49 protein-coding genes and 1 pseudogene (1 of these 50 only partly in view) are annotated in these 57230 nt (G+C 71.0%); 31 read left to right on the top strand and 19 right to left on the bottom strand.

From position 1 onward, the window contains the following. Positions 1-845, top strand: partial view of a lipid II:glycine glycyltransferase FemX gene (locus EHO50_RS20630; RefSeq protein ID WP_128431862.1) — the 3' portion only. 289 nt of this gene lie to the left of the window's left edge; the window shows 845 of its 1134 coding nt (coding positions 290-1134); its start codon lies beyond the left edge, outside the window; the stop codon is at positions 843-845. Positions 846-1023: 178 nt separating this feature from the next. Continuing rightward, positions 1024-2001 (top strand): EamA family transporter, encoded by a 978-nt coding sequence (locus EHO50_RS20625; RefSeq protein ID WP_128431859.1) that lies wholly within the window; start codon positions 1024-1026, stop codon positions 1999-2001. Positions 2002-2058: 57 nt separating this feature from the next. On the opposite strand, the gene EHO50_RS20620 is transcribed toward EHO50_RS20625, so the two are convergent. Then, positions 2059-3012 carry a hypothetical protein gene (locus tag EHO50_RS20620; RefSeq protein WP_246101273.1) on the bottom strand — a complete coding sequence of 318 codons (954 nt, stop codon included), beginning with the start codon at positions 3010-3012 and terminating at the stop codon, positions 2059-2061. A gap of 244 nt (positions 3013-3256) precedes the next feature. On the opposite strand from EHO50_RS20620, the gene EHO50_RS20615 reads away from it, so the two are divergent. The 8 genes from EHO50_RS20615 to EHO50_RS20580 all read left to right on the top strand — a co-directional run bounded on the left by EHO50_RS20615 (position 3257) and on the right by EHO50_RS20580 (position 13423). Beyond that, positions 3257-4051, top strand: coding sequence for a TIGR03084 family metal-binding protein (locus tag EHO50_RS20615; RefSeq protein WP_128432541.1), 795 nt, complete (start codon positions 3257-3259; stop codon positions 4049-4051). Beyond that, complete coding sequence (locus EHO50_RS20610) at positions 4048-5796, top strand: acyclic terpene utilization AtuA family protein (protein WP_128431857.1); 1749 nt, start codon at positions 4048-4050, stop codon at positions 5794-5796. Before EHO50_RS20615 ends, EHO50_RS20610 begins: the two co-directional genes overlap by 4 nt. After that, on the top strand, positions 5793-7391 hold the full coding sequence (locus tag EHO50_RS20605) for an acyl-CoA carboxylase subunit beta (RefSeq protein ID WP_128431855.1): 1599 nt from the start codon (positions 5793-5795) through the stop codon (positions 7389-7391). The genes EHO50_RS20610 and EHO50_RS20605 overlap by 4 nt, the downstream gene beginning before the upstream one ends. Before the next feature lie 10 nt (positions 7392-7401). Further along, on the top strand, positions 7402-9243 hold the full coding sequence (locus EHO50_RS20600) for an acetyl/propionyl/methylcrotonyl-CoA carboxylase subunit alpha (RefSeq protein ID WP_128431853.1): 1842 nt from the start codon (positions 7402-7404) through the stop codon (positions 9241-9243). A gap of 83 nt (positions 9244-9326) precedes the next feature. Next, positions 9327-10466 carry an acyl-CoA dehydrogenase family protein gene (locus EHO50_RS20595; RefSeq protein WP_128431851.1) on the top strand — a complete coding sequence of 380 codons (1140 nt, stop codon included), beginning with the start codon at positions 9327-9329 and terminating at the stop codon, positions 10464-10466. Between the two features lie 37 nt (positions 10467-10503). Then, positions 10504-12081: a 4-coumarate--CoA ligase family protein gene (locus EHO50_RS20590; RefSeq protein WP_128431848.1), complete on the top strand. Its 1578-nt coding sequence runs from the start codon at positions 10504-10506 to the stop codon at positions 12079-12081. Then, positions 12078-12812, top strand: coding sequence for an enoyl-CoA hydratase family protein (locus EHO50_RS20585; RefSeq protein WP_128431846.1), 735 nt, complete (start codon positions 12078-12080; stop codon positions 12810-12812). The genes EHO50_RS20590 and EHO50_RS20585 overlap by 4 nt, the downstream gene beginning before the upstream one ends. Continuing rightward, positions 12800-13423: a TetR/AcrR family transcriptional regulator gene (locus tag EHO50_RS20580; protein ID WP_128431844.1), complete on the top strand. Its 624-nt coding sequence runs from the start codon at positions 12800-12802 to the stop codon at positions 13421-13423. Before EHO50_RS20585 ends, EHO50_RS20580 begins: the two co-directional genes overlap by 13 nt. A 36-nt stretch (positions 13424-13459) precedes the next feature. Here EHO50_RS20580 and EHO50_RS20575 read toward each other — a convergent pair whose 3' ends face one another. Both EHO50_RS20575 and EHO50_RS20570 read right to left on the bottom strand, forming a co-directional pair. After that, on the bottom strand, positions 13460-14809 hold the full coding sequence (locus EHO50_RS20575; RefSeq protein WP_128431842.1) for a serine/threonine-protein kinase: 1350 nt from the start codon (positions 14807-14809) through the stop codon (positions 13460-13462). 242 nt (positions 14810-15051) lie between these two features. Then, positions 15052-16152, bottom strand: coding sequence for a citrate synthase 2 (locus EHO50_RS20570; protein ID WP_128431840.1), 1101 nt, complete (start codon positions 16150-16152; stop codon positions 15052-15054). A 289-nt stretch (positions 16153-16441) separates the two neighbouring features. Here EHO50_RS20570 and pdxH point away from each other — a divergent pair, with 289 nt between their 5' ends. Next, positions 16442-17131: a pyridoxamine 5'-phosphate oxidase gene (gene pdxH, locus EHO50_RS20565; protein WP_128431838.1), complete on the top strand. Its 690-nt coding sequence runs from the start codon at positions 16442-16444 to the stop codon at positions 17129-17131. A 495-nt stretch (positions 17132-17626) separates the two neighbouring features. Here the strand turns inward: pdxH and iscB are convergent, their stop codons facing one another. Then, positions 17627-18319, bottom strand: coding sequence for an RNA-guided endonuclease IscB (iscB, locus tag EHO50_RS45125; RefSeq protein WP_246101271.1), 693 nt, complete (start codon positions 18317-18319; stop codon positions 17627-17629). 493 nt (positions 18320-18812) lie between these two features. Between iscB and EHO50_RS20555 the strand changes: the two genes are divergently transcribed. The 3 genes from EHO50_RS20555 (at position 18813) to EHO50_RS20545 (ending at position 21270) form a co-directional block, all read left to right on the top strand. Further along, positions 18813-19223 carry a RidA family protein gene (locus EHO50_RS20555; protein WP_128431835.1) on the top strand — a complete coding sequence of 137 codons (411 nt, stop codon included), beginning with the start codon at positions 18813-18815 and terminating at the stop codon, positions 19221-19223. Further along, on the top strand, positions 19216-19665 hold the full coding sequence (locus EHO50_RS20550; RefSeq protein WP_246101269.1) for a GNAT family N-acetyltransferase: 450 nt from the start codon (positions 19216-19218) through the stop codon (positions 19663-19665). The genes EHO50_RS20555 and EHO50_RS20550 overlap by 8 nt, the downstream gene beginning before the upstream one ends. Positions 19666-19800: 135 nt before the next feature. Then, positions 19801-21270, top strand: a complete 1470-nt coding sequence (locus EHO50_RS20545; protein WP_128431833.1) for a PAS domain-containing protein — start codon at positions 19801-19803, stop codon at positions 21268-21270. 47 nt (positions 21271-21317) lie between these two features. On the opposite strand, the gene EHO50_RS20540 is transcribed toward EHO50_RS20545, so the two are convergent. Next, entirely contained in the window at positions 21318-22073 is a 756-nt protein-coding gene (locus EHO50_RS20540; protein WP_128431830.1) for an SIS domain-containing protein, read from the bottom strand. Between the two features lie 295 nt (positions 22074-22368). On the opposite strand from EHO50_RS20540, the gene EHO50_RS20535 reads away from it, so the two are divergent. Both EHO50_RS20535 and EHO50_RS20530 read left to right on the top strand, forming a co-directional pair. Continuing rightward, positions 22369-23061, top strand: a complete 693-nt coding sequence (locus EHO50_RS20535; protein ID WP_062703554.1) for an iron-dependent transcriptional repressor DtxR — start codon at positions 22369-22371, stop codon at positions 23059-23061. Positions 23062-23727: 666 nt separating this feature from the next. After that, the gene (locus EHO50_RS20530) at positions 23728-24597 is read left to right on the top strand and encodes an alpha/beta fold hydrolase (RefSeq protein WP_128431828.1); all 870 of its coding nucleotides are present in this window, start codon (positions 23728-23730) and stop codon (positions 24595-24597) included. 6 nt (positions 24598-24603) lie between these two features. Here the strand turns inward: EHO50_RS20530 and EHO50_RS20525 are convergent, their stop codons facing one another. The 3 genes from EHO50_RS20525 to EHO50_RS20515 all read right to left on the bottom strand — a co-directional run bounded on the left by EHO50_RS20525 (position 24604) and on the right by EHO50_RS20515 (position 27719). Continuing rightward, positions 24604-26196 (bottom strand): transporter, encoded by a 1593-nt coding sequence (locus EHO50_RS20525; protein WP_128431826.1) that lies wholly within the window; start codon positions 26194-26196, stop codon positions 24604-24606. Next, on the bottom strand, positions 26193-26963 hold the full coding sequence (locus EHO50_RS20520) for an ABC transporter ATP-binding protein (protein WP_128431823.1): 771 nt from the start codon (positions 26961-26963) through the stop codon (positions 26193-26195). Before EHO50_RS20520 ends, EHO50_RS20525 begins: the two co-directional genes overlap by 4 nt. A gap of 93 nt (positions 26964-27056) precedes the next feature. After that, positions 27057-27719, bottom strand: a complete 663-nt coding sequence (locus EHO50_RS20515) for a bifunctional DNA primase/polymerase (RefSeq protein ID WP_128431821.1) — start codon at positions 27717-27719, stop codon at positions 27057-27059. 316 nt (positions 27720-28035) lie between these two features. On the opposite strand from EHO50_RS20515, the gene EHO50_RS20510 reads away from it, so the two are divergent. Next, entirely contained in the window at positions 28036-29421 is a 1386-nt protein-coding gene (locus EHO50_RS20510) for an NsdA family TPR-like regulatory protein (RefSeq protein WP_128431819.1), read from the top strand. A gap of 202 nt (positions 29422-29623) precedes the next feature. Beyond that, complete coding sequence (locus EHO50_RS20505) at positions 29624-31567, top strand: hypothetical protein (RefSeq protein WP_128431817.1); 1944 nt, start codon at positions 29624-29626, stop codon at positions 31565-31567. A gap of 28 nt (positions 31568-31595) precedes the next feature. On the opposite strand, the gene EHO50_RS20500 is transcribed toward EHO50_RS20505, so the two are convergent. Continuing rightward, complete coding sequence (locus tag EHO50_RS20500; protein WP_128431815.1) at positions 31596-32906, bottom strand: ABC transporter substrate-binding protein; 1311 nt, start codon at positions 32904-32906, stop codon at positions 31596-31598. Positions 32907-33023: 117 nt separating this feature from the next. Here EHO50_RS20500 and EHO50_RS20495 point away from each other — a divergent pair, with 117 nt between their 5' ends. Together EHO50_RS20495 and purU are read left to right on the top strand one after the other, a co-directional pair. Beyond that, entirely contained in the window at positions 33024-33524 is a 501-nt protein-coding gene (locus EHO50_RS20495; RefSeq protein WP_128431813.1) for an SCO4402 family protein, read from the top strand. Positions 33525-33571: 47 nt separating this feature from the next. Further along, entirely contained in the window at positions 33572-34453 is an 882-nt protein-coding gene (gene purU, locus EHO50_RS20490; protein ID WP_128431810.1) for a formyltetrahydrofolate deformylase, read from the top strand. 165 nt (positions 34454-34618) lie between these two features. Here the strand turns inward: purU and EHO50_RS20485 are convergent, their stop codons facing one another. Both EHO50_RS20485 and EHO50_RS20480 read right to left on the bottom strand, forming a co-directional pair. Continuing rightward, on the bottom strand, positions 34619-35896 hold the full coding sequence (locus tag EHO50_RS20485; protein ID WP_128432535.1) for a maleylpyruvate isomerase N-terminal domain-containing protein: 1278 nt from the start codon (positions 35894-35896) through the stop codon (positions 34619-34621). A 143-nt stretch (positions 35897-36039) separates the two neighbouring features. Beyond that, positions 36040-36624 (bottom strand): sigma-70 family RNA polymerase sigma factor, encoded by a 585-nt coding sequence (locus EHO50_RS20480; RefSeq protein ID WP_128431808.1) that lies wholly within the window; start codon positions 36622-36624, stop codon positions 36040-36042. Between the two features lie 368 nt (positions 36625-36992). On the opposite strand from EHO50_RS20480, the gene EHO50_RS20475 reads away from it, so the two are divergent. The 3 genes and pseudogenes from EHO50_RS20475 (at position 36993) to EHO50_RS20465 (ending at position 38119) form a co-directional block, all read left to right on the top strand. Beyond that, entirely contained in the window at positions 36993-37373 is a 381-nt protein-coding gene (locus EHO50_RS20475; RefSeq protein ID WP_128431806.1) for an STAS domain-containing protein, read from the top strand. A 24-nt stretch (positions 37374-37397) separates the two neighbouring features. Beyond that, positions 37398-37463: pseudogene (locus tag EHO50_RS46060) on the top strand (pentapeptide repeat-containing protein); the annotation flags it as partial. 143 nt (positions 37464-37606) lie between these two features. Next, the gene (locus EHO50_RS20465) at positions 37607-38119 is read left to right on the top strand and encodes an EF-hand domain-containing protein (protein ID WP_128431804.1); all 513 of its coding nucleotides are present in this window, start codon (positions 37607-37609) and stop codon (positions 38117-38119) included. Positions 38120-38375: 256 nt separating this feature from the next. On the opposite strand, the gene EHO50_RS20460 is transcribed toward EHO50_RS20465, so the two are convergent. Further along, entirely contained in the window at positions 38376-39881 is a 1506-nt protein-coding gene (locus tag EHO50_RS20460; RefSeq protein ID WP_128431801.1) for a class I adenylate-forming enzyme family protein, read from the bottom strand. Between the two features lie 123 nt (positions 39882-40004). On the opposite strand from EHO50_RS20460, the gene EHO50_RS20455 reads away from it, so the two are divergent. The 3 genes from EHO50_RS20455 to EHO50_RS20440 all read left to right on the top strand — a co-directional run bounded on the left by EHO50_RS20455 (position 40005) and on the right by EHO50_RS20440 (position 42990). Further along, a complete protein-coding gene (locus EHO50_RS20455; protein ID WP_128431799.1) occupies positions 40005-41138 on the top strand; it encodes an acyl-CoA dehydrogenase family protein in 1134 nt (377 codons plus the stop codon). A gap of 3 nt (positions 41139-41141) precedes the next feature. Then, on the top strand, positions 41142-42020 hold the full coding sequence (locus EHO50_RS20450) for an acyl-CoA dehydrogenase family protein (RefSeq protein ID WP_128431796.1): 879 nt from the start codon (positions 41142-41144) through the stop codon (positions 42018-42020). A 493-nt stretch (positions 42021-42513) separates the two neighbouring features. Next, the gene (locus tag EHO50_RS20440; RefSeq protein ID WP_128431793.1) at positions 42514-42990 is read left to right on the top strand and encodes an ATP-binding protein; all 477 of its coding nucleotides are present in this window, start codon (positions 42514-42516) and stop codon (positions 42988-42990) included. Between the two features lie 365 nt (positions 42991-43355). On the opposite strand, the gene EHO50_RS20435 is transcribed toward EHO50_RS20440, so the two are convergent. After that, positions 43356-44282, bottom strand: coding sequence for a cyclase family protein (locus EHO50_RS20435; protein WP_128431791.1), 927 nt, complete (start codon positions 44280-44282; stop codon positions 43356-43358). Positions 44283-44377: 95 nt separating this feature from the next. Between EHO50_RS20435 and EHO50_RS20430 the strand changes: the two genes are divergently transcribed. From EHO50_RS20430 to EHO50_RS20420, 3 genes are all read left to right on the top strand, one after another. Continuing rightward, entirely contained in the window at positions 44378-45289 is a 912-nt protein-coding gene (locus EHO50_RS20430) for an SDR family oxidoreductase (protein ID WP_128431789.1), read from the top strand. 118 nt (positions 45290-45407) lie between these two features. Then, entirely contained in the window at positions 45408-46559 is a 1152-nt protein-coding gene (locus EHO50_RS20425; protein ID WP_128431787.1) for an acyl-CoA dehydrogenase family protein, read from the top strand. After that, the gene (locus EHO50_RS20420; protein ID WP_128431785.1) at positions 46559-47608 is read left to right on the top strand and encodes an alcohol dehydrogenase catalytic domain-containing protein; all 1050 of its coding nucleotides are present in this window, start codon (positions 46559-46561) and stop codon (positions 47606-47608) included. Before EHO50_RS20425 ends, EHO50_RS20420 begins: the two co-directional genes overlap by 1 nt. Here the strand turns inward: EHO50_RS20420 and EHO50_RS20415 are convergent. Further along, the gene (locus EHO50_RS20415) at positions 47598-48617 is read right to left on the bottom strand and encodes a GlxA family transcriptional regulator (RefSeq protein ID WP_128432526.1); all 1020 of its coding nucleotides are present in this window, start codon (positions 48615-48617) and stop codon (positions 47598-47600) included. The genes EHO50_RS20420 and EHO50_RS20415 overlap by 11 nt on opposite strands. A 192-nt stretch (positions 48618-48809) precedes the next feature. Here EHO50_RS20415 and EHO50_RS20410 point away from each other — a divergent pair, with 192 nt between their 5' ends. Continuing rightward, on the top strand, positions 48810-50138 hold the full coding sequence (locus tag EHO50_RS20410; protein WP_128431783.1) for an MFS transporter: 1329 nt from the start codon (positions 48810-48812) through the stop codon (positions 50136-50138). 66 nt (positions 50139-50204) lie between these two features. Here EHO50_RS20410 and EHO50_RS20405 read toward each other — a convergent pair whose 3' ends face one another. Beyond that, positions 50205-50810: a flavin reductase family protein gene (locus EHO50_RS20405; RefSeq protein WP_246101265.1), complete on the bottom strand. Its 606-nt coding sequence runs from the start codon at positions 50808-50810 to the stop codon at positions 50205-50207. Between the two features lie 81 nt (positions 50811-50891). Here EHO50_RS20405 and EHO50_RS20400 point away from each other — a divergent pair, with 81 nt between their 5' ends. Continuing rightward, positions 50892-51839 carry a hypothetical protein gene (locus EHO50_RS20400; RefSeq protein ID WP_246101263.1) on the top strand — a complete coding sequence of 316 codons (948 nt, stop codon included), beginning with the start codon at positions 50892-50894 and terminating at the stop codon, positions 51837-51839. Between the two features lie 87 nt (positions 51840-51926). Here the strand turns inward: EHO50_RS20400 and EHO50_RS20395 are convergent, their stop codons facing one another. From EHO50_RS20395 to EHO50_RS20380, 4 genes are all read right to left on the bottom strand, one after another. Then, entirely contained in the window at positions 51927-52805 is an 879-nt protein-coding gene (locus EHO50_RS20395) for an enoyl-CoA hydratase/isomerase family protein (protein WP_246101261.1), read from the bottom strand. 16 nt (positions 52806-52821) lie between these two features. After that, entirely contained in the window at positions 52822-55068 is a 2247-nt protein-coding gene (locus EHO50_RS20390) for an acetate--CoA ligase family protein (protein WP_128431780.1), read from the bottom strand. A gap of 143 nt (positions 55069-55211) precedes the next feature. Continuing rightward, positions 55212-56726, bottom strand: coding sequence for a flavin monoamine oxidase family protein (locus EHO50_RS20385; protein ID WP_425472231.1), 1515 nt, complete (start codon positions 56724-56726; stop codon positions 55212-55214). Positions 56727-56952: 226 nt separating this feature from the next. Continuing rightward, complete coding sequence (locus EHO50_RS20380; RefSeq protein ID WP_342786961.1) at positions 56953-57195, bottom strand: hypothetical protein; 243 nt, start codon at positions 57193-57195, stop codon at positions 56953-56955. Between the last annotated feature and the right edge of the window lie 35 nt (positions 57196-57230).

Genomic DNA, 57230 nt, shown 5'->3' with positions numbered 1-57230 from the left:
TGCTCGCCTATCTCAAGGGCAAGGGCGCCTTCTCGGTGAAAATGGGCCCGCCCGTCGTCGCGCGGCGCTGGAACACCGAGGCGGTGAAGGCGGCCATCGCCGACCCGGCCGCCCGGCGACTGCGGGACGCGGAGCCGACGTCCCGTGAACCGGGCGCCCAGGACATCGCCGACCGGCTGCGGCGGGCCGGCTGGCGGCAGACCGAGCCGGGCAGCGAGGAGGGCTTCGCCGTCGGGCAGCCGCGGTACGTCTGCCAAGTGCCGTTCGCCGGGCGGTCGTTGGACGACATCCAGCGCGGCCTCAACCAGCAGTGGCGGCGCAACATCAAGAAGGCCGGGAAGGCCGGCGTGAAGGTCGTGCGGGGCGGCTACGAGGACCTGCCCGTCTTCTACGACCTCTACGTCGAGACCGCCGAACGCGACCGTTTCATCCCGCGCCCGCTGCCTTACTTCCAGCGGATGTGGACCGCGCTCACCGCCGAACACCCCGACCGTATGCGGCTCTACCTCGCCCACCACGACGGCGACACCCTCGCCGCCGCCACCATGCTGACCGTCGGCGACCACGTCTGGTACTCCTACGGCGCCTCCACCAGCCGCAGGCGCGAGGTCCAGCCGAACAACGCCATGCAGTGGCGCATGATGGCCGACGCCCACGAACTCGGCGCCGCTGTCTACGACTTCCGCGGCATCACCGACACGCTGGAGGAGTCCAACCACCTCCTCGGCCTGCTCCGCTTCAAGGTGGGTGCGGGCGGAGAGGCCGTCGAGTACCTGGGGGAGTGGGACTTCCCGCTCAACCGGCTGCTGCACAAGGCGCTGGACCTGTACATGGCGCGGCGGTAGCTCCCCTCCCTCGGAGTCCGCCCAACCCTCGGAGTCCGCCCAACCCTCGGAGTCCGCGCGTCCACACTCTGGGACAGCGGCGTAATGGGTTCACACACCTGTCGATGTCCAATACTCTGGACTGTGCAGTACAGCATGGTGAACAAACTGAGTCCCTGAGTCGAGCCCTGGAACGCCCGTGAGTACCCCTGACGCCGCCGCCACCACGCCCGCACCGTCCCGCGCTCGGGCCACCCCCGAGCCGACGGTCGGCGCCCCTCGCCGCTGGGGCTCCCTCGGCCCCGTGGGTCTGGTGCTCGCCGGAGGGATCTCGGTGCAGTTCGGCGGCGCCCTGGCGGTGAGCCTGATGCCGCGGGCCGGAGCGCTCGGGGTGGTGGCCCTGCGGCTGCTGGTGGCGGCGGTCGTCCTGCTGCTGGTCTGCCGGCCTCGCCTGCGCGGCCACTCCCGCACCGACTGGGGCACGGTGATCGTCTTCGGTATCACCATGGCTGCGATGAACGGCCTCTTCTACCAGTCGGTCGCCCGCATCCCGCTGGGCCCCGCGGTCACTCTGGAGGTACTCGGCCCGCTCGCCCTCTCCGTCCTGACCTCGCGCCGAGCGATCAACGTCGTCTGGGCCGGACTCGCCCTCGCCGGCGTCTTCCTCCTCGGCGGCGGAGGCTTCGGCAGCCTCGACCCCATAGGTGTCGCCTTTGCCCTGGGGGCCGGCGCCATGTGGGCGGCCTACATAATCTTCAGCGCCCGCACGGGCCGACGCTTCCCGCAGGCCGACGGGCTGGCGCTCGCGATGGCGGTGGGGGCCGTACTGTTCCTGCCCCTGGGGATCGTCGAATCGGGCACGAAGCTCATCGACCCGGTGACCCTCGCACTGGGCGCTGCCGTGGCGATCCTCTCCTCGGTCCTCCCCTACACCCTCGAACTCCTCGCCCTGCGCCGCCTGCCCGCCGCCACCTTCGCCATCCTGATGAGCCTGGAGCCGGCGGTCGCCGCGGCGGCGGGCTTCCTGGTCCTCGACCAAGCCCTCTCCACCACGCAGGCCGCCGCCATCGCCCTGGTCGTCGCCGCCAGCATGGGGGCGGTACGGACGCAGGTGGGGCGGGGGAAGGCCGGACGGGGCAAGGTGGGACGGGGCAAGGTGAAGAGGGCGCAGGGCTGAGGGCCCGCCCGGCCACGAACGCCGACGGCGACGCCGAAGCCGTCCGCCCGTCCCGGCCTACCGCATGAGCAGGCCGCGGACGGTGAGGCCGTAGTGAAGGCGCAGTCGGCGCAGTTCCCACAAGCCCACCGCGGTCACGGAGAGGGGGGCGCCGAGGATGAACACGGCCCGGACCGGCCCCGGCAGACCCGCGTGGGCGCCCGTGAACACGTCGATCAGCGCCATCTCCCACACAAGGGCCATGGCCAGGAGCGGCGGCATGGTCTGGTGGATGTCGGCGGTGCGGAACACGTGGACGAGGGCCAGCCCGATGCCGTAGATGACGAAGGGCAGCACCCACACGATGATGAGCACGTTGGCGGTGTAGGTGACGGCGGTCATCACCGGGTTGGTGGTGAAACGGCTGCTGCCGAAGCCGAAGTCGGTGAGCACGGTCAACGGGAATACGAACATCGCGGCCACGATGGCCACCATCGCGCCGAAGCACCTGGCGGCCCTGCGCAGCAACTCCCGGCGGGCCGAAGGCGCGGCCAGGGCGAGCAGGACACCCACGACGACCGGGAAGGTCACGCACAACACCAGGACGCTGATCCAGGACTGGTTGAGGCGGTCCCTGGCGACGTCACTCACGGAGTCGGCGATCTTGTAGGTGACCGACATCCACACCACCGCACCCAGACCCACCAAGGTGCGGATCTTCTGCATATGGGTCACCAGGGGGTCCTCGATGATGCCCGGCCTGGACGGCTTGAAGACCCTGCGCGCGGTGTGGATGGGGCCGATCTTCTGCCGTAGCCGCGTGAAGGGCCCCGGTGGTGCGGGCGTCGGCACAACCGGATACGGCGGGTAGGGCGGATCGGGGTGCGGCGCGTAAGGGTGCGGGACCTGGGGCGGATGGCCTCCGGCGGGCGGTGCGGGGGCCGGGGGCGGGTACGGCCCGGGCTGCGGCGGATACGGCTGCTGACCGTGCGGGTCGTAGGGCGGCTGCCCACCCGGGTTCCAGTTGCTCATCCTGGTGCTTCCCCCGATGCGTGACTCGTGCGTTGCGTTGCTGACGCAACAGGCGCGACGGCCGAGTGTATTGAGCGCCCGCCACACCCACACCCTTCCCGGAGTGAACACTTCCCAATTAATGCAAGCACGCTTGCTTGTTTTAGTTCGCCCTGCCATGCTCCTCACCACTACGCCGTACGACCACCCCGCACGACCACGCCGCACCACCCCGCACACCGCCGTGCCCCGAGGGGAGCGCACCGTGTCCGATCCGACGCCCGTGTTCGACGATCTGCGCGAGGAGAGCGAGGAACTCGACCGGCTCGTGGCCGAGTTGAGCCCGCAGCAGTGGGGCCTCGCGACTCCCGCGCCCGGCTGGAGCGTCGCCCACCAGATCGCGCACCTCGCCTGGACGGACCGCTCGGCGCTGCTGGCGGTCACGGACGTGGACGCGTTCCACACGCTGGTGGAGAAGGCGCTGGTGACGCCGGGGTCGTTCGTCGACGAGGGGGCGCAGGAGGGGGCCGGTCTGCCGCCCGCCGAGCTGCTGGCGCGGTGGCGGGAAGGGCGGACCGCCCTCGACACGGCCCTGCGCGAGGCACCCCAGGGCGTCCGGTTCCCCTGGTACGGCCCACCCATGTCGGCCGCCTCTATGGCCACGGCCCGACTTATGGAGACCTGGGCCCACGGTCTGGACATCGCCGACGCAGTGGGTGTGGTGCGCACCCCTACCGACCGGCTGAGGCATGTGGTGTGGATCGGGGTACGGACCCGGGACTTCGCCTTCGGCGTCCACGGACTCCCCGAGCCGCTCGACGACTTCCGCGTCGAACTCGTCTCACCGTCCGGCGAGTTGTGGACCTACGGCCCCGAGGACGCCCCGCAGCGCGTGACCGGCCCCGCCCTCGACTTCTGCCTCCTGGTCACGCAGCGGGCACACCGCTCCGACCTCGCGCTGCGCGCCGAGGGCCCCGACGCCGACCGCTGGTTCGACATCGCCCAGGTCTTCGCGGGCCCGCCGGGTGAGGGGCGGGCGCCGAAGGGGGCCGCCCAGTGACTCCGCCCGCGCCGCCCGCGCCGTCGACCCCGGCGGTCCTGCGGATCGGCAACGCCTCCGGCTTCTACGGCGACCGCTTCGACGCCATGCGCGAAATGCTCACCGGCGGCGAACTGGACGTCCTCACCGGCGACTACCTCGCCGAGCTGACCATGCTGATCCTCGGCCGGGACCGGCTGAAGGACCCCGGCGCCGGATACGCCCGCACCTTCCTGCGGCAGCTGGAGGAGTGCCTCGGGCTCGCGCACGAGCGCGGCGTCAGGATCGTCGCCAACGCGGGCGGCCTCAACCCGGCCGGACTCGCGGGCGCCGTCGGGAAGTTGGCCGATCGCCTCGGCGTCCCCGTCCGGGTCGCCCACGTCGAGGGCGACGACCTCACCGCCTCCCACCCCGGCAGTCTCGCCGCCCACGCCTACCTCGGCGGCTTCGGCATCGCCGCCTGTCTGCGGGAGGGCGCGGACATCGTCGTCACCGGGCGGGTGACGGACGCCGCCCTGGTCACGGGGCCCGCCGCCGCCCACTTCGGGTGGGGGCCCGGGGAGTACGACCGGCTCGCGGGCGCGGTCGTCGCCGGACATGTGCTGGAGTGCGGGGCGCAGGCGACCGGCGGCAACTACGCCTTCTTCCACGCCTCCCGCCACGACAGCGGCGGCGACCTGAGGCGCCCCGGCTTCCCGCTCGCCGAGCTCCACGAGAACGGCGCCTGTGTCATCACCAAGCACCCGGGCACCGGCGGCTTCGTCGACGTCGGCACGGTGACGGCCCAGCTGCTGTACGAGACGGCGGGCGCCCGGTACGCGGGGCCGGATGTCACCGCCCGCCTGGACACCGTACGGCTGACGCAGGACGGGCCGGACCGCGTCCGCATCGAGGGCGTACGGGGCGAGGCACCGCCCCCGACCCTCAAGGTCGGCGTCAACCGCCTCGGCGGCTTCCGCAACGAGGTCGCCTTCGTGCTCACCGGCCTCGACATCGAGGCCAAGGCCGCTCTCGTGCGCGAGCAGATGACGGACGCGCTCGCCAAGTCACCGCCTGCCGAGGTCCGTTGGGATCTCGTCCGCACCGACCGGCCCGACGCCCCGACCGAGGAGATGGCGAGCGCGCTGCTGCGGCTCGTCGTACGCGACGCGGAGCAAGCCGTCGTCGGGCGGGCGCTGAGCGGGGCCGCCGTGGAGCTGGCGCTCGCCAGTTACCCCGGCTTCCATGTGCTGGCGCCACCCGGAAAGGGCTCGCCCTATGGGGTCTTCGAGGATGTGTACGTCCCCCATGGTGCCGTCGACCATGTGGCCGTCCTCCACGACGGACGCCGGGTTCCTGTGCCGCCGGCCCACGACACCGTCGTACTCGACGAAGTCCCCGACGTATTCGACGAAGTCCCCGAGCCGTCCGAGCCGCAGCCACTGCCGCCCGGCCCCACCAGGCGCGCCCCCCTCGGTCTGGTCGCGGGTGCTCGCAGCGGCGACAAGGGCGGGAACGCCAACGTCGGTGTCTGGGTGCGGACGGACGACGCCTGGCGCTGGCTCGCGCACGAGCTCACGGTCGACCGATTCCGGCAGCTGATCCCCGAAAGCGGCCAGCTGAAGGTCACCCGGCACCCGCTCCCCAACCTCCGTGCCCTCAACTTCGTCGTCGAAGGCATCCTCGGCGAGGGAGTCGCCGCCCAGCACCGCTTCGACCCGCAGGCCAAGGCCCTCGGCGAATGGCTGCGCAGCCGCCACCTCGACATCCCGGAGACTCTCCTGTGACCGTCCTCGCCTCATCCCTGGACACGAAGAGCCCCGAACACGCGGCCAACCGTGAGGCCATGCTCGCCAAGCTCGCCGAACTCGAGGCCGAGCACGCGAAGGCCCTCGCGGGCGGCGGGGAGAAGTACGTCGAACGGCACCGGGGGCGCGGCAAGCTCCTCGCCCGTGAGCGCATCGAACTGCTCCTCGACCCCGACGCACCCTTCCTGGAGCTGTCGCCGCTGGCCGGCTGGGGCAGCGACTACACGGTCGGCGCGTCCCTCGTCACCGGCATCGGGGTCGTCGAGGGCGTGGAGTGCCTGATCACCGCCAACGACCCGACCGTGCGCGGCGGAGCGAGCAACCCCTGGTCGCTGAAGAAGGCCCTGCGCGCGAACGACATCGCCCTCGCCAACCGGCTGCCCGTCATCAACCTCGTCGAGTCGGGCGGCGCCGACCTGCCGTCCCAGAAGGAGATCTTCATCCCCGGGGGCGCCATCTTCCGGGACCTGACACGGCTGTCGGCGGCCGGGATCCCCACCGTCGCGGTCGTCTTCGGCAACTCGACCGCAGGCGGCGCCTACGTCCCGGGCATGTCCGACCACGTGATCATGGTCAAGGAGCGCGCCAAGGTGTTCCTCGGCGGTCCGCCCCTGGTGAAGATGGCCACCGGCGAGGAGAGCGACGACGAGTCGCTGGGCGGCGCGGAGATGCACGCGCGCGTGTCGGGTCTCGCGGACTACTTCGCGGTCGACGAACCGGATGCCCTGCGCCAGGCACGCCGCGTGGTCGCCCGCCTCAACCACCGCAAGGCGTACGGCGACCCGGGACCCGCCGAGGCCCCCAAGTACGACGCGGACGAACTGCTGGGGATCGTGCCGGGCGATCTGCGCACCCCCTTCGACCCGCGCGAGGTCATCGCCCGGATCGTCGACGCCTCCGACTTCGACGAGTTCAAGCCGACGTACGGCACGAGCCTGACCACCGGCTGGGCGGCCCTCCACGGCTATCCCATCGGCGTCCTGGCGAACGCCCAGGGCGTCCTGTTCAGCGAGGAGTCACAGAAGGCCGCCCAGTTCATCCAGCTCGCCAACCAGCGCGACATCCCCCTGCTGTTCCTGCACAACACCACCGGCTACATGGTCGGCAAGGAGTACGAGCAGGGCGGCATCATCAAGCACGGCGCCATGATGATCAACGCGGTCAGCAACAGCCGCGTGCCCCATCTCTCCGTCCTCATGGGTGCGTCCTACGGCGCCGGCCACTACGGCATGTGCGGCCGCGCCTACGACCCCCGCTTCCTCTTCGCCTGGCCCAGCGCCAAGTCGGCCGTCATGGGCCCCCAGCAACTCGCCGGCGTGCTCTCGATCGTCGCCCGGCAGTCGGCGGCCGCCAAGGGACAGCCCTACGACGAGGAAGGGGACGCGGCCCTGCGCGCCATGGTGGAGCAGCAGATCGAGTCCGAGTCCCTGCCGATGTTCCTGTCCGGGCGGCTGTACGACGACGGCGTCATAGATCCCCGCGACACCCGCACCGTCCTCGGTATGTGTCTGTCCGCCATCCACACCGCGTCGTACGAGGGCGCGCGCGGTGGCTTCGGCGTCTTCCGGATGTGAGGGATCACCAGTGATCACTTCTGTGCTCGTGGCCAACCGGGGCGAGATCGCCTGCCGGGTCTTTCGCACCTGCCGTGAGTTGGGAATCCGGACGGTCGCCGTGCATTCGGACGCCGACGACAACGCCCTCCACGCGCGCGTGGCCGACGCCGCGGTACGGCTCCCGGGGGCGGCGCCCTCCGACACGTATCTGCGCGGCGACCTGATCGTGAAGGCGGCGCTCGCGGCCGGCGCGGACGCGGTGCACCCCGGCTACGGCTTCCTCTCCGAGAACCCCGGCTTCGCCCGCGCGGTCCTCGACGCGGGCCTCACCTGGATCGGACCGCCCCCGAAGGCGATCGAGGCGATGGCGTCCAAGACGCGCGCCAAGGAGCTGATGGCCATCGAGCCGCTGCGCGCGGTCACCGAGGCGGACCTGCCGGTGCTGGTGAAGGCGGCCGCCGGCGGCGGCGGGCGCGGCATGCGGGTCGTACGCCGGCTCGCGGACCTGGACGCCGAACTCGAGGCCGCGCGCGCCGAGGCCCACAACGCCTTCGGTGACGGCGAGCTCTTCGTCGAGCCCTATGTGGAGGACGGCCGCCACGTCGAGGTGCAGATCCTCGCCGACACCCACGGCACGGTGTGGGCGCTCGGCACCCGGGACTGCTCCCTCCAGCGGCGTCACCAGAAGGTGATCGAGGAGGCCCCGGCACCGGACCTGACACCCGAACTGACCGACTCCCTGTACGAGATGGCCGTGCGCGCCGCCCGCGCCGTCGGCTATGTGGGCGCCGGCACCGTCGAGTTCCTCGTCGCCGGTGACACGGCGCACTTCCTGGAGATGAACACCCGCCTCCAGGTCGAACACCCCGTGACGGAAGCCGTGCACGGCATCGACCTGGTCGCCCTCCAGATCCAGGTGGCCGAGGGCCACGCCCTCGAATCCGAGCCTCCACGCGCGCGTGGCCACGCCGTCGAGGCCCGCCTCTACGCCGAGGACCCGGCCCACGACTGGGCCCCGCAGACCGGCACCCTGCACCGTTTCGCCGTACCCGAGGGCGTCCGGCTGGACACCGGCTTCAGCGACGGCGACGAGATCGGCGTCCACTACGACCCCATGCTCGCCAAGCTCGTCGCCCACGCCCCCACGCGCGCGGGCGCGATCCGCAAGCTCGCCGGCGCCCTGGAACAGGCGACGATCCACGGCCCCCTCACCAACCGGGACCTCCTGCTCCGCTCCCTGCGCCACACCGAGTTCACGACCGCCCGCATGGACACGGGTTTCTACGACCGCCACCTCCCCGACCTCACCACGCCGGCCCCCGACCCGTACGCCCCCCTGGCCGCGGCCCTCGCCGACGCCCACGACCGCTCCCGCTTCGGCGGCTGGCGCAACGTGCCGTCCCAGCCGCAGGTCAAGCGGTACGTCATGGCGGGCCAGGACATCGAGGTCCAGTACCGGCACACGCGCGCGGGCTTGGAGGCCGACGGGGTCCGGGTCGTACACGCGGACGCGCGTCTCGTCGTACTCGAGGCGGACGGCGTCCGAAGGAACTTCGAGGTCGCGAGGTACGGGGACGAGATCCACGTCAACGCCACCCGCCTCACCGCGTTGCCGCGCTTCCCGGACCCGACAGCACAGCACGCCCCGGGCTCCCTCCTCGCCCCCATGCCGGGCACGGTCATCCGAGTCGCGGCCGGCCTGACAGCAGGAGCCGCCGTACAGGCCGGAGAGCCCCTGCTGTGGCTGGAGGCGATGAAGATGGAGCACAAAGTCGTGGCGCCGGCCTCGGGGACGCTGAGCGCTTTGCATGTCGTACCTGGCCAGCAGGTGACGGTCGGCGCATTGCTGGCGGTAGTGCAGGAGACCTAAAGGGGCGCGGGGCTGCATTGATATGCGGCTACCGCCGCGTGAGCGCGACCAGCCACACACAACCCGCACCTGGGAGGAGCCCCATGCCCACCACTCTCGAATCCGAAGAACACAAGGGCCTACGAGCCGCGGTGGCCGCCCTCGGCAAGCGCCACGGCCGCACCTACGACCGCGAAACACTCTGGTCCGAAGCAGCCAAGCTCGGCTACCTCGGCGTCAACCTCCCCGAGGAGCACGGAGGCGGAGGCGGCGGCATATCCGAACTCTCCATAGTCCTCGAAGAACTGGGCGCCGCAGGCTGCCCCCTGCTCATGATGGTCGTCTCCCCGGCGATCTGCGGCACGGTGATCGCCCGCTTCGGCACCGAGGAACAGAAGCGAGAGTGGCTGCCCGGACTCGCCGACGGCACCCGCACCATGGCCTTCGGCATCACCGAACCCGACGCCGGCTCCAACAGCCACCGCATCACCACCACGGCCCGCCGCGACCCGGACACCGGAGACTGGCTGCTCACCGGCCGCAAGGTCTTCATCTCCGGCGTCGACATAGCCGACGCGACCCTCATAGTCGGCCGCACCGAAGATGCCCGCACAGGCAACCTCAAACCCTGCCTGTTCATCGTCCCGCGCGACGCCGAAGGCTTCACACGCCGTCAGATCGACATGGAACTCGACGCCGCCGAGAAGCAGTTCGAGCTGACCCTCGACGACGTACGCCTGCCCGCCGACGCCCTGGTCGGCGACGAGGACGCGGGCCTCCTCCAGCTCTTCGCCGGCCTCAACCCCGAGCGCATCATGACGGCCGCCTTCGCGATCGGCATGGGCCGGTACGCCCTCGCGCGTGCCGTCGCCTACGCGCGCGAGCGCACCGTGTGGAAGGCCCCCATAGGCGCCCACCAGGCCATCGCCCACCCCCTCGCCCAGGCACACATCGACCTCGAACTGGCCCGCCTGATGATGCAGAAGGCCGCCTACCTGTACGACGCCGGAGACGACGCAGGCGCCGGCGAGGCCGCCAACATGGCGAAGTACGCGGCCGGGGAGGCCTGCGTGAAGGCGGTCGACCAGGCCGTGCACACCCTCGGCGGAAACGGGCTCACCCGCGAATTCGGACTCGCCTCGTTGATAACCGCCGCGCGCGTGTCTCGTATTGCTCCGGTGAGCCGGGAGATGATTCTCAACTACGTCTCCCACCAGACCCTGGGCCTGCCCAAGTCGTACTGACCGGCAGCCGTCCGGCACCGTGTCGCGAGGAGGAACCGTGTTCCGCAGCGAGTACGCAGACGTCCCGGCCGTAGAACTCCCCATCCACGAGGCCGTACTGGGCCGGGCCGCCGCCTTCGGTGACGCGCCCGCGCTCATCGACGGCACGGACGGCACCACCCTCACCTACGAACAGCTCGACCGTTTCCACCGGCGCATCGCCGCCGCCCTCGCCGAGGCGGGCGTCCGCAAGGGCGATGTCCTCGCCCTGCACAGCCCCAACACGGTCGCCTTCCCGACCGCGTTCTACGCGGCCACGCGCGCGGGTGCCTCCGTCACGACCGTGCACCCGCTCGCCACGCCGGAGGAGTTCGCCAAGCAGCTGAAGGACTCGGCGGCCCGCTGGATCGTCACCGTCTCGCCGCTGCTGGAGGCGGCCCGCCGGGCCGCCGAACTCGCCGGCGGGGTCCGGGAGATCTTCGTCTGCGACAGCGCACCGGGACACCGCTCACTCATCGACATGCTGGCGTCCGCGGCCCCCGAACCGCAGACCGACATCGACCCCGTGACGGACGTCGCGGCCCTGCCGTACTCGTCGGGCACCACCGGCATACCCAAAGGTGTGATGCTCACCCACCGCCAGATCGCCACCAACCTCGCCCAGCTCGAACCCGTCATCCCGGCCGGCCCCGGCGACCGCATCCTCGCCGTGCTGCCCTTCTTCCACATCTACGGCCTGACGGCCCTCATGAACGCGCCGCTGCGGCTGGGCGCGACGGTCGTCGTCCTGCCCCGCTTCGAGCTGGAGACCTTCCTCGCGGTGATCCAGAACCACCGCATCACCGGCCTGTACGTGGCCCCGCCGATCGTCCTCGCCCTCGCCAAGCACCCGCTGGTCGCGCAGTACGACCTGTCGTCCCTGAAGTACATCGTCAGCGCCGCAGCCCCCCTGGATGCGAAGCTCGCGACCGCCTGCTCGCAGCGCCTGGGCCTGCCCCCGGTCGGCCAGGCGTACGGCATGACGGAACTGTCCCCCGGCACCCACGTCGTCCCCCTCGACGCCATGAACGACGCGCCCGCCGGCACCGTCGGCAGGCTCATCGGCGGCACCGAGATGCGCATCGTCTCCCTCGACGACCCCGACAAGGACCTCGGCATCGGCGAGTCCGGCGAGATCCTCATCCGCGGCCCCCAGGTCATGAAGGGCTACCTCGGCCGCCCCGACGCCACCGCCGCCATGATCGACCCCGACGGCTGGCTGCACACCGGCGACGTCGGCCATGTCGACGCCGACGGCTGGCTGTTCGTCGTCGACCGCGTCAAGGAACTCATCAAGTACAAGGGCTTCCAGGTGGCCCCCGCCGAACTGGAGGCACTCCTGCTCACCCACCCCGGCATCGCGGACGCGGCCGTGATCGGCGTCTACAACGACGACGGCAACGAAGTCCCGCACGCGTACGTGGTCCGCCAGCCGGCCGCCACCGACCTCTCCGAAGGAGAGGTCATGATGTACGTCGCCGAACGCGTCGCCCCCTACAAACGCGTGCGCCAGGTCACCTTCATCGACGGCGTCCCACGGGCCGCCTCCGGCAAGATCCTGCGCCGCGAACTGCGGGCACCCAGGGAGGCCACATGACACTGATCGGCCGTACACGCGCGCGTGCCGTGCAGACCCTCACCCTCGACTCCCCGGACAACCGCAACGCGCTCTCGGCGGCGCTGGTGGGCGAGCTGACCGACGCGCTGTCGGACTGCGCCAAGGACGCCGACGTACGCGCGATCGTCCTCACCCACACCGGCAACACCTTCTGCGCGGGCGCCGACCTGCGCGACCCGCCGCCCCCGGACGCACTGGTGGCGCTGCTCCGGCAGATCGTGGAACTGCCCAAACCGGTGGTGGCCCGCGTCACCGGACACGTACGCGCGGGCGGCCTGGGCCTGCTCGCGGCCTGCGACATATCGGCGGCATCACACGAGGCCACCTTCGCCTTCGCCGAGGTCCGCATCGGAGTGGCCCCCGCGGTCATCTCCCTCCCGCTCCTGCCCCGCACCGACCCCCGCGCCCTGGCCCGCTACTACCTCACCGGCGAACGCTTCACCGCGCGTGAGGCCGCCCGCATGGGCCTGCTCACGACGGAGGGCGAGGACGTCGACGAGACCCTCGCCCCCGTCCTGGACGGCCTGCGCCGCGCCTCCCCCCAGGCCCTGGCCGAGACGAAGGCGCTGCTCACGGCTAAGGTGCTGGAAACCTTCGACCGGGACGCGGCCGACCTGACCGCACTCTCGGCCCGGCTGTTCTCCTCCGCGCAGGCCCGCGAGGGAATGACGGCCTTCCTCGAAAGACGGGATCCCGAATGGGTGGTGTGAGCACAGTCGGCGACCGCGTGGACCGCGCGGACCGCGTGCCCAAACAGGACCGCAGCCGCGCCACCCGGCAACGGCTCCTGGAAGCCGCCGTGGCCTGCCTCGCCGAGCACGGCTGGACGGGCTCCACGGTCTCCGTCGTCGCCGAACGCGCCGGAGTCTCCCGCGGCGCCGCCCAGCACCACTTCCCGACCCGCGAGGACCTCTTCACCGCGGCGGTCGAGTACGTAGCCGAGGAACGCTCCCTCGCCCTGCGCGCCCTGTTCCCGCAGGGCGCCGCGGGCGACCGGCGCGCGGTCGTCTCCGCCCTCGTCGACCTCTACACCGGCCCCCTGTTCCGCGCCGCCCTGCACCTGTGGGTGGCTGCCTCGAACGAGGAGCAGCTGCGGCCCAGGGTCACCGAACTGGAGGCCCGGGTGGGCCGCGAGACCCACCGGATCGCGGTGGATCTGCTGGGCGCCGACGAGTCCAGGCCGGGCGTGCGGGAGACGGTCCAGGGCCTCCTCGACATGTCCCGAGGCCTGGGCCTGGCCAACCTCCTCACCGATGACACGGCCCGCCGCGATCGCGTGGTGGCGCAGTGGGCGGTGTTGTTGGAGGAAGTGCTGGACTGAGGGCCTCCCCGCGGCGCTGAGGCCGGAGCCCGATTGTCAGTCGTCCTCGCCGCTGTCTTCGCCGTCGTCGTCCTGTTGCGCCTCGCGCTGCTTCTGCAGGTCCTTCGTCTCCTGATCGCGCAATTTCTGTTCGCGTTCCTCTTGCTCCCGCTTCGCCTCGTCCTGCGCTTCCTGAACGGCGCTCGCCTGCGCCACCGGGCTCGGGGAGGCGGTCGGGGACGGGCTCGATTCCAGGGGGGAGGTGGATGCGGAGGCGCTCGGGCTGGGCGGTGACTTCGTACCCTCCGACGCGGTGTTGTCGGGGGAGAACCACAGCATGCCGAGAAGCATCGCGGCCACGAAGAGCACCGCTCCGGCCACCATGGCGGCCACGCGCCGGGTCCCGGCCCGGGAACGGGATCGGGCGCGGGAGCGGGGGCCGGATCGGCTTACGGAGGCTGTTCCTTGGGCCGACGGCAGCATGTACGTGGTCGGCGTGCTCGCCTCACCCACCTGCTGTGCCCGGGCGGGGGACGCCGGTGCGACCGCCCGCTGCCGGGACGGTGACGTCGCGTCGGGCAACGGCTCGGGGCGTCCCTGCCAGGCGCCGCCGGCGAACCAGTCGGCGGCCTGCTGGGCGGCCGGCCGGTGCTCGGGGTCCTTGGCAAGCAGGCCGAGGAGGTAGTTCTCGAAGGCCGGCGGGAGGCCGGAGACGCCCAGCTCGCGGGGCGGCACGGGGGCGGCGTCGAGGTGCTGGTGCAGGATGGCGACGGCGGTGTCCGCGTGGAACGGCGGGCGGCCGGTGAGGAGTTGGTAGAGCACACAACCCAGCGCGTAGACGTCGGAGGCCGGGCCCGCCGGCTTTCCCAGGGCGCGCTCGGGGGCGAGGTAGAGACTCGTGCCGACGATCTGGCCGGTGGCGGTGAGCGCGGCGCCGGGGTCGTCCAGGAAGCGGGCGATGCCGAAGTCACCGATCTTGAGGGTGCCGTCGGCGTCCAGGAGCAGGTTGCCGGGCTTGATGTCCCGGTGGACGATGCCCTGCCGGTGCGCGGCGGCAAGACCCGCGGCGGCCTGGGCGGCGATACGTGCCACGCGCTCGGCGGGCAGCGCGCCGAACTGCGACGCCACCCGGGCGAGACTGTCGCCCGAGACCAGCTCCATCACCAGGTAGAGCCGGTTGTCGTGCTCGCCGAAGTCCCGGACGCCGACCACGTTCGGATGGTCGATCCGTGCCGCGGTCTGCGCCTCCAGCCGGAACCGGGAGGTGGCGGTGGGGTCGGAGTCCTGGGGCAGCAGGAGCTTGACGGCCACCGGCCGGGCCAGCGTCTCGTCGTACGCCCGCCAGACCTCCCCCATCCCACCGCGCCCGATCGACTCGCTCAGCCGGTAGCGGCCCGCTATCAGCACCTGTTCTCATCCTCATGCCGTGGGACGTCTCGGTCGCCGCAGGCCGTAACTCACCACATGGGGACGGGTGATGGTGAGGGGGCGCCGCAGCCGACCCAGCATACTGGCGCAGTGGATCAGTCACGTTCCGTATGCCTGCGTCACCGGCGCGGGCCGGCCGCCGAGCGGCATCACGCGGAGCCGGTCCGCCCAGCGTGATGCCGGCCCGCCGCAGAGGTCGGGGATCCCGGGAGCGCTCAGGATCAGTGCGAAATGTCCGCGTAGCCCTCGACCTCGCGCGGGTCGCGCGAGCCGGGGCCGATGTAGCGCGCGGAGGGGCGCACGAGGCGGCCGGTGCGCTTCTGCTCCAGGATGTGCGCCGACCAGCCCGCCGTACGGGCGCAGGTGAACATGGACGTGAACATGTGCGCCGGGACCTCCGCGAAGTCCAGCACGATGGCGGCCCAGAACTCGACGTTCGTGGCCAGCACCCGGTCCGGACGGCGGGCGTGGAGCTCCGCCAGGGCCGCCTTCTCCAGGGCCTCGGCGACCTCGAAGCGGGGAGCGCCGAGCTCCCGGGCGGTGCGGCGCAGGACCCGGGCGCGCGGGTCCTCGGCGCGGTAGACGCGGTGGCCGAAGCCCATGAGGCGTTCACCCTTGTCGAGGGTCTGCTTCACATACGCCTCGGCGTCACCGGTCCGCTCGATCTCCTCGATCATGTGCAGGACACGGGAGGGAGCGCCGCCGTGCAGCGGGCCGGACATGGCTCCTACGGCGCCGGAGAGGGCGGCGGCCACATCCGCGCCGGTGGACGCGATGACGCGGGCCGTGAAGGTGGACGCGTTCATGCCGTGCTCGGCGGCGGACGTCCAGTACGCGTCGACAGCGGCCACGTGCTTGGGGTCGGGCTCGCCCCGCCAGCGGATCATGAAGCGCTCGACGACGGACTGGGCCTTGTCGATCTCGCGCTGCGGAACCATCGGCAGGCCCTGACCTCGCGCGGACTGGGCGACGTAGGAGAGGGCCATGACGGCGGCGCGGGCCAGATCGTCCCGGGCCTGCTCCTCACCGATGTCGAGGAGGGGTTTCAGTCCCCACACGGGGGCCAGCATGGCGAGCGCGGACTGGACGTCGACGCGGATGTCGCCGGAGTGGACGGGGATCGGGAAGGGCTCGGCGGCCGGCAGACCGGGCCGGAACGCGCCGTCGACGAGCAGACCCCAGACATTGCCGAACGAGACATGGCCGACCAGGTCCTCGATGTCGACGCCCCGGTACCGCAGCGCGCCGCCCTCCTTGTCCGGTTCGGCGATCTCCGTCTCGAACGCGACGACTCCTTCGAGCCCGGGTACGAAGTCGGACATCAGGCGGCTCCTCGTGATGTGTGCGACGGATGGGTTGTGGGTGGGACGACCACATGTCGTCGGCAGAGATCGGGACTACGCCCGGTGGATCCACGGTCACGAACTCGGGGACTCGCGGTCCGGGGCGTACCCCTGTGATGCCCCGCGCGGTCGGCGGTCATCCAACCGCGACGACATCTGAACGATATCTCCGAGTGCCACCTTTGGGGAGACCTTGCGGCACTCAGTGCCATCCGAGATGGGCGACACCATGCCGGACGGCGGTCGCCGCATACGGCAAGATGACCGCGTGACCGACCGAGACGCCGTCCCCCTCGATCCCGCCGAACCCGTCCCCGACCCCGCCGCCATGCGCAAGCACTACCGGGCCGAGGGCCTCGCCGAGACCGACCTGGCAGCCACTCCGGTGGAACAGTTCGCGCGCTGGTTCAGGCAGGCCGCCGCGGAGGCCCACCTCTTCGAGCCGAACGCGATGATCGTCTCCACCGCGGACGCCGAGGGCCGGCCCAGCTCCCGCACGGTGCTGCTGAAGCAGTTCGACGAGCAGGGCTTCGTCTTCTACACCAACTACGACTCCCGCAAGGCCCGCGACCTCGCCGAGAACCCGTACGTCTGCCTGCTCTTCCCCTGGCATCCGATGGCCCGCCAGGTCATCGTCACGGGCGTGGCCCGGCGCACCGGTCGCGACGAGACCGCCGCGTACTTCCGCACCCGCCCGCACGGCTCCCAGCTCGGCGCCTGGGCCAGCGCCCAGTCCTCCCTCATCGCCACCCGCGCCGACCTCGACGCCTCGTACGCCGAGCTGGCCGCGCGCTATCCCGAGGGCGAGCAGGTGCCGGTGCCGCCGAACTGGGGCGGATTCCGGGTGGCGCCGCAAGCGGTGGAGTTCTGGCAGGGCCGGGAGAACCGGCTGCACGACCGGCTGCGGTATGTGGCGGAGCAGGACGGGAGCTGGCGGGTGGAGCGGCTCAGTCCGTGAGCGGCGGGGCCGGTACAGGGGCCTGCGACAGCAGACGACCCGCGAGCTCGGGTCCCTCCGCCTGACGGCGGGGGAGCCGGCCGGACGTACCGGCGAGCTCGCGGGTCGGGTGACTGCGTTGGATTGGCCGGCTGCGCGCATTGCGCACACGCTGGTCCGGCACCGCACTGGGTGGGGTGTCGGGCCGTTAGCCCGCAGCCACCTCGCGTGTCCGGGTTTCCGTCATTAGCCGAACCACCTCCTCTCTCACGTGAGCAGCACTCTAAAAACCGGTCGGCCACCGATCAACCGGTTTTTCGAGATGTTGACGGCGGAGATTCCAGTCGAGTGCTGTAGCCGTACCCATCGCCCTGTTGCAGGAGCCGAAGGTTCCAGTGCGAAACATTGATCCGGCCTGTAGGAGTTGTGAGGCTGTGCTGTCCCCTGGCCCGGACTGAGATACGTGCCGTCCAGGTCCCTGCCCACTTGCCGGTGGGCATGACGGCGCGCACCAGATCACCGGTTACGTATCCGAAGTGCTGCTTGGTTCGAGCTTCCTCGGCTGCGGGGTGTGAGGTGCTCGATGTTGAGGGGGACGCCGGTGGCGTCGCAGTAGGCGCAGGCGTTGTTCCACTTGGCGCGTAGGTGGGCGCGATCGTCGGTTCCGGCGAGTGTTCCTTGCTCGTGTTCGGCTCCTCTGAGGGTTCTGCCCGCGCTCATGGAGTGGGTGTCGAAGGCGACGTTTTCCACGTGGATCTCGCTGACGGGGGCGTAGCGGCTCAGGCGGTTCGCGAGGGAGCAGGTGGTGTCGACGCGATGGCGAAGGGAGGGCGGTAGCCATCCCGCCGGGTGGGTGCGGTTGTCGTGGCGGGGCGCTCGGTAGCGGCAGTTGGCGGATCGCCGTCTGTGTCGGTATCCGGCACGCTGACGCATGCACGCTCGGATCTGGTCGCCGCGATGCTGGAGCTCGATGGAGATGAGGGCGCGTCGGACGGTGACGGTGGTGCCGTGTTCGTCGGTTTCCTTCTTCTCGTCGGTGAGGACGAGGCCGGTGCCCTTGGAGCCGGGGTCGATGCGTAGTTGCACGCCGTCGACTGCCGATTCGGCTCGCGTGCGGTCCTTGATGCGGATGGTGAAGGGGGCTTGCCGGGCGACGACGGCTCGACCCTTGCCGAGGAGTTCGCGGGCCCGGGCAGGGTGGCAGGGCATGAGTGGTTGCCCTTCTTTGGACAGCACGAAGACTCTGCCCGCGCCCACGCCACCTGTGTACGACCGGATATGTGTGGGAGCGTCACCGCTCCCGTTCTCTGCCTCCTTCGCCGCAGCGGCGGCGCGCTTGGCGTGACGCCGACGGGCCCTGGTGCCGTGCCCGCCAGTCTCCCCTCGCCCATGTTCCCTGCCGGTGCCCCGCGCGGTGGCGGGGCGTCCGTGAGCCGTTTCGTCCCTACTCCCAGGGGTGTCTGCTCCCACGAATTCCAGAGCAGGCTGCTGAGGAAGCACAGCCTGGTGGGTTTGCTCGCCTGCAGGAAACGTAGTCATCAGTGCACCTCCCTGATCATGCCGATCGTGATGACTGGGGCTGGTCACTCGGCGACCTTGTGGTCGGGGAGCGAGTGACCTCCTTTCCGAAGTACGCGGCCCCGCTGTCAGGAGGTTGGTTACGCGATAGACGTATCAGTGCAGGTCACCTAGCGTTCCGTACATGACAGAGCAGCAGGCGGTACGGCAGGCGATCCTCAGCGGTTCGACGTTCGAGGAGCAGATCGGGTACGCGCGTGCCGTGGTCGACGGGGACTGGGTGCATGTGTCGGGGACGACCGGGTTCGACTATGCGTCGATGACGATCTCCGAGGACGTGGTGGAGCAGGCCGAGCAGTGTCTGCGGAACGTGGGGGCCGCGCTGGAGGAGGCGGGGTGTTCGTTCGGCGATGTGGTGCGGGTGCGGTACCTGTTGCCGGAGCGGGCGGACTTCGAGCCGTGCTGGCCGGTGCTGCGGCGGTACTTCGGGGACGTGCGGCCGGCGGCGACGATGATGATGTGCGGGCTCGCCGACCCTCGTATGAAGATCGAGATCGAGGTCTACGCCCGGCGGGGGAGTGGCGCTCGTGTCTGACCTTTCCGGATTTCGGACAGCGCCGGTCGACGGCGAGGTCATGCTTCAGGAGTGGCGGCACGTCCACAACGTGATCGTTCCGCCCGCGGCCATGGATCTCGACGAGGTACGGGAGCGCAGCGGGCGGTACCGCCTGCGGAACGCGTACGTCGGTGACGTCCTCGTCGGCTGCTCGACCGTGCGGCCGCCGGAGGGTGAGGACGCGGTGGCGACGGTCATCGCGCGCGTGCTGCCCGAGTACCGGCGGCGCGGGTACGGCACGCAGCTGTACGAGGAGGGGCTCGCCCACGCGCGCGTGCTGGGCGCCAGGGTGATCGAGACCTGTGTGCTGGCGGTCAACGAGGACGGGCTGCGGTTCGCCGAGGCGCGCGGGTTCGTCGAGACCGATCGGTATGTGCTGGACGGCGAGACCGATGAGTGGTTCGACCTGCGGCTGGAGTAGTCGCGGAGCGGCGCGTACAACGATTCCTTCAATCTTGGGGAACACGGTGTGTGCTGCGTCACGTTCGAGTTAGATGATTGCAAGTGAGCGAACGGACGCGTCGTACGTGCGGACGCAGCTTGGCAGGGGGTCCAGGTGAGTGCTTCCCGGCGTAGTGGGACCACCGACGAGCTGGGGCCGGACGAACCCGAGCGGGATGGTCCGGACGGTTCGGCAGGTGGTTCGGAGGGTTCTGCAGGCGGCTCGGATCTGCTGGCCGCGCTGCTGGACGGCATGGACGCGGCCTTGTGCGCCTTCGACGCGGACGGGGTCGTCACCCATTGGAATCGTGAGGCGGAGCGGATCCTGGGGTGGACTGCGGCCGAGGCCGTGGGGCGGCACGGGTTCGCGGGGTGGGCCGTGCGCGAGGCCGATGCCGAGGAGGTCGAGGGGCGGCTGATGGCCGCCATGCAGGCGCCCGGGCGGCAGGTCCATGAGTTCGCCCTGCTGACCAAGGACGGCGGGCGGGTGCTCGTACGGACGCAGTCGGCGGCCGTGCGCGGTCCGGACGGTAAGCCTGCCGGGCTGTACTGCGCCTTCAGCGAGGTGCATGTGCAGATCGATCTGGAGCGGTCGATCGCGCTGAGCGAGGCACTGTTCGAGGACGCGTCGTGGGGTGTGGTGCTCGTCGACGCGGATCTGCGGCCTGCGGTGGTGAACGCTCATGCCGCTCGGGCGCTGGGTATCGGGCGTACGTCCGTGCTCGGGCGGCCGCTCGGGGAGTTGCTCGCCCAGGGGGTCGAGGAGCTGGAGAGCGCGCTCACGCATGTGCTGGCGGAGGGTGCGCCGCCCGCGCCGGCCGAGATCTGGGTGAGTGTGCGGACACCGGAGGGTGAGCGGCGTCGGTGCTGGCGGTGTGGCTTCGTACGGCTGGCCTCGCCGCTCGCGGAGGAGCCGGTGCCGTTGGGGGTGGGCTGGCTCTTCCAGGACGTGACCGAGGGCAAGCAGGCGGAGCAGGAGGGGGCGCAGCTGCGGTTCCGCACGAATCAGCTGCATCGGGCCGCGCGGGCTGCCGCGGAGTGCGAGGACCCTGCGGAGGCGGCGACGGTACATCTGGACTTCGCGCTGGCCGGGTTCGCCGATCATGCGCTGATCGACCGGGTCGCGGGCGGGGAGCTCCTGGATGCGGACACGGCGGGGTCGGTGCGGCTGGTTCGGGTCGCGGTGACGCCCTCCGGGGCGCCGGGGCCGAGTCTGCTCGGCGGGGAGGCCGGGTTGCCGGTGCGGTACGGCGAGGGGCATCCGGCGTTGCGGTGTGTGGCGCGGGCCGGGTCCGTGCGGGCCGACGCCGGTGATGTGCCGGCGGAGCAGGCGCGTGCGTGGGCGGTGGGCCGGCAGTGGCCGGCGGAGACGGTGCACGCGCTGTGTGCGGTGTTGCGGAGCCGGGGGCGGACGCTGGGGGTCGTGACGTTTCTGCGGGGTGCCGGGCGCACTGCGTTCGAGCGGGGCGATGCGGTGTATGCGGAGGGGGTGGCGGTGCGGATCGCTTCCGCGTTGGATTTGGCGGGGGCGCTGGGCTCGAAGGGTTCGAGAGGCTCGGAGGGTTCGAGGGGCTCGGACGCTTGAAGTAGCGATGCGTTGTGAGTGCCGGTAGCTGTCAGTGTCGGTAGCTGTCAGTGCCGGTAGAAGATCCGGTCGCCGTACTTCTCGAACACCTGGCGGTTCCACTCGTGGCCGCCGTCCACGTTGCCGGAGCGCAGGAGTGGGGGCTCGATGCCGCGGGCGGCCAGGGTGGCGGCTGCCGTGGCCATGACGGCCTGGAGGAGCGCGCTGGTGACGACCGTGGACGCGGGGGCGAAGGGGGCCGGGATCGCGTCGAGGGTGAGTTCCGCGTCGCCGATCGCGATCTTCGAGTCGAGGACGATGTCGCAGTGGTCCTTGAGGTAGGTGCCCGAGACGTGGCGGGACGTCGTCTCCGAGGCGTACGCCACCGATGTCACGCCGATGACCCTGGCGCCGAGGGTGCGGGCGTGCATGGCCATCTCGACGGGGAGGGCGTTGCGGCCCGAGAGGGAGATGATCACGAGGGCGTCGCCGTCGCGGAGGGGGGAGCTGTCCAGGACCGCGCTCGCGAGGCCGTCCACGCGTTCCAGGGCGGAGCCGAGGGTGGCGGGCATGACGTCGACGCCTACGACGCCGGGGACGGCGAGCAGGTTCATCAGGGCGAGGCCGCCCGCGCGGTAGACGACGTCCTGGGCTGCGAGGGAGGAGTGGCCGGCGCCGAAGGCGAAGAGCCGGCCGCCGGTGGCGACGGTGTCGGCGAGCAGGGTGCCGGCTGCCTCGATGCTCTCGGCCTCCTCGTCACGGACCCGCTGCAGCAGGCCGATGGCGGCGTCGAAGAACTGGTCGGCCGGCTTGCTGTCGCTCATGCGGGGCCCTCCGGGGTGGCGGTCGCGTCGGGTGGTCGGGTGGGGTGTGTCGCGGATCACCGTGCGGTCTGGACCAGTGTGGTGTCAATACGGCCGGATGCCTGCGGCGGCCCGTTACAGACGCCCGTCCGCGTGCCGGCGCCGCGGGGAGGTGCGGCCATATAACCCCCTGCTTTCAACGGCGCGGCACGGTTGTCTGTGGTATCCGGCAGAATTGACTGCAGGGCCAGCGCACGCGCCGTGGAGCTGTCTCGCTTCCGGCTGAGCTAATCGCAGAGCTAATCGAGGGGCACGTATGTCCGGACTGATCGACACCACGGAGATGTATCTCCGCACCATCCTCGAGCTGGAGGAGGAAGGTGTGGTCCCCATGCGCGCCCGGATCGCCGAGCGGCTGGACCAGAGCGGACCGACCGTCAGCCAGACGGTGGCGCGGATGGAGCGTGACGGACTGGTGTCCGTGGCGACCGACCGGCACCTGGAGCTCACGGACGAGGGGCGGCGGCTGGCCACCCGTGTCATGCGCAAGCACCGCCTCGCCGAGTGTCTGCTCGTCGACGTGATCGGGCTGGAGTGGGAGCAGGTGCACGCCGAGGCGTGTCGCTGGGAGCACGTGATGAGTGAGGCGGTGGAGCGGCGGGTGCTGGAGCTGCTGCGGCATCCGACCGAGTCGCCGTACGGCAACCCCATCCCCGGCCTGGAGGAACTCGGCGAGAAGGACGGTGCCGATCCGTTCCTGGACGAGGGCATGGTCTCGCTGGCCGACCTCGACCCGGGGGTCGAGGGCAAGACGGTCGTCGTACGCCGTATCGGCGAGCCCATCCAGACCGACGCGCAGCTGATGTACACGCTGCGCCGGGCGGGAGTGCAGCCCGGCTCGGTGGTGAGTGTGACCGAGTCGGCGGGCGGTGTGCTCGTGGGCAGCGGCGGTGAGGCTGCCGAGCTGGAGGCGGACGTCGCCTCCCATGTTTTCGTCGCCAAGCGCTGAGTCGGCGGCACCTGTCATCTCGAGTTCCCTCCCGTGTAATTCCCGGTAAGGGAGCGGGAGTTGTGGCGATCCGTCGATCTCGTCGATTCCAAGATCCAGTGCGCTGAATCGCAGCGCTCGGCCGTTTCGCGTGCCAGGCTGTCGACAGCGATGCGTCCGGCCGGGGAGGGGGCGGGAGGATGTGCCGTGAGTGTGGAGAGGGCCCCGGCGCCGTGTGGCGCCGGGGCCTGTCCTCCCCTGTGCTGACCCGGAGCCCCGAGCTCCCAGGGTCATTCCCCTCGGACCGTTTTCCCCGAGCGGTCCGCCTCCCGCTGAAGATCTCCCCTCGGCGATGGCGATCAATCCTCGCGGGGGGTCACTCGAATGAGGGGTGTTGCCCGCAGAGACCGCATTTTCGAATAGAGGTTCGATAGCCTGCGGGTGACGGGTCATGCGGAACGTGCGCTTCATGAGTGTGCGCATAAGATCACGTCAGACACACAGGACATGCACATCGCGTGCGAGGGCGTCTACGCTGCGTGCGGCGCGGGTGGCGCGCCGTGTTCGCGTGAGCGACGGCAGATACGGCAGGCACAGCAGACACGGCAAGCAGGACGCGGTTCACAGGATCGGCCGACTCGAGCGGGAGCGAGCGGTCCGAGCGGAGCTAGGGGGGTGCCAGGACCAATGGCGCGGCGCATCGACGTGACCGGTACAGGCGGCGTACGTCTCGCAGCCTGGGAGTTCGGCGACCCTCCCAAGACCGACCCCGCCAAGGAGCACGACCGTACGCCCGGCGTTCTGTTACTGCACGGCCTGATGGGCCGCGCCTCGCACTGGGCCTCCACCGCCCGCTGGCTCTCCGAGCGGCACCGTGCGGTGGCCCTCGATCAGCGCGGCCACGGCCGTAGCGAGAAGCACGTGCAGGCCGCCTTCACGCGTGAGGCGTACGTCGACGACGCCGAGGCCGCCCTCGAACAGCTCGGCCTCGGCCCGGCCGTCCTCATCGGCCACGCCATGGGCGCGCTGACCGCCTGGCAGCTCGCCGCCAAACGGCCCGACCTGGTGCGCGGCGTGATCATCTGCGACATGCGGGCCTCCGCGCTCGGCTCGGCCTCGCAGCGGGAGTGGGCGGACTGGTTCAAGTCCTGGCCCGTTCCCTTCGCCACGCTTGCCGATGTGCGCAAGTGGTTCGGTGAGGACGACCCGTGGGTCGAGCGGCCGAACCCTGCGCGCGGGGAGTTCTACGCCGAGGTGATGCACGAGTGCGAGGACGGCTGGCGGCCGGTTTTCGAGCCGGACCAGATGCTCAAGTCCCGGGAGCCGTGGGTGTTCGACGCGCACTGGGAGGAGTTGGCGCAGGTTCAGTGTCCTGCGTTGGTTGTGCGCGGCCTCGATGGGGAGTTGGGCCGGGCCGAGGCTCAGGAGATGGTGCGGGTGCTGCCGCGAGGGGAGTACGCGGAGGTCGCTGACGCCGGTCATCTGGTGCACTACGACCAGCCGGAGGGGTGGCGAGCTGCCATCGAGCCGTTCCTGGATTCGGTGAGGGTGGGATGACTTGTGTCAGCCCTTGCTCACCGCCGTGAGGATCTCCGGTAGGCGGGCCGCCGTCCGTGGTGCCGCCAGGCGCAGGCCCAGCCACGTGATCGTCGCCCCGTACGCCGAGCCCACCGGCAGCAGCAGCCAGCTCCACGCTTCCCCGTCCTCGCTCACGTTCAGCCAGATCGTCACCGCGATCACGGGCGCGCACAGCAGGGCCGCCGCGATCATGCCGCCGAAGATCGAGATCCAGGCCAGGCCCGTCTGGCCGGGTGCGACGTTCTTGTAGCCGTCCTGCGGGATGGAGTACGGGAAGCGGGCCGACGTCCAGGCGCCCGTCGCCAGCATCGCGCCGAGGAGGGCGAAGGACAGGCCCAGCACCTCGGGGAGCTTGGGCCAGTCGCCGAGGAGCGCTGTCGTCAGGACGGTGACGAGGGCGGCGTAGGGCAGGGTGATCAGCAGCAGTGCCAGTGCTCGGCCGCGCAGCTCGACGTAGGCGTCACGAGGGGACGAGATCGTCATCGCGACCATCCAGAACGCGGACGTGTCCTGCCCGAACTGGTTGTACATCTGGATGCCGAGCATCCCGGCGGCGAAGCACGCGAAGTAGATCGAGCCGGTGCCCTGCAGCGCGTTGAACAGCGGCACGATCAGGCCGATGGCGAGCGAGGTCACCCAGGCCGCCTTGGTCTTCGGGTCGCGCCAGACGTAGCGCAGGCTGCGTTCCATGACGGTGCCGGTGCGGCCGGCCGGCAGAAGGCGGGCCAGGCCGGTCGAGGTCCGTTCCCGTACAGCGGCCTCGGTGACCGCCTGGAGCGTGGAGCCGTCGGGCGAGGTCATCAGCCGTGTCAGGTGGCGTGACCATACGGCGATCAGCACCGCCAACGCAGCGGTACTCAAGGCCAGTTGAAGGACGCCGACACCGTACGACCCCTCGCTCACCGACTCCACCGCCCCGATCGCGGACGCCGGCGGCACCCACCGCAGCACATCCGCCGCCGGATCGAGCTGTCCGAGCCCCGACGAACCCAGCCGCTGCGCACCGAAGTTCACGACCTGCGCCCCGACCGCGATGACCAGCCCGCTCAGCACCGCAAGATCGCGCCCCCTACGGCTGGTCAGCAGCCGGATGTTGGCCGCGGCGACGGCCCGCGCGAGCGCCACGCACACCAGCAGGGCCAGAACGACCCCGATGACACCGACGACGTACGCCATCCCGCCCCGCGCGACCGAGATCACGGAACCGGTGAGGAGGCACAGGGTGAACAGCGGCCCTATCCCCACCAGCGAGGCCGCGAGCAGTGCCCGCACCAGTGGCCGGGGCCGCAGCGGCAGCATCACGAGCCGCGTCGGGTCCAGGGTCTCGTCCCCGCCGGGGAAGAACAGCGGCATCACGGCCCAGCCGAGGGCGAGGACCGAGACCAGGAGGACGACCACGGTGTCGGCGTGCGCGTTGCCGCGCAGCAGGATCAGGCCGAGGAGTTGCAGCGCGGCGAAGAGGAGAACGAGGACGGCCGAGGCGGCATAGGCGGCCCGGCGCCCACCGGACTGCCGCAGCCCGTTCCGGAGCAGCGACAGCTTCAGCCGTACGACGACTCCCGTCACGTCGGCACTCATCGCGCCCCGCCGCCCAGCCAGTCGAGGTCGGATCCGGCGTCGCGCCCGTTCGCGCCGACGAGTTCGAGGAACGCCTGCTGCAACGAGGCCGCCTGCCCGCGCACCTCGGCGAGGGGGCCGTGGGCCCGGATGCGCCCGGCGGCCATGACGGCGACCCAGTCGCACAGCGACTCGACGAGCTCCATGACATGGGAGGAGAAGACGACGGTCGCGCCGGAGGCGGTGTAGCGCTCCAGCACGCCCCGGATGGTCTGGGCGGAGACCGGATCGACGCCCTCGAACGGCTCGTCCAGGAAGAGCACTTCGGGATTGTGCAGGAGCGCGGCGGCGAGCCCGATCTTCTTGCGCATACCGGTCGAGTAGTCGACGACCAGCTTGTGCTGGGCCCCCGCCAGATCGAGCACATCGAGCAACTGGGTGGCCCGCTTGTCGACCTCGGCCCCGGGAAGCCCGCGCAACCGCCCCGTGTACGCCAGCAATTCACGCCCCGTGAGCCGCTCGAAGAGCCGCAGCCCCTCAGGCAGCACCCCGATCCGCGCCTTCACCTCGACGGGGTCCCGCCACACGTCATGCCCGACGACTTCAACGGCCCCCTGATCGGGCCGCAGCAACCCGGTCACCATGGAGAGCGTGGTGGTCTTCCCGGCCCCGTTCGGCCCGACGAGCCCGATGAACTTCCCCGCAGGCAACTCCAGATCGATCCCGGCAACGGCAACTTGCTGCCCGAACCGCTTCCAGAGCCCACGCACACTTACGGCCGACGTCATGGATGCCAACTTAGGGGCGCGGGGAACTGCGCGACCAGCCAAAAACAACCGGCAGCCGCCAACGATGATCAACCAGGCAGATGAACCGGCGAATTACCGATCCCGCCCGCAGGCGTACGCCAACGGCGAGATCAACTCCTCCGCATCCGGCAACCACCGATTCGCCGGCGTAGGCCGACAGGCCCACTGCACCGCTCCCCGAGACCCGAACCGCGTCGGAGGACCGGCGACGTACGCCCCCTCTCCGAGCGCGACCAGATCCAGCGACCCGACCGACCACCCCAGCTTGCGCACCAACTCAGGAATCTTCACCGACGCACCCGGCAACACGAAGAAGTGCATCCGACGATCCGGCGTCAACGTCACCGGCCCCAGCGTCAACTCCATCCGCTCCATACGGGCCAGCGCGAGAAACCCCGCAGTCTCCGGGACAGAAATCGCATCGAAGGTCCGCCCCGTCGGCAACAGGATCGACGCGTTCGGCTGCTTCTGCCACATCCGTCGCGCGACCGTCGCACTTCCCGTCGCCTGCGTCGCCCAGTCGGGGCGTGCGGCGTGCGCGCCGGGCGCGGGGCACGCGGTGTCGCCACAAGAGCACAGCTGTACGCCGTCGACGGCCTCCAGCCAGGTCCCCGGGAACACGTCCCAGTGGCGCTCCTCGGCATAGCGAACGGCGGTCTCCAGCAGCGTTTCGCCGCGCTGCTTCGGAATCTGTGCGGCTTCGGTGGCCGGGATCGTCTCTTCCACGCTGAACACAACTCCCGCACCCACCTCGGGTTACGGCCGGAGCGCGCGCGGGGGAGGAGCATTGATTCCTCATCTGGGGCGCATGGGTGCACGTGTGGGGGCGCGTGGGAGGAACCGTGGCCCGAGCTGGGTAGCCACCTGTGGGGTCGGCTTCCGCCTTTACCCCGGCAATCCTCACAAGCCTCGCATTTTCGGTATGCCGACGGGGCATTGATCTTCACGGCCGGAACCATGCGGTGCACATCCAGTGAACCGGGCCGGATCCGGCGATCGAAGAACGTCAACTCGGTGCGTGGGCAGGCACCGCAGCCACAGGGGGTACGCCATGGCCGCCAGGCCTCTCGTCGCGCGACAGCCGAACGAACGGCTGCAGGCGCTCATCCAGGAAGCGGGCTGCTCGAACGCAGGGCTGGCCCGCCGGGTCAACATGTGCGGCGCCGAGCACGGCCTCGATCTGCGCTACGACAAGACGTCCGTGGCCCGTTGGCTCCGTGGACAGCAGCCGCGGGGGCGGGCACCGGCGATCATCGCGGAGGCGCTCGGCCGCAAGCTGGGCCGTACGGTCACGATCGACGAGATCGGCATGGCCAACGGCAAGAACCTCGCCTCGGGCGTCGGTCTCCAGTTCTCGCCGACTGTACTGGGGGCCATCGAGCAGGTCTGCGAGCTGTGGCGCAGCGACGTCGGGCGGCGGGACTTCCTGTCCGGCTCGTCCGTCGCCGCGTCCGCGCTGGTCGAGCCGAGCCGCGACTGGCTGATCTCGTCGCCCGACTCACAGGTGGCGCGCTCGGCGGGGCCGCGCGTGGGGCAGTCCGACGTGGCGGCCGTGCGGGCGATGACGCAGGCGCTCGTAGACCTTGATCACCAGTACGGCAGCGGGCATGTGCGGCCGGTCGTCGTGCACTACCTGAACAGTGTCGTCTCCGGGCTGCTGGCCGGGTCGTACCGGGAGGCGGTCGGGCGGGAACTCTTCGCCGCCGTCGCGCGGTTGACCGAGCTCGCCGGGTACATGGCCATCGACACCGGGCAGCCGGGGCTCGCCCAGCGGTACTACATCCAGGCGCTGCGGCTCGCGCAGGCGGCGGGCGACCGGGGCTACGGCGGGTATGTGCTGGCCGCCTCCATGAGCCACCTCGCCGCGCAGCTCGGGAACCCGCGTGAGATCGCGCAGTTGGCGCGGGCGGCGCAGGAGGGGGCGCGTGGGCGCGTGACCCCGCGCGCGGAGGCCATGTTCTACGCGGCAGAGGCGCGCGGGCATGCGCTGATGGGCGACGCGCGGTCCGCGCAGGTGGCGTCCGGGCGGGCGGTGACCGCGCTGGAGACGGCGGATCCGGAGTCCGGCGACGACCCGGCGTGGATCGCGCACTTCGACGAGGCCTACCTCGCCGACGAGTTGGCGCACTGCCACCGCGACCTCGGCCAGGCCGAGGCGGCGGCGCGGCGCGCGGAGGAGTCGCTGGCCGGGCTCCCGGAGGGCAAGGCGCGGCGCCGGGCGATCGGCTATGTGCTGCTCGCCACAGCGCAGGTGCAGCAGCGCGAGATCGAACAGGCCTGCCACACCGGGCTGAAGGCCGTGGAACTCCTGGAGACCCTGCGCTCCAACCGGGGTGCCGAGTATCTGGAGGACTTCCAGCAGCGGCTGGAGCCGTACCGGGACGAGCCGATGGTCAGGGAGTTCGGGGCGCGGCTGGATCTGCAGGCGGCGGCGTGAAACGTCGGGGTACGAGGGCGTGAACGGCAGGGAAATGAAGGCGTCGGTGTGGGAAGGAGGGCGTATGTAGGGGATGGGGGACCGGGACTGTTACGGCGGTCACAGGGACGGAGGTCACGCCCTGGGCTGCGTAGCACCCGGATCGGCGGAGCCGGTAGCGTGAGCCGACGATTCACAAGGTCCCCCATTGGTAGGAGTCCCGGTGACGCAGAGTGGACAGGGCGAGGAGCCCTCGGCGCGGCCCGCGCGCGAAGGCATCGTGCTGCCCTCCGACGGTGGTGAGCCGCTGCTGCCGGGTATGACGGGCGGGCAGGCCGGCCGGCCGATGTCGGTACCGGCCACGCCACCGTCCCAGCCCGCGCCCTCGGCACCGCCCGGCGGCCAGTCCTGGGGCACCCCCTGGGGACCCGACCAGAACCAGCACCCGACCCCGCCGCCGGCCGCGCCGGGCCAGGCCTGGGGAACGCCGCCCGGCCAGTCCTGGGGCGGCCAGGAACAGCCCTACCAGGCGCCGTCGCCGTCGCCGTACCAGTCGCCGCCGCCGGCCCAGTGGGGCGCGGCGCCGGACGCCGCCGCGGGCGCGCCGTCCCAGCCGCTGCCGCAGGAGGGCGTGTCGTACGGCGGGGGCGCGCAGGGTGCGCCGGGCACACCGTCGTACGGCCATGGCGCCCCGGCCGGCTCACCGATGCCCGCGCCGCAGCCGCCGTACGGGCAGGCCGGTCCGTCGTCGACACCGCTGCCGCCTGCGGGCGGGCAGGCGTACGGGGCTGCCGGCGGGGGTGCGCCGCTGCCGCCCGCGGGTCAGCACGGCCCGGGTGGGGCGCTGCCGCCTGCCGGTGGGGTGACGTACGGCGCTCCGGGCTCCGGCGCGCCTTTGCCGCCGGCCGCGCACAACGCCCCCGGCGCGCCCCTTCCGCACGCCGGTGCCGGTGGCTTCGGGGCCCCGTTGCCCCCGGCCGACGAGGGCGCCACTCAGTACATACCGCCGGTCGTCGGTGCCCCCGCGGGCGCGGACGACCAGGCCACCCGCTACATACCGCCCGTCGCCGCATCCCCCGCACCTCCCGCGTCCGCCGCCGACGAGGGGGCGACGCAGTACATCCCGCCCGTGGGGCCGGGGGCGTTGCCGCCCGAGGTGTCCGGTGAGAGCACGCAGATCCTGGGGCGCGCGCGGCAGGGAGGCGGCGTCGGCCCTCAGGGCGGTGCCGGACCGATGCCGTCCGCTTCGGGGCCCGACGCCCAGGCCACGCAGTACATCCCGCCCGTGCCCGGCCAGACCGGCGGGGCGCCGCACGCAGGGGCGGAGCGGCAGCCGCTCTCCGACTTCGACAGCCTCTTCCGCAGTGAGCCGGGCGCAGAGCCCCCGGCCGCGGCCACCCAGCAGCTGCCGCGCTTCCAGCAGCCGCAACCGCAGCCGCAGGGCGGACACGGGGCGGCGTACTTCCCGCCCGGCCCGTCCGGCCCGCACGACCCCTACGGCCCGAGCGGTGACGACGGCGGCCGGGGCGGTCGTACGCGCTCTCGGGTGCCGCTCATAGCAGCCGTCGGCATCGGTATCGCGGTCCTCGGCATCGGCGCGGGCGCGCTGCTCGCCGGCGGGAGCGGGGACGATCAGAAGAACGACAAGAACCAGCCCGTCTCCGCCACGGCCCCGGCGACCGAGGGCTCCCCCTCCCCGTCGGCCGACCCCGCCGAGCAGCAGGCGATCGCCCTGGACAAGCTGCTGGCCGACAGCGGCGACAGCCGTACCGCCGTGATCAAGGCGGTGGCCGCCGTGAAGTCCTGCGGCAACCTCGCCCAGGCCGCCACGGACCTGCGCGGCGCGGCCAAGCAGCGCAACCAACTGGTCACCGACCTGTCCAAGCTCACCGTCGACCAGCTCCCGAACCACACCGCGCTGACCACCGCGCTGACCAAGGCGTGGCAGGCGTCGGCGTCCGCCGACAACCACTACGCGGCGTGGGCCGACCAGGTCGCCGCAAACAAGAAGCTGTGCAGGAAGGGCCAGGCCCGCTCCACCGGCCAGACCCAGGCCGGCAACCAGGCCAGCGGCACCGCCAGCGCGCAGAAGAAGACGGCCGCGCAGCTGTGGAACACCATCGCCAAGAAGTACGGGCTGACGGAGCGCCAGCCGACCCAGCTGTAGTACGGCGGCTTCGGTACGGGCCGGGCGGTCAGTTCACTTCGGCGTTCTGCAGCGTCTTCGTCACGTCGATGAAGCCCTTGCGGGCCGCCACCAGCCGCCCGTCCCGGACGACCTGAAGGGTCACCTCGCGGTTGACGAGACGGGGGAAGCCGACGGCGGCCAGGACGTCCTGGAACTTCCACCGGAGGGTCGGTGTGAGGCCGCCCGTGGAGACCTTCAGGCCCCCGTTCAGAGCCTCCCGCACGGAAGTGGCGGTCACCTCGCCGCCGCCCAGCGACTCGACGGCCCTCTTGAACACCGTGTACGCGATCCATGTGGTCTGCACACCGGCGTCCGCGGGGTCGATGCGGTTGTCGCCGAAGGCCTGCTCGCTGATCACCTTCTTCATCGCGTCCCAGCGCGGATCGCTCGCGACCGGGTACCAGCCGGTGATGTACGACCCCTCGTACGGCCCCGACGCCCCGCCGCCCGCATTGATCACGGTCTGGTCGACGCTGCCGAGTACGGCGGCGGTGCGCACGTCGGGGTAGTCCTCGCGGGAGCGCCGGAAGGAGTCCATGAAGGTGGTGGTGCGGTCGCCGAGGGCGGGCACCACACAGCCCGTCTTCGTCGGGTCGTCGGTGGAGTAGTTGAGCGCCCGCGCCGACTGGCTGCCGTACTCGGTGGCGTCCTCCTCGGCAAGCTGGTCGGCCGAGGGCGAGTGCCCGCCCGCCTTGAGGCCCGAGTTGAGCAGGGGCGGCAGCTCGTCGCCCGCGATGCTGTCGGGGCGCACCAGCGCGACGGGGCCGCAGGAGCGGGCCAGTTCCTTGCCGAGGCCCGCCAGGAGGGTGGGCTGGCCGCCGTTGACGGGGTAGGAGAGCGGGCTGGTGAACTCGGCGTTGGTGATGCCGTAGCCGCCGATGTACGGGATGCCGGCGCCCTCCAGCGAGGGCAGGAAGGTGTCGCCGTACTGGCTGTAGGAGCCGATGACCGCGACGACGTTCTCCTCGATCGCGCGGTCGGCGCACTTCGCCGCGGCCACGCTGTCGTTGCGGTCGTTGCAGGTGAGGACCTTCAGCTCGCGGCCGCCGAGGCCGCCGTGGGCGTTGACCCAGCGCGCGTACGCCTGGGCGAAGGCCGGCATGCCGGGCTTGTTGGTCGCCTTGGTGTTCTGCGGCGCCCAGGTCATCACAGTGATCGTGTCATCCCCGGAACCCCCCGTGGTACCGGGGATGACCCCGCAACCGACGGCGAACGACGCACACGCCACCAGTGCCGCCGCGGTACGTGCGGCGGCTCGGACGGGCCGGTCGGTGATCGTGCGGAGGACGGTGCTGCGGGTGCGTCGCCTGCCAGTCATGGATACGCACGATTCCGCCACACCACTAACCCCGGCGTGACCTTTGGTTATCACATGGTGACGGGAAGGTGAATTACGGGGGCCGGTGGGGCGAGTGTGACGGGGAACGTACGATCGATGACCGTGCAAGGTTCGGAGAACTCTTCCCGTCGCGGCCGTCGCTCATCCACCATGGGCGGCATGCCACTGAACGACATGCCGTGGTGGCGCTGGCGCAGCAATGTGCGCTCCGCGCTGCACATGCTCTCCGACCCGGTGTTCCAGCGGGACGTCTGGCTGGCCGGCGCCGACGGATACGGCGACGTGACCGACGCTGTGTACCGCCTGGTCGAGGACACCTGGCTGGACAACTGGTCCGCCGAGAAATACGTCGGCACGATCTTCAGGGACTCGCAGGAGGCGGCGCTCGTCGACACCGCCGTGCTGCGCGTGCTGCGGATCATGCACCAGGTCGGCCCGGACGCCCCGGTCTCCGCGTACGTCGAGAACCAGGGCTGGCCGGAGGCGATACGGGCGGCGCGGGACGCGCACGTCCGGATGGCCATGGCCGACGGCGAGGACCCGGACGCTCCGCCGCGCACGCTCGAGGTGCTGCGGATCATGACGCGGTCCGCGTAGCGGGACGGCGCTCCGGTGAGGGTCTGGGATATGGGACCCTGTGCTGCATGAACGAGCAGTCCGACCGAGCCGCGGTCCCCTCCGACCAGTACGTCCTCACCCTGTCCTGCCCCGACAAGCAGGGCATCGTGCACGCCGTGTCGAGCTACCTCTTCATGACCGGTTGCAACATCGAGGACAGCCAGCAGTTCGGCGACCGCGACACGGGACTGTTCTTCATGCGCGTCCACTTCTCGGCGGAGGCGCCGGTGACGGTGGACAAGCTGCGAGCGAGCTTCGCGGCCATCGGGGACTCCTTCCAGATGGACTGGCAGATCCATCGGGCCGAGGACAAGATGCGGGTCGTGCTGATGGTCAGCAAGTTCGGGCACTGCCTGAACGACCTGCTGTTCCGGGCCCGCATCGGGGCGCTGCCGGTGGAGATCGCCGCCGTGGTGTCCAACCACACCGACTTCGCCGAGCTCGTGGGGTCCTACGACATCCCCTTCCACCACATTCCGGTGACGAGGGACAACAAGTCCGAGGCGGAGGCGCGGCTGCTGGAGATCGTGCGGGAGCAGGGCGTCGAGCTGGTCGTGCTCGCCCGGTACATGCAGGTGCTCTCCGACGATCTGTGCAAGCAGCTCAGCGGGCGGATCATCAACATCCACCACTCGTTCCTGCCGAGCTTCAAGGGCGCGAAGCCGTATCACCAGGCGCATGCGCGGGGTGTGAAGCTGATCGGGGCGACCGCGCACTACGTGACCGCCGACCTCGATGAAGGGCCGATCATCGAGCAGGAGGTCGAGCGGGTCGGGCATGACGTCACGCCGGACCAGCTGGTCGCGATCGGGCGGGACGTGGAGTGCCAGGCGCTGGCTCGGGCGGTCAAGTGGCATGCCGAGCGGCGAATTTTGCTGAACGGGCGGCGGACGGTCGTTTTCGCCTAACAGCTCGGATTCGCCTGTTTCAGGGCGGCTGCGGGTTGTTTGTGGTTGCTCGCGCAGTTCCCCGAGCCCCTGGAGGCGCGTCCACTGCACGTACTCAAGGGGCGCGGGGAACTGCGCGAACGGCCCCCACACACCCGCAGCCGCCCGCGAACCCTCGACCCACCCCTACATCCGGCTCAAGCTCGCCGCCGCGAACAGCACGTCCCTGATCGCCTCCCGATCCCCCACCTGCCCGGCCGCCGCTTCCGCAGGAGACACGTGCCCCGCCGCCAAGCGGCAGAACTCCGCGCCGTCCAGCGCGACATGGGCCACCTCATGCTCGGCGGAGCCCACCGCCGCCGGGGAGTCCAGGGGAATCAGCCACTCCCCACCACCCGAGCCCTCGATCTCCAGGCGCAGGCTGCGGCCCGGCGCGCCGGCGGGTACGAGACGGCGGTGCGGGCCGGGAGGCGGCGCCGCCGCCAAGCCCGCGCGGCGGCGGGCCGCCAGGACCGTGGGGAGCATGCGGGCCGCCAGGTCGACCATGTGGTGCAGATCCCGGCCGGACGGCGCCTCGTACGGGTAGTCCACCGCCTCGGCGATGTCCTCGGCGTGCACCCAGCACTCGAAGGCGCGGTCCAGCATCGCGTCGCGCAGCGGCAGCTCGAAGTCGCCGTAGGGGACGGACAGTTCGCCCGTGCCGCCGCCGGTGAAGGACACCGTGCGGACCAGGTCGTGGGTCTGCTCCCGCCAAGGGGCCCGTACGGCGCGCGTCGGCGGGAAGTGCGAGGCGCGCCAGTACGCCTCCGTGCGCGCGGACGGGGTCGGCCGGTCCGCGGCCACCTCGCCCATGGGGTCCTCCAGGCCGAGCGCGATCGCCACCAGCCCGTCGACCGTCAGCAGATGCGCGATGACCCCGGCGACGGTCGTACGACGGCTCGTCGGCTCGTCCCCGCGGAACCACCGCAGCCGCACGGGCGCGTGCCACTCGGCGTCCCCGAAGTCCTGCAGCAGAGCGTCGAGACGGGCCGCCTCGGCGTCGTACGGCGTCGCCCACTCGGGTACCGGGATGCGCGGCGGGCGTCGCTCCAGGCAGCCCTCCAGGACGCGGGCGCGCAGGGCGGGGTCCAGGTCGAGGGTCTCGGCCGGGTGCAGCAGGCCCACGGCCTCGCGCAGCCGCCGCGCCTCGTCCGCGCAGGAGCCGCAGTCGCCGAGGTGCTCCTCGACGGCCGCCGTCTCCTCCGGAGCGCAGGCGGCCAGTGCCCAGGCTCCGAGGAGCGACTTCAGGACACGGTGTTCGAGGACGAGCGGGGCCGGGCGTGGTGCCAGGTCGCCGAGGTCCTCCAGGGCGGGCAGGGGGCGTCCGGTGTCCTCGACGGAGGCGCGGGGGAGCGGTATGCGGGGCGGCTGGTCCGGGCTCGGCTCGGGGGTGGGGTGCTGGTCGTCGCCGTTGCCGCTGCTCATACCGTCGGCTCCGCGGGTTTCTCCGGAGCCGTTCTTCTCCTTGTCCTGGGCGTGCTTGGGCCGGTCGTGTTCGTGCTGGTCGCGCTCGTGCTGGTCGTGCTTGTTCTGGTCATGGTCCTTGTCGGGGAACCGCTCCGCCTCGTTCACACCGCACCCCCGTATCCCGGCGGCGCCCCCGGGGCGGCTCCCGCGTCGTGGGCCGTGGACAGCAGTTGCAGGCCCAGGCGCAGTCGGCGGCGGGCCTCGTCCTCGGTGACGCCGAGGTCGGTGGCGGTTTGGCGGTAGTCGCGGCGCTGGAAGTAGGCCAACTCCAGGGCGGCGCGCAGCGGCACGGGCATGGACTGGACGATGTAGTCGGCGCGGGCGGCGACCGAGGCGTGGCGCACCTTGCGCTCCAGCTCCTCGGTGGAGCCCTGACCGGCCCGGACGAGGGCGGCGGTCTCGGTGTCGCGCAGCCGCTGCACGGCGAGACGGTGGGTCAGCGTGGCGACCCACGAACGCAGTGGGCCCTGCCTGGGGTCGTAGGTGTCCGGGTGCTCCCAGACATGCGCGAAGACATCACGGGTGATGCGGTCGGCGGCGCGCTCGTCGCCCAGCACGGTGTGGGCGAGGCCGTGCACGAGCGAGGCGAACCGGTCGTAGAGCTCGCCGAGGGCGGCCGCCTCGCCGCGGGCGAGCCGCTGCTGCATCTTGCGGTCCCAGCGGGGCGGTGCGTCCTTCTTCGCCATGCGGCCCCCCTCACCGGTCCGTCCGCGTCCAGCGTGCGTCCACCTTCTCCCCGAATGTAGTCGGCACGTCTGACAGCGCACGCCCCTTTGTCGCATTGTGCGCCCCTCGACGAGCAGTGGGTGGTAGTGGACCTTGATCTGCCTGTCCTGTCTTGCAGCCTGTCTTGTCGTCCTGTCTTGTCGGCCCTGCAGTCGCTCGGTTACCCGGCCGTCGGGCGATCGGAACCGATCGAACAGGATCGAATGCGATTGAAACAAGCCTCTTCTGATCGGTGACCGTTTTCGGGAGGGTGTTTCAGGGAACAGCCGCTGGGCAGCCGCGCTGCAAGGAAGCGTAGGAGTCGCTTCCGTTTCGGCCGGCGAGGGGCGTGGTGGTGACGTTGAAAGTGACCGGTGGCGAGCGAGGCGACTGGGCTGTGCTCCAGGTGTCCGGCGAGCTGGATCTGGTGACCTCGCCGGTGATGCGCCAGCACATCCATGACGTGGTGGCCGAGGGGCGCCACAGCCTCGTCCTCGACCTCTCCGAGGTCATGTTCTGCGACTCCAGCGGTGTCGGCGTCCTCATCGCCGCCCGCCGCCTCATCCGCTCCTGCCAGGGCAGCCTGCGGCTGATACTCCCGGCGCAGGGCGCGGCGGACGGGTCGCACGTCAACCGGGTGCTGGGCGCGCTGGGCGTACGTCGGCTCTTCGAGGTCTACCCGGACGTCGCGGCGGCGGTCGCGGACGACGCCCGGCCACTGTCGGCCTGACCTGACCTGACCTGACCCGACCCGACCGGAGCGGACCTGACCGGAGCGGACCTGACCGGAGCGGATGCGACCCGACCCGGCTCGCGGTGACACCGCACTCGAAGTGCCACACCGTTGTCCCAAAATTCCCCCGGTCTTGGCACAACCGCCCCTTTCCCGCGCCCGGACGCCCCCCGGCGTCGTACGCTCCGTGCGAGATGCACCCCACGTGACGTAAGGCGGCCCGATAAGACATGGTCAGCAGCGAGTACGAGCGCAGGATCGCCGCCCGGTTCGCCACCTTCGACCAGGACGGCAACGGTTACATCGACCGGGAGGACTTCAGCGCGGCGGCCAAGGCGCTGCTCGCGGAGTTCGGCACCGCCGCCAGGTCCGACAAGGGCCAGGCCCTGTACATCGGCGCCGAGGCGTTCTGGCAGGGCATGGCGGGGATCGCGGACCGGGACGGCGACCAGCGCATCACCCGCGAGGAGTTCGTGAACGGCGCGGTCAAGCGGCTGCGCGACAACCCCGACCGGTTCGCCGAGATCGCCCGCCCCTTCCTGCACGCAGCCCTCGCCGTGGCCGACCCGGATGGCGACGGATCCGCCACCGTCGCCGACACCGCGCGCGTGCTCGTCTGCCTCGGCGTGCAGCAGGACATCGCCCGCGCAGCCGCCGCCACGCTCGACGCGGACAGCGACGGCAAGGTGGCCGAGGGCGAGATCGTGACGGCGTTCGCCCGCTACTTCACCGTGCCCGAGTGATCCGAGCGATCCTGAGCCATGTGGGTCGGGCCCATGTGGGCCGGGCCTACGTGAGCCGGCCTATGTGGACCAACGCCACGTGAGTTGGACCCATGTGGCCGACCCCCTGTCGGCCGGGCCTGTGTGGACCAACGCCACGTGAGCCGACCCCATGTGGACTGACCCCATGTGGGCGTGACTCACGTCGGCCGGACCCATGTGGCCGTGACCCATGTCGGCCGGACCCATGTGGGCCCGACCCCTACGCCCCCGACCCCTACGCCCCCGAGAAGCGCTCCCTGAGCTTGTACTTGAGTACCTTCCGCAGGGTCTCGTTGCGCGGAAGGGCGTCCACCACCTCCAGCTGCTCCGGCAGCTTGTGCGTCGACAGCCCTTCCCCGCGCAGGTACGACGTCAGCCCCTCCAGCGTCAGCTTCTCCGCACCGGCCGGCTGTTCCACGACCGCGCAGACCCGTTCCCCGCGCTCCGCGTCCGGCAGCCCGATCACCGCCACGTCCCCGACCGCCGGATGCCGGTGCAGCAGGTCCTCGATCTCCTTCGCCGAGACGTTCTCGCCCTTGCGGATGATCACGTCCTTCAGGCGGCCGGTCAGCACCAGATGCCCGCTGTCCGTCAGATGGCCCAGGTCACCGGTGCGCAGGAACCCCTCCTCGTCGAAGGCCGCCGCCGTCTGCGCCGGATCCAGATAGCCCCGGCACACCGCCTCCCCGCGCAGCCGCACTTCCCCCTCCACGATCCGTATCTCCATCTCGGCCGGTGGCCGCCCCTCCGTCGTCGCCAGGTTCTCCGCTGTGTCGTCCGGCGCCCCCATCGTGATCATCGGCACCTCGGTCATGCCGTACCCGTGTGTGAGCTGCACGCCCATCTCGCGGACCACGGCGTGATACAGCTCCGGCGGCTTCGGCGCCCCGCCGCCCGCCAGCAGCCGTAGCGAGGGGACGACCTTCCCGCCGCCCGGCTCCTTGCGCTGCTCGGCCAGGAGCATCGAGTAGAAGGCCGTCGACCCGCCGGCGATCGTGACGCCGTGCCCGCGGTACGCCGCCAGCGCGTCCGGCAGCGCGAACTGCTCGAACATCACTGCCGGGAAGCCGTACAACAGCAGCATCACCATGTAGTCCGGGCCGCCTATGTGCGCGTACGGGAAGGCGATCGAGCCGACGTCGTCGGAGGTCGGGCGCAGCGCGTGCGCAAGGCAGGAGCCGCCCGCGATCAGTGAGCGGTCGGTGTGCAGTACGCCCTTGGGGTCGGACGTCGTCCCCGAGGTCCAGTAGATCCAGCGCACCGAGGTGCCCTCGGTGGGCGGCGGGGGCAGTGCCGACGGATCGCCGTCGGGCAGGCTGTCGTACCCCTCGAAGATGCCCTTCGCGCCCAGTCGCCGTGCCATCTGCGTGTGGTCGAAGCCCCGCCACTCGCCCGGTACCGCGAAGAACTCCGCCTTCGACTCCCGCAGCGCGAAGCCGACTTCGCGGTCCCGGTAGAACGGGATGACCGGCGACTGTACGGCGCCCAGGCGGGCCAGCGCGCAGGAGAGCAGGGCTGTCTCGATGCGGGTGGGCAGCTGCCAGGCGACGACCGTGCCGGGGCGTACGCCCATGTCGTACAAGCCGGCCGCCACGCGCTCGGCACGCGCGCGTAGAGCGCCGAAGGACAGTGAGCGGTCGTCCTGGAGGAGGACGGGGCGGTCGGGGGTCAGTTCGGCACGGCGTGCGACCAGTTCCCAGAGTGTGCGCGAGGAACTCAGGGCGTGTGCGGTGTCGTTCACGACAACCCCCTTTGCTGACGGTGTGTCAGATCGTGCCGAGAGCGTAGGGCTCGGCGCCTTGTCGGTCCAGGGGTGCGGGGCTAGCCTGCGGATGAATCTGACGGACCGTCAGGCAGGTGGTGGATGAACCTCACGGACACACCCGAAGAGGAGGAGTTCCGGGCGCGGTTGCGGGAGTGGCTCGGCGAGGTCCTTCCGACGCTCCCGCCGAAGCCGTCCCCCGACGACTGGCCGGGACGCCGCGCCTACGATCTCGGCTGGCAGCGCAGGCTGTACGACGCCGGGTACGCCGATGTCCACTGGGGCGCCTCCCCGACCGTACGGCTAATCTTCCTGGAGGAGACCGAGAAGGCGGGCGCGCCCTATGTGGGTGCGGGGTTCGTCGGGCTGCTCCACGCGGGGCCGACCATCGCCGCCGAGGGAACGCCTGAGCAGCGGGCGCGCTGGCTGCCGCCGATCCTGCGCGGGGAGGAGGTCTGGTGCCAGGGCTTCAGTGAACCGGACGCCGGGTCCGATCTCGCGGCGCTGCGCACGCGCGCGCGTAGGGACGGTGACGACTATGTGGTGAGCGGGTCCAAGATCTGGACCTCCCACGCCGAAGTGGCCGACTGGTGCGAGCTGTTGGTGCGCACCGACCCGCAGGCCCCCAAGCACCGTGGGATCAGCTGGCTGGCCATGCCCATGGACGCGCCGGGCATCACCGTACGGCCGCTGAGGACCCTGGCCGGGTCGGCCGAGTTCGCCGAGGTGTTCCTCGACGAGGTGCGGGTGCCGGTCGCCAACCGGGTCGGGGACGAGAACGACGGCTGGCGCGTGACGATGGTGACGCTCTCCTTCGAGCGCGGTACGGCCTTCGTGGGCGAGGTCGTCGCGTGCCGTCGCGTGCTGCGCGAACTCGCCGGTGAGGCCCGCAAGAACGGGCGCTGGGACGATCCGGTACTGCGGCGAAGGCTCGGGCGGCTGAACGCCGAGTTCCGGGCGCTGTGGCGGCTGACGCAGTGGAACGTGAGCGAGGCGGAACGTACCGGTGGTGTGCCCGGGGTCGGGGGTTCGGTTTTCAAACTGAGGTATTCGCACGCCCGCCAGGAGCTCTACGACGCAGCCGCCGACGTACTGGGGCCACAGGCGCTGGACCTGGACCGGCCGTGGGTGCTCGACCGGCTGTCCTCGCTGTCGTACACCATCGCGGCCGGCACCTCGCAGATCCAGCGGAACATCGTGGCCGAGCGGATCCTCGGGCTGCCGAAGGGGCGGTGACGGATGCGTTTCCAACTGACCGAGGACCAGCGGGCGTTGCGGGACGGTGCGCGCGGGCTGCTGGCGCGGCGCTTCGGCCCGGCGGCGCTACGAACCGCCGTCGACGAGCCCGGCCGCCTGGACCGGGCGCTGTGGCGGGAGCTCGGCGCGGCCGGGTTCTTCGCGCTACGGCTCCCGGAGGCGCGGGGCGGGGTCGGACTCGGGCTGCCCGAGGCGGTGTTGGCCTTCGAGGAGGCGGGGCGGACGCTGCTGCCCGGACCCTTGGTGGCCACGCATCTCGCGGCGGGGCAGGTGCCGGGCGCGGCCACCGGAGAGGCGGTCGTGGCGGACGTCGGCGCATGCGGGCTGGTGGAGTGGCTCGCGGAGGCGGACGTCGTACGGGGGGACGCGGCCGGGGCCGTACCGCTGCGGTCGGTGGATCCCCTGACGCCCCTGCACCAGGCTCCCGTGGCCCGTGACGTGCACCCTGTCGCTGTACTCCTCACCGCCGCCGAGCAACTCGGCAGCGCCACGCGCGCGTGCGAGCTGGCCGTGCAACACGCCCGGACGCGCGAGCAGTTCGGGCAGCCGATCGGAGGCTTCCAGGCGGTGAAACATCTGTGCGCGGAGATGCTGGTGCGGACGGAGACGGCCCGTGCCGCCGTCTACGCCGCGGCCGTCACCACCGACCCGGCGGACATCGACACCGCCCGGCTGCTCGCCGACGAAGCCGCCGTGCGGGGTGCCCGCGACTGTCTTCAGGTGCACGGCGGCATGGGATTCACCTGGGAGTTCGAGGTCCATCTGCATCTGAAGCGCGCATGGCTGCGGACTCATCGTGCGGGAGACGCTACGGAGAGTGAGGAGAGTCTGGCCGCCGAACTTCTCGCACAGCCGATCTAACGCCGCCTGGTCTGCGGCGTCGCCGACGGCGCTCGCGCGGATGTCGCGGATTGTGGCATACCGGAATTACGGAGCGTTGATATCGGGTTGTGTCCTACGCGTGACTCGTCACGGCCTGGAGTCGACTGCCCGCTCCGGTACCTTGTGTGAGATGCGAGTGGTTCCGAGCACGAGCCATGCCGGAGTTGCCCTTGAGGCGGCGCCGGATCCGGCGGTGCGCGCCAGTGTTCGCAGGGCGGGAGGGCTCTCGGCCCCCGCCTGTTCGACTCCCCGCAACAAGCGTCGCACAGTATGCCGCAGGGGTACTCCTTCGCGCTGGAATATGCCCGAAGCGCTTGTTGGGGTGACTGTACGTCAACCATGCTGTCAGCTAAGGGATTCACGTTCCGTGACCCTGGCTTTGGCCATTGTTCTGGCCATGAAAAGAATGGCTAGGATCGTGGCCCTCGTGAGGCGCGGGGCTAAGTGTCCGCCGGTTCGGATGGTGTGAGCGGTGCAGGTGCTTCAAGTGCAGCTGGAGATCCGGCCCGACCCCGCTGAGGTGGGGCGAGCCCGGCGGTGGGCCCGCTCGCGGCTTGCCGGGTCCGGGATAGAGGCCGACGAACCGCTCGCCGAGACGCTGATCCTGCTCGTCTCCGAACTGGTCACCAACGCCGTGGTGCACACCGGTTGCCCGGCCGTGCTGCGACTGTCCCTGCCGGGCGCGGCCGAGGAGTCCACCACCGTACGGCTGGAGGTCGCCGACCGCAGCGACCGCGCGCCCGTGCCCCGGTGCGTCGACGGTGACGCGACCGGTGGCCGGGGCCTCGCGCTCGTCGACGGCCTCGCGGACCGGTGGGGCTGGAGCTGCGAGGGTGCCGGCAAGCGGATCTGGTGCGAACTGGACCGCGAAGCGGAGGCGCGGGGGCCCGCATCCGCCTTTGGGAGCGGGGCGTCGGCGTACGAGGGGCTCGCGTACGAAGCGGTGTGACGGGCGCACGGTGCGCCAACTTCGCCGGGTTCGGTGCACGGTTGCAGAAAGCGCTGTCGCCCCAGTGTCGTGGGGGCTCGGTGCGCCCGTGCATGCTTCCGTGCGCGCCTTCTACAAATAGGGTGTAAGTAACAAATCCCCGAGTGGGTGTTGACGCCGGGTGTCCGGTTGATCACGCTTGTGTTCAGCGATTCGCCGCGAGGGGACGACGAGGGTTTCGGTGACGGAAGCCCTCGCCGAGTGTGGGTCGTGATTCGGCGTCGGTTCTTCAGGGCCCGGAGAGCCGGGGCGGGTACGCCGGAGTCGGATGGCGGCGCGCGGTGCCGTGCTCGGGGCGATCACTGCCGCGCCGCCACCCGACCTCGTCAGAGCACGGCCACGGGCGCCACGGGAGTTCCCGTACCGCCGACGAAGGGCTCGGGCATCGCCGACAGCAGGAACGTATAGCGGCCCACTTCTCCACAGGCTGTGGACAACTCTTCGAGATTCCAGTTCTGGCCCTGGAGCATCCCCATTTCCACCAGGTCGAGCGCGTGCACGGGCAGCCATAGATCCTCGACCTCGGGCGGAAAGATCTCAAATGTGAGGGTGTCGTTCGCCACGGCCGCCACATCGCGCGCGTGGAACCACTCCGGCGTACGGATCGACAGACCGGGCGAGGGATAGCCGTACCCGTGCTTGTCGCCGGCGAGGCAGACCTGGATCTGCCCCGTCCGTACGAGCACGATGTCGCCGGCACGCACGCGTGTGCCCGCGAGTTCCTCGGCCGCCTCCAGGTCCTCCGGTGTGACCGCGTGTCCGCCGTCCAGCCGGGTGACGCCACGCGCGCGTGCCACGTCCAGCAGCACGCCCCGCGAGACGATGTGCCGCGCCTTGTCGATGCCGCTGAACTCGGCGCCGCCGTGCGGGGTGATGGTGCCGGCGGGACGGCCGTTGTAGAGCCGGCCCGAGTGCGAGACATGAGTGAGCGCGTCCCAGTGGGTCGCGGCCTGCAGCCCCATGGTCACGGCGTCGTCGCTGCAGGCGACGGTCCCCGGGCCGAAGATCTCCTGGTTGATCTGCACCATGGCGTGCAGCGGGTTGACGCGGCCGGGGATCATGCCGGTCTGTATGCCGTCCTGTTGCAGGGGGAGGGCGAGGGGGATGCGACGGCCGGTGCGGACGCAGGCGGCCGCCTCGCGGACCACCTCGTCGGTGATCAGGTTGAGGGTGCCGATCTCGTCGTCCGCCCCCCAACGGCCCCAGTTGTTCACGCGCTTGGCGATCTCGTGGAACGCGTCCGGCAGTGACATGAGTCCTCCCCGGGGCTTGTCTCCGCGTATCTGACGGGTCGTAGAATCAAGTCGAATCTAACGGACCGTCAGAAACTGCGGGAAGGGGCCGGGGCATGGGGAACTTCTTGGCAGGCAAGGTCGTCGCCGTCACGGGCGCCGGGCGAGGCATCGGGCGGGCGGTGGCCTTGGCGGCCGCGGCCGAGGGGGCGCGGGTGGTCGTCAACGACTACGGGGTGTCCGTGGACGGGGTCTCGCCCACGAGTGAGGTCGCCGAAGGCGTGGTCAAGGAGATCGAGGCGGCGGGCGGGGAAGCGGTCGCCGTGGCCGACGACGTGTCCACGATGGCGGGTGGACAGCGGGTCGTGGATGCGGCGGTGTCGGCGTACGGCCGTATCGACGGGGTTGTGTGCGTCGCCGGGATTCTGCGGGAGCGGATGCTGTTCAACATGACCGAGGAGGAGTGGGACCCGGTCGTCGCCACGCATCTGAAGGGGACGTTCACGGTGTTCCGGGCCGCGTCGGCGGTGATGCGGAAGCAGGGGGCGGGGACCCTGATCGGATTCACCAGTGGGAATCATCAGGGGTCGGTTTCGCAGGCGAACTACAGCGCGGCGAAGGGTGGGGTCATCTCGCTGGTGCGGAGCGCTGCGCTGGGCTTGCACCGGTATGGGGTGACTGCCAATGCGGTGGCGCCGGTGGCTCGTACGCGGATGTCGGCCGGGGTTCCCACGGAGTTGGCGGAGATGGGGGAGCCGGAGGACGTTGCCGCGTTGGTGGTCTACCTGTTGTCGGATCCTGCTCGGGAGCACGGGGTTACGGGGCAGGTGTACACGGTCGCGGGGGCGAAGATCGCGGTGTGGGCTCAGCCGCGGGAGCTGCGCTCTGCCTATGCCGACGGTTCCTGGACGCCGGAGCGGATTGCGGAAGTGCTGCCGGGTTCGGTCGGGGTGGACCCGATGCCGATGCTGGAGCGGGTGGAGGCGATGAGGCGGGCCGCCGCTGAGGGTTCGCGGCCCAACGCCTAAGAGCTCGGGGGCGGGGGCTGGGTTGGCGGGTGCGGGTTGTTTGTGGCTGGTCGCGCAGTTCCCCGCGCCCCTGAAAGAAGGGGCGTTGCCCATGGCCGGAGATGGTGAGGAGACCTCTATGGACTTCGGGTTTGCGGCGGAGGACGAGGCGTTTCGTGTGGAGGCGCGCGCGTGGCTCAGTGAGCATGCGAAGGACGTTCAAGATCGCCGTAGTTGGGAACGCAGCCTGGGCAAAGCAGGGTGGATAGGACTCGGGTGGGCCGAGGCGGGCTACGGCAATCGGACCGCCACCCTCACTCAGCAGGTCGCTTGGGCCGAGGAATACGCCCGGTCGGGCGCGCCTGCTCGCTCGGGGCACATCGGCGAGAAGCTTCTGGCGCCCACCCTCATCGCGCACGGCACTCAGGAGCAGAAGGGGCGGTTTCTGCCGGCGATCGCGGCTGGGGACGAGCTCTGGTGTCAGGGGTACAGCGAACCCGGGGCGGGGTCGGATCTCGCGGGGGTGCGGACGAGAGCCGAGCTTGGTTCGGACGGCACGTATCGCATTACCGGGCAGAAGATCTGGACGTCGCTGGCGCATGAGGCCGACTGGTGTTTTGTGCTTGCCCGTACGGATCCGGAGTCGAGCCGTCATCGCGGGCTGACGTTCCTTCTCGTGCCGATGGATCAGCCGGGGCGTATTGAGGTGCGGCCCATTCGGCAGATGACGGGGACCAGTGACTTCAATGAAGTGTTCTTCGACGGGGCACGCGCGCGTGTGGAGCACGTGGTGGGGGGAGAGGGCGGTGGCTGGCGCGTTGCGATGAGTCTGCTCGGGTTCGAGCGGGGGGTTTCGACGCTCGCCCAGCAGGTCGGGTTCGCAGCCGAGTTGGGGCGGGTGGTGCGGGCGGCCGTCGAGTCGGGTGCGGTCGGGGATCCCGTTGTGCGGGAGCGGCTGGTGCGGCAGTGGGCCGAGCTACGGGTGATGCGGTGGAACGCGTTGCGCACGCTCGGGAGGGCCGGGGACGCGGGGGCGCCCAGTGTGGCCAAGTTGCTCTGGGGCGGCTGGCATCAGCGGCTCGGGGAGCTGGCGATGCAGGTGCGGGGAGCGGCCGCGGGGGCCGGGCCTGTGGAGTGGTCGCCCTCGGCGCCGTACGAACTCGACGAGGCGCAGCACCTGTTCCTGTTCTCCCGGGCCGACACCATCTACGGCGGGTCGGACCAGGTTCAGCGCACGATCATCGCCGAGCGGGTGCTCGGGCTGCCAAGAGAACCCAAGGGGGCTGTGTGATGCGCGGCGTGGTGTTCGACGGGAAGCGGGTCGAGGTCGCGTACGACCTTCAGGTGCGGGATCCGGGGCCGGGTGAGGTGCTGGTCGCGATCCAGGCGGCCGGGTTGTGCCACAGCGATCTGTCCGTGGTGGACGGGACCATACCTTTTCCGGTTCCTGTGGTGCTGGGCCATGAGGGGGCGGGCGTGGTCGAAGCGGTGGGTGTGGGGGTCACCCATGTGGTGCCAGGGGATCATGTGGCCCTGTCCACGCTCGCCAACTGCGGTACGTGCGCCGAGTGCGACCGGGGGCGGCCGACCATGTGCCGGCAGGCCATAGGGCGGCCTGGGCAGCCGTTCACCCGAAGTGGGCGGCCCGTCTTCCAGTTCGCGTCCAATTCGGCGTTCGCGGAGCTGACCGTGGTGAAGGCCGTGCAGGCGGTTCGGGTGCCGAAGGACATTCCCCTGCCGTTGGCCGCGCTCATCGGGTGCGGGGTGCTGACCGGGGTGGGCGCCGTGCTCAACCGGGCGAAGGTGGACCGCGGGGACAGTGTGGTCGTGATCGGTGCCGGTGGTATCGGTCTCAACGTCATTCAGGGCGCCCGGATCGCGGGTGCGCTGCGGATCGTCGCCGTGGACGCGAATCCGGCGAAGGAGGCGGTGGCACGGCAGTTCGGGGCGACCGACTTCCTGACGTCGGTGGAGGCGGTGCGCGAGCTGCTGCCCGCGGGGGCGGACCATGCCTTCGAGTGCGTGGGGCGCGTGGAGTTGATCCGGGCGGCCGTCGATCTGCTCGACCGGCATGGGCAGGCGATTCTGCTGGGGGTTCCGCCGGCCGGCGCCGAGGCCTCCTTCGTCGTGTCCTCCATGTACCTGGACAAGTCGATCCTGGGATGCCGGTACGGGTCGTCGAGGCCGCAGCGGGACATCGCGCTGTACGCCGAGTTGTATCGGGGCGGGCGGCTGCTGCTGGACGAGCTGGTGACGCAGACGTATCCGGTCGAGGAGTTCGACAGGGCGGCGGCGGACGCGGAGGCGGGGAAGGTGGCTCGGGCGGTGCTCACGTTCTGAGGGCTCCGGCGCCTGCGCCTGCGCGGAAGGTGCGCCGATAGCTGGTGGGTGTGACGCCGAGCGCCGCCTGTAGGTGCTGCCGCATCGACTGGGCGGTGCCGAAGCCGGCGTCCCGGGCGACCTGGTCGACGGACAGGTCGGTGGACTCCAGCAGGTGCCGGGCGCGTTCGACGCGCTGCTGGGTGAGCCACTGGCCGGGGCTGACGCCGACCTCCTCGCGGAAGCGGCGCGTGAAGGTCCGTACGGACATGGCTTCCTGCTCGGCCATGTCGCGCAACTGGATCGGCTCGTGGAGCCGGCCCAGGGCCCAGGCACGGGCCGTGGTCGTGGACGCCTGCTGGGGGTCGGGGACCGGTCGGTGGATGTACTGGGCCTGGCCGCCGTCCCGGTGGGGCGGTACGACCGTGCGGCGGGCCACCTCGTTGGCGATGGCCGTGCCGTGGTCGTGGCGGACCATGTGCAGGCACAGGTCGATCCCGGCCGCGACCCCGGCCGAGGTCAGTACGTCGCCGTCGTCGATGAACAGGACGTCCGGGTCGACCTCGATCTTCGGGAAGAGCTCCTGGAGGTGCTCGGCGTCGGCCCAGTGCGTGGTGGCGGGGCGGCCGTCCAGGTAGCCGGCGGCGGCGAGGACGTACACGCCGGTGCAGATGGAGGCGAGCCGGGTGCCGGGGCGGATGTGGGCGAGCGCGGCGGCCAGTTCCTCGGTGAGGACGCCCTGCTCGAAGACCGGGCCGAGTTCGTACGACGCCGGGACGATCACGGTGTCGGCGGTGGCGAGGGTCTCGGGGCCGTGCTCCACCTGGATGGCGAAGTCGGCGTCGGTCTGTACCGGGCCGGGTGGCCGGATCGAGCAGGTGACGACCTCGTACAGATGCCGTCCCTGGGCGTCCTTGGGGCGGCCGAAGATACGGTGCGGGATGCCCAGCTCGAAGGGGAGCAGGCCGTCGAGGGCGAGGACCACCACGCGGTGCGGGCGGAAGTCGCGGTCGTTGGTCCCCGCGCCCATGGTCTCGGCGCCTATGGTCCCCGTGCCTATGGTCTCCGCACCCATGGTCTCCGCGCCCATGGTCTTCGTCCCCTTGGTCTCCGCGCCCATGGTCTATGTCCCCTTGGTCTCCGTATCCACGGCCCGATCCTAGCGAATGCTGTCCTTCGGGCCACTCGTTTCGGACCGATCGCAGGCCCGAAGCTCTATGTCGTGACCCAGACAACCGAGGCAGCAGCCACCGCAGAGGGCATCCGTCCGAACAAGAGGTCCCGTCCGCCGCGGAGCCGCAAAATGTCACTGCACCGGGCGTGGTTCGTCGCCGCCGTGGCCTTCGTGACGATCATCGGTGCCGCAGCCTTCCGTTCCGTGCCTGGGTTGCTCATCGACCCGCTGCACCAGGAGTTCGGCTGGTCGCGCGGCACCATCAGTGCCGCTGTCTCGATCAACCTCGCGCTGTACGGGCTCACCGCCCCCTTCGCCGCCGCCCTGATGGACCGCTTCGGCATCCGGCGCGTGGTCGCGGTCGCGCTCACCATGATCGCGCTCGGCTCGGGCCTGACGGTGTGGATGACGGCGGCCTGGCAGCTGCTGCTGTGCTGGGGCCTGCTGGTGGGCCTCGGCACCGGTTCGATGGCGCTGGCCTTCGCCTCGACGGTCACCAACCGCTGGTTCACCGAGCGGCGTGGCCTGGTCACCGGCATCCTCACCGCTGCCTCGGCCTCCGGCCAGCTGATCTTCCTGCCCGTGCTGTCCTTGATGGTCGAGGCGGGCAAATGGCGCCCGGCGGCTGTCACGGTCGCCCTCGCGGCCCTCGCAGTCGTCCCCTTCGTCTGGCTGCTGCTGCGCGACCACCCGGCCGACCTGAACCTGAAGCCGTACGGCGCGAAGGAGTTCGTGCCCAAGCCGGCCCCCGTGCCGGGCGCCGCGCGCCGGGCACTGAAGGTGCTCTTCTCGGCGGCCCGCACCGGACCCTTCTGGCTGCTGGCGGGCACCTTCGCGATCTGCGGCGCTTCCACCAACGGCCTCATCCAGACCCACTTCGTGCCCGCCGCCCACGACGAGGGCATGCCCGTCCCGGCCGCCGCCTCGCTGCTCGCGGTCATCGGCGTGTTCGACGTCGTCGGCACGATCGCCTCCGGCTGGCTCACCGACCGTTTCGAGCCGCGCCGCCTGCTCGCGGTCTACTACGCCCTGCGCGGCATCTCACTGCTGTTCCTGCCGATGCTGCTCTACCCGACGGTCCACCCGCCGATGATCTTCTTCATCGTCTTCTACGGCCTCGACTGGGTCGCCACCGTCCCGCCCACCGTCGCCCTGTGCCGGGAGCAATACGGCGACGACAGCGCGATCGTCTTCGGCTGGGTCCTCGCCTCCCACCAGGTCGGCGCCGCGTTGGTGGCCTTCCTCGGCGGAGTCGTGCGGGACGTCTTCGGGACGTACGACATGGTCTGGTACGCGTCGGGGGCGCTGTGCGCGGCGGCGGCGCTGATGGCGCTGGTGATCCGGCGACGGACGGCATCTACTGCGATGGCGGCCTAGTTGAGGCACGCGTGGGGCGGGCCTGGAGCAGGCCTGGACGAGGTTCGGACGAGGTTCCGAGGACGCCTAGAGGAACCGCCCCTTGTGGAACAGCAGCGGCGCCTCGTCCCCGTCGCTCGCCCCCAGGGCTTCCACTCGGCCCACCACGATCAGATGGTCGCCCCCCGTGTGCACCGCGTGGATCGTGCAGTCGATCCACGCGAGCGTGCCCGCGAGGCGGGGTGAGCCGGATACCGGCGCCGCGTCGTACGTGACCCCCGCGAACTTGTCCGCGCCGCTCACCGCGAAGGCGCGGCACAGCTCGCCCTGACCGGCGCTCAGGACGTTCACGCAGAAGGCGCCCGCGCGGGCGATGCGCGGCCATGTCGTAGACGTACGGCCGACCATGAAGGCGACCAGGGGCGGGTCGAGGGAGAGGGAGGAGAAGGACTGGCAGGCGAACCCGGCCGGTGGGCCGCCGATTGTGGTTGCCGGTGCCGTGACAACGGCGACGCCCGTCGCGAAGTTCCCCAGCACCCGCCGGAACTCGGCCTGCCCGACCGGTGCCCGCTCGTCCTCGCCGACGCATCGCAGCTCAGGGCGCGGCAGCACTTCGACGGGCTCCCGTTGGGGGGCTGCCTTGACCGACCTGAGGTAGCGGACGGCGGCGGCCGCCATCCCTGCGTGTCCCATCACACCGACCATTGAAGCTGACGGTATGTCAGATTGGAAGGGGTGTGCGGGGCGCGGCACACGCGCGCGTACGCTGCGCATATGGGGTGGGAAGACAGTGCCGACGGCCCGGAGGGCGGCAGACCCGGCGATGTGCTCCGGCCGTTCGTCGACCTGAACGCCACGGCCGCGGTGTGCGCGGCCCAGCCTCCGGCGGTCGGCCTGATCTGGTGGATCGGAACCCAGCGGGGTGACGACTACGGCGGCAGCCCCTACGGCCTCTTCTTCGCACTCGCCCTCGCCTGCCTCCTCGTCGTCGCGCCGCTGGTGCTGCCGTTCGTCGGCCTCGCGCACGCGGTCGCCCACATCGTGCCGGCGGATTTCCTTGCCCGCCTCGCCGTTCGTCACGTACGCGGCCCTGCATGGGCCTGGCACCTGGTGTGCACGGTGGCGCTCGGCGCGGCCTGGGCGGCACTCGCCGCCCTGCTGTGGGGCTGGTCGTTCACGGTCGCGGCAGCCCTCCTCACCGCCCTCGGTGTGCTGCCCGTGCTCGGCCTCGCGTACCTCCGCACGCGCGCGCGGACAAGGGGGCGGCCGCAGGGTTTCTGGGCCGTGTGGCTCCCCTCGCTGTTCGCCTCCGTCACCCTGTTCCTGCTGGTCTTCGTCGGCGGAGTGCTGGCCACGGCCACGGGGCTGGTCGAGGAGTACGAGCCCCCGCACCTGTCCGCCGGGCAGCTCGCCGGGGTCTGGCGTGGTGCGGACGGAGCCGTTCTGCGGCTGGATCCGGGCGCCAAGGCCCAGGTGAGCAAGCTGCCCACCCAGTCCGAGTCCGGCGACTGGTACCAGGACCCGATCGACGTGTGCGACGGCACCGGCAGCTGGTCACCCGGTGAGCAGGGCGGTCGCGACGTCGTGCTCGTACGACTCGACGGCGGATGCGGGCGGGACACGTACTGGACGATCGGCGGCACGGAACGGGAGCCGGAGCTGTTCGTCCTGTTCGGCGACCCGGACGCGGGTGACCTGCGGATCCTGAACCGGACCTCCTGAACCGGACCTCCTGAACCGGACCTCCTGAACCGGACCTCCTGAACCGGACCTCCTGAACCGGACCTCCTGAACCGGACCTCCTGAGCGTCACCACCCCTTGTACTCGGCGCTCCTGCGCTCCACGAAGCTCGCCACCCCCTCCCGCGCATCCTCCGTCGTCATGTTGATCTCCTGCGCGGCCGCCTCCGCCGTGAAGGCCGTGGTGCGGTCGGCGTCGAGGGAGGCGTTGACGAGCTGCTTGGTGAGGGCGAGGGCGCGGGTCGGGCCGGCGGCGAGGCGTTCGGCCCATTCGCGGGCCGTCTTGTCCAGCTCACCGTCCGGCAGGACGCGGTTGACGAGGCCCAGCCGCTCCGCGTCCGCGGCGGTGAGCGCGTCGCCGAAGAACATCAGCTCCTTGGCACGCTGGGGGCCGATGAGGCGGGGGAGGAGATAGGCGCCGCCGCCGTCGGGGACGAGGCCGCGACGTACGAACACCTCGATGAACTTCGCCGATTCAGCGGCCAGTACGAGGTCGCAGGCGAACGCCAGATGCGCCCCGAGGCCGGCCGCGGTGCCGTTGACCGCCGCGATCACCGGCTTCTCGCAGTCCAGGACGGCGGCGATCAGGCGCTGGGCGCCGAGCCTGATCGTGCGGGCGACATCGCCGGCGACGCGCTCCGCGCCGGTCGTCGCGCCGGATGCCGTCCCTCGCAGGTCCGCGCCCGTGCAGAAACCACGGCCCGTGCCGGTCAGTACGACGGCCCGTACGCCGGGGTCCGCGGAGGCGTCGGCGAGCAGTTGGATGATGCGTTCGCGCTGGTCAGGGGTGATGGCGTTGAGGGCCTCGGGGCGGTTGAGGGTGATGCGGCAGACCCCGTTGTCAGTGGCGTGCTGTACCAATGAATCAGCGGAAATCAGCGGCTCGATTTCCGGCTCGGTCTGCGGCTCGACGGACTTTGCGACGGACTTTTCGGGGGAGGAAGTCATGGGGGTACTCCGCGTCTTACGACGGCTGTTCAGGGGTCGGCCGACAGATGGCCAAGGCGTCCAGCGCCACGGCCCCCTGCCCCTGCGGCAGCACCATCAGCGGGTTGATGTCGAGCTCCGCGAGGTCGTCCTCCAGTTCCAGGGCCATGCGCTGCACCCGCAGGACGACTTCCACGAGCGCGTCGAGGTCCGCCGGGGGGCGCCCCCTGACCCCGTCGAGCAGGGCCCGCCCGCGCAGTTCGGCGAGCATGTCCCGCGCCTGCTCCTCACCGAAGGGCGGCACGCGTACGGCGGTGTCGCCCAGTACCTCCACGAGCACTCCGCCGAGTCCGACCGTCACGGTCGGGCCGAACAGCTCGTCGTGCGCGGCACCCACCACCATCTCGACACCCCGCTCGACCATCTGGCAGACCAGTACGCCGTCCAGGGAGACGTCCTCGTAGCGGGCGATGTCCGTCAACTCCCGGTAGGCGTCCCGGACCTGGCTGGCGGAAGTGAGCCCGATCTTGACCAGGCCGAGTTCGGTCTTGTGGGCGATCTGCGCGCCGGAGGCCTTCATCACCACGGGGTAGCCCACCAGGCTCGCGGCCCGTACGGCGGCCGCCGCGCTGGTCACCAACTGCTCGCGCGGGACACGGATTCCGTACGCCCGCAGCAACTGCTTCGCCGCGTGCTCGCTCAACTGCTGGCCCGGGCGCATCAGCGCCTGTGCCTTGCGGAAGGACGGCGAGGGGGTGCGCGGGGCCTCGTCGAACGGGGAGCGGTAGCCGGTGACGAAGCGATGGTGGTCGAGGTAGGCGCGGACGGCGGTGATGCAGTTCGCCACCGTGCGGAAGGTGGCCACGCGCGAGGAGCCGAGCAGCACCTCGCGGTACGCCGGCTCGGTGCCGACCGGCGACCCCCACACCACGCACACCAGCTTCTCCGTCCGCTCGGCCGCGTCCACCAGGTCCTGGACGAGCCGGTCGCTGAGCGGCGGGAAGGGGCCGGTGACGGGGCAGATCAGTACCCCGACCTCGGGGTCGTCGAGGATGGCGTCGATGATCTTCCGCCCGCGCCAGTCCCCTACCGGATGGCCGCCGTTGTCGACCGGGTTGGCCACGCTCAGGTACTCGGGTATCCACTGGTGCAGCTCGGCCTGCTTGGCCTGAGACAGAACCGGCAGCCGCAGCCCCGCCTCGGTCGCCAGGTCGGCGAAGTGCGCGCCCGTGCCGCCCGAGATCGAATAGACGACGACGCCCTCGGCGCGGGGCGGGCGCGCGCGGGCCAACAGGGCTGCGGTGTCCTGGAGTTCGTCCAGGCCGTCGACCCGGATCACCCCGTACTGCCGCATCGCCGCGTCCACCACCGTGTCCGCGCCGGTCAGCTTGCCGGTGTGTGAGGCGGCCGTGCGGGCGCCGGTCTCGGTGCGGCCCACCTTGACGGCGACGACCGGCACCTTGCGGCGGGCGGCCCGGTCGGCGGCGAGCAGGAAGGACCGGCCGTCCTTGAGGCCCTCGACGTAGCAGGCGATGGCTCCGACCTCGGGCCGCTCGGCGAAGTAGGAGATGAAGTCGGCGGTCTCCAGGTCGGCCTCGTTGCCGGTGGGCGCCCAGTGGGTCAGGCGGATGCCGAGTTCCTGGAGGGCGAAGACGGGGCGGCCCTGGTGGCCGGACTGGGTGATCAGGGCGATCGCGGGACCGTCCAGGTCGTCGCGGAACCGCTCGAAGGCGTTGAGGTTGGTGTTGGGGCCCAGCAGCCGCATCCCCGACCGCTCGACGGCGGCGGTGAGCCGGTCCTGCGCGGCGGCGCCGTCGTCACCGGTCTCCGCGAACCCGGAGGCGAAGGCGACGGCGAACTTCACCTTGGCCTGGGCCAGTTCCTCGATCACCGGAAGGGGGTCGGCGACCAGCAATACGGCGAGATCGACCTGTTCGGGCAGGTCGGCGACGGAGGGAGAGCAGGGGATGCCGAAGACGGACGGGCGGTTCGGGTGCACGGGATGGAGCCGGGCGCCGACCCGCTCGGACCAGGCGATCAGCTGGCGGGTGACACCGGTGTTCGGCCGGCCCTCGGCGTCCGAGGCGCCGATCACCGCGACCGACTCCGGCCGGAAGAAGCGGTCCAGATCGGGCACGTCGCAGTACAGCGGACGGCCGCTGACGTCGAGATCGTCGACCTCGGCCGGACGGCCGTGGACGGCGGGCCCGGGCTGTTCGCCGCAGGCGATGACCCGGGCCCGGCGGGAGTCGGTGGTGAGGGTGCCGTGGGTTGATCCAAGCATCGGTCCGCCCGCTCCTGTGTGACAGCGATTAACTGACGCAGTGTCAGATTAAAGGAACTGACGCTTCGTCAGGAATGGCTGTGCACGCAAAGTTGGGCGAGCCGACGCGGGATCCTGCGCGGCGACCTCGCGCAAGACGCCGCTCAGAGCGCCTCCAGCACATCCTTCGCCACCCGCTCCCCCGACCGCACCGCCCCGTCCATGAAGCCCATCCAGTAGGTGGAGGTCTCCGTCCCGGCCCAGTGGATGCCGCCGACGGGCGCGCGCAGGGCGGGGCCGTACTGGGTCAGGACACCGGGTGCGGCGATGGAGACGGGGCCGCCGCGGGTGAAGGCCTCGTTGTTCCAGCGTTGCAGGACGAAGGAGGTGGGGGAGGCCGCTTTCTCGCCGAAGTACGTGACGTAGTCCTTCAGTACGGCCGCCCGGACCTCCGCCTCACTCGCGGCGTCCAGCTTGCGGGCCTCGTCGGCCTCGATGAAGCCCATCAGGGCGCCGTAGGAGGCGTCGGGAGGGGAGTTGTCGAAGGTGGAGCTGACCACGCCGGTGTCGCTGACGACCTGGCCGTTGAGGCCGTCGGCGCGCCAGAAGGGGGTGTCGTAGATCGCGATCGCCTTGCCGACCGAGGCCATCGGCAGGCGCTGGGTGAGCTGGTCGCGGGCGGCCGGCAGGAGGGGGTCGTACGAGATACGGGCGGCGATCGGCGGGGGTACGGCGACGACGACCCGCTTGGCCGTGACGGTGATGCCGTCGGCGGTCACGACGTAACTGCTGCCGGACCGGGTGATCGTGCGCACCGGGGCGCGCAGCACCACCCGGTCGCCGAGCGTGGCGGCGAGTTTGATCGGCACCAGCTGGGAGCCGCCGACGAAGCGCAGTTCCTGGGCGCCGTTCGCGGTCTCGGTGAGGCGTTCCAGGGTGCCGGGGTTGGCGGCGTTGCCCGCGGCGGCGATGTAGAAGAGGACGAACAGGAAGGAGAGTTCACGGGGCTCGGCCGAGAAGATCGACGTGCAGGCCACGTCGAAGAGGAACTTGGCCGACGGGATCACGGCGTTGGCGCGCAGCCAGGTCTCGAAGGTCTGCCGGTCCCATTCGTCGGCCTTCGCGGCGGTCCAGGGCGCGTCGACCGGGATCTGCTTGGCCAGGTCGTCCAGTGTGGCCTGCACGATCGCGGCGTTGGCGAGTCCGGCCGCGTCGATAGGCGGGACCGAGCCGAGGATGCCGTCGGTGGCGTAGGGGGTCTTCTTGCCGTCCTTGTAGAGGAGGTTGTTGCCGGTGTTGTAGGTGGCGAAGGTCGCCACGCCGAGCGAGTCGGCGAGGGCTTTGATGCGGTCCTGGGTGGGGCCGATGAACTCGCCGCCGCCCTCGGTGACTCCACCGCCCGCGAGGTTCAGGCCCACCACCCGGCCACCCACGCGGTCGCGGGCCTCCAGGACGACGACCGACTTGCCGGCGGCGACCAGGTCGCGGGCCGCGGTGAGGCCGGCCAGGCCGGCGCCGACGATGGCGACGTCCGCCGCGCGGGTGGCTGCCGAGGCGGGGCCGGCGGTGGTCGCGGTGAGCGTCGCGGCGCCGGCTGCGGCGGCCGCGCCGCCGAGGAGCGAGCGCCGGGACATCCGGGGGAGCGGGGGGAGTTGGGGGAGCTGTCTTTCGCGTGCCACGTGCGTCCTCCGTCGTAGCAAGAGGGGGTGGAGCCGGAAAGTTGAACAGGGCTCACATTCTGGCTCCGCACGGGGGCGCGGTACAGCTCTCGCGCAACTTCTGACCCAGAAGTAACGAGCGGCGTGCGCAGGAGAGTTGAGGAGGACTGTGCAGAGAGCCGAGGATGGCTACGTCACGGTGCCCGCCGTCGGCGGCGATGGCCTCGTGATCCTCGACGCCGTGGGCTCAGCTCCGCTTCGGGCCGGTGATCGTCTCGCCGATCACGAATCCCTTGGCGGGGCCTTCAGGGATGGTGACGTCGGTGCCGTAGGCGACGCGGTGGACTCCAACCCAGTCGGCCTTGTCGGGCTCAGGTTCGGTGAGAACGGTGACGGTGCCGTGGCTGTCGTAGTCGTCGATGAGGACGTGGACGGGGCAGTCCTGGCACCCCGACGCCCTGCTCGCGTCGTCCGACTGGCTCCAGCGCAAGGCGTCCGCCGCTTCGAACGCTGACGCCCTCGAGC

The organism is Streptomyces cyaneus, assembly GCF_004028635.1.
In the GTDB taxonomy this organism is placed as follows: domain Bacteria; phylum Actinomycetota; class Actinomycetes; order Streptomycetales; family Streptomycetaceae; genus Streptomyces; species Streptomyces cyaneus.
Note: the sequence above shows the minus strand (reverse complement) of the source record. Positions and strands in the feature narration are given on the sequence as shown.

Coding starts and splice junctions, on each gene's coding strand:
- EHO50_RS20620 (WP_246101273.1), bottom strand. CDS start 3,012: ATGAGCAACTGGAACCCGGGTGGGCAGCCGCCCTACGACCCGCACGGT.
- EHO50_RS20595 (WP_128431851.1), top strand. CDS start 9,327: ATGCCCACCACTCTCGAATCCGAAGAACACAAGGGCCTACGAGCCGCG.
- EHO50_RS20585 (WP_128431846.1), top strand. CDS start 12,078: ATGACACTGATCGGCCGTACACGCGCGCGTGCCGTGCAGACCCTCACC.
- EHO50_RS20580 (WP_128431844.1), top strand. CDS start 12,800: ATGGGTGGTGTGAGCACAGTCGGCGACCGCGTGGACCGCGCGGACCGC.
- EHO50_RS20570 (WP_128431840.1), bottom strand. CDS start 16,152: ATGTCCGACTTCGTACCCGGGCTCGAAGGAGTCGTCGCGTTCGAGACG.
- iscB (WP_246101271.1), bottom strand. CDS start 18,319: ATGCCCTGCCACCCTGCCCGGGCCCGCGAACTCCTCGGCAAGGGTCGA.
- EHO50_RS20555 (WP_128431835.1), top strand. CDS start 18,813: ATGACAGAGCAGCAGGCGGTACGGCAGGCGATCCTCAGCGGTTCGACG.
- EHO50_RS20540 (WP_128431830.1), bottom strand. CDS start 22,073: ATGAGCGACAGCAAGCCGGCCGACCAGTTCTTCGACGCCGCCATCGGC.
- EHO50_RS20535 (WP_062703554.1), top strand. CDS start 22,369: ATGTCCGGACTGATCGACACCACGGAGATGTATCTCCGCACCATCCTC.
- EHO50_RS20530 (WP_128431828.1), top strand. CDS start 23,728: ATGGCGCGGCGCATCGACGTGACCGGTACAGGCGGCGTACGTCTCGCA.
- EHO50_RS20525 (WP_128431826.1), bottom strand. CDS start 26,196: ATGAGTGCCGACGTGACGGGAGTCGTCGTACGGCTGAAGCTGTCGCTG.
- EHO50_RS20520 (WP_128431823.1), bottom strand. CDS start 26,963: ATGACGTCGGCCGTAAGTGTGCGTGGGCTCTGGAAGCGGTTCGGGCAG.
- EHO50_RS20510 (WP_128431819.1), top strand. CDS start 28,036: ATGGCCGCCAGGCCTCTCGTCGCGCGACAGCCGAACGAACGGCTGCAG.
- EHO50_RS20500 (WP_128431815.1), bottom strand. CDS start 32,906: ATGACTGGCAGGCGACGCACCCGCAGCACCGTCCTCCGCACGATCACC.
- EHO50_RS20495 (WP_128431813.1), top strand. CDS start 33,024: ATGACCGTGCAAGGTTCGGAGAACTCTTCCCGTCGCGGCCGTCGCTCA.
- purU (WP_128431810.1), top strand. CDS start 33,572: ATGAACGAGCAGTCCGACCGAGCCGCGGTCCCCTCCGACCAGTACGTC.
- EHO50_RS20485 (WP_128432535.1), bottom strand. CDS start 35,896: ATGAGCAGCGGCAACGGCGACGACCAGCACCCCACCCCCGAGCCGAGC.
- EHO50_RS20480 (WP_128431808.1), bottom strand. CDS start 36,624: ATGGCGAAGAAGGACGCACCGCCCCGCTGGGACCGCAAGATGCAGCAG.
- EHO50_RS20465 (WP_128431804.1), top strand. CDS start 37,607: ATGGTCAGCAGCGAGTACGAGCGCAGGATCGCCGCCCGGTTCGCCACC.
- EHO50_RS20455 (WP_128431799.1), top strand. CDS start 40,005: ATGAACCTCACGGACACACCCGAAGAGGAGGAGTTCCGGGCGCGGTTG.
- EHO50_RS20450 (WP_128431796.1), top strand. CDS start 41,142: ATGCGTTTCCAACTGACCGAGGACCAGCGGGCGTTGCGGGACGGTGCG.
- EHO50_RS20435 (WP_128431791.1), bottom strand. CDS start 44,282: ATGTCACTGCCGGACGCGTTCCACGAGATCGCCAAGCGCGTGAACAAC.
- EHO50_RS20430 (WP_128431789.1), top strand. CDS start 44,378: ATGGGGAACTTCTTGGCAGGCAAGGTCGTCGCCGTCACGGGCGCCGGG.
- EHO50_RS20425 (WP_128431787.1), top strand. CDS start 45,408: ATGGACTTCGGGTTTGCGGCGGAGGACGAGGCGTTTCGTGTGGAGGCG.
- EHO50_RS20420 (WP_128431785.1), top strand. CDS start 46,559: ATGCGCGGCGTGGTGTTCGACGGGAAGCGGGTCGAGGTCGCGTACGAC.
- EHO50_RS20415 (WP_128432526.1), bottom strand. CDS start 48,617: ATGGGCGCGGGGACCAACGACCGCGACTTCCGCCCGCACCGCGTGGTG.
- EHO50_RS20405 (WP_246101265.1), bottom strand. CDS start 50,810: ATGGGACACGCAGGGATGGCGGCCGCCGCCGTCCGCTACCTCAGGTCG.
- EHO50_RS20400 (WP_246101263.1), top strand. CDS start 50,892: ATGGGGTGGGAAGACAGTGCCGACGGCCCGGAGGGCGGCAGACCCGGC.
- EHO50_RS20395 (WP_246101261.1), bottom strand. CDS start 52,805: ATGACTTCCTCCCCCGAAAAGTCCGTCGCAAAGTCCGTCGAGCCGCAG.
- EHO50_RS20390 (WP_128431780.1), bottom strand. CDS start 55,068: ATGCTTGGATCAACCCACGGCACCCTCACCACCGACTCCCGCCGGGCC.